53 protein-coding genes and 4 tRNA genes are annotated in these 54804 nt (G+C 71.1%); 30 read left to right on the top strand and 27 right to left on the bottom strand.

The window, feature by feature from the left end; genetic code table 11:
* Positions 1 to 114: 114 nt before the first annotated feature.
* Positions 115 to 762, bottom strand: coding sequence for a methyltransferase (locus N2041_RS10015; RefSeq protein WP_297678333.1), 648 nt, complete (start codon positions 760 to 762; stop codon positions 115 to 117).
* Positions 763 to 1105: 343 nt separating this feature from the next.
* Between N2041_RS10015 and N2041_RS10010 the strand changes: the two genes are divergently transcribed.
* The 8 genes from N2041_RS10010 (at position 1106) to N2041_RS09975 (ending at position 9406) form a co-directional block, all read left to right on the top strand.
* The gene (locus N2041_RS10010; RefSeq protein WP_098503739.1) at positions 1106 to 1291 is read left to right on the top strand and encodes a Flp family type IVb pilin; all 186 of its coding nucleotides are present in this window, start codon (positions 1106 to 1108) and stop codon (positions 1289 to 1291) included.
* A 97-nt stretch (positions 1292 to 1388) separates the two neighbouring features.
* Positions 1389 to 1895 (top strand): TadE/TadG family type IV pilus assembly protein, encoded by a 507-nt coding sequence (locus N2041_RS10005; RefSeq protein ID WP_297678329.1) that lies wholly within the window; start codon positions 1389 to 1391, stop codon positions 1893 to 1895.
* 31 nt (positions 1896 to 1926) lie between these two features.
* Positions 1927 to 3465, top strand: coding sequence for a VWA domain-containing protein (locus N2041_RS10000; RefSeq protein ID WP_297678327.1), 1539 nt, complete (start codon positions 1927 to 1929; stop codon positions 3463 to 3465).
* Between the two features lie 135 nt (positions 3466 to 3600).
* A complete protein-coding gene (cpaB, locus tag N2041_RS09995) occupies positions 3601 to 4491 on the top strand; it encodes a Flp pilus assembly protein CpaB (RefSeq protein WP_297678325.1) in 891 nt (296 codons plus the stop codon).
* A gap of 113 nt (positions 4492 to 4604) precedes the next feature.
* Complete coding sequence (locus N2041_RS09990) at positions 4605 to 5825, top strand: P-loop NTPase (RefSeq protein WP_297678323.1); 1221 nt, start codon at positions 4605 to 4607, stop codon at positions 5823 to 5825.
* A 29-nt stretch (positions 5826 to 5854) separates the two neighbouring features.
* The gene (locus tag N2041_RS09985) at positions 5855 to 7543 is read left to right on the top strand and encodes a CpaF family protein (protein WP_297678321.1); all 1689 of its coding nucleotides are present in this window, start codon (positions 5855 to 5857) and stop codon (positions 7541 to 7543) included.
* A gap of 5 nt (positions 7544 to 7548) precedes the next feature.
* On the top strand, positions 7549 to 8499 hold the full coding sequence (locus N2041_RS09980; RefSeq protein ID WP_297678320.1) for a type II secretion system F family protein: 951 nt from the start codon (positions 7549 to 7551) through the stop codon (positions 8497 to 8499).
* A gap of 4 nt (positions 8500 to 8503) precedes the next feature.
* Positions 8504 to 9406 carry a type II secretion system F family protein gene (locus N2041_RS09975; RefSeq protein ID WP_297678318.1) on the top strand — a complete coding sequence of 301 codons (903 nt, stop codon included), beginning with the start codon at positions 8504 to 8506 and terminating at the stop codon, positions 9404 to 9406.
* Positions 9407 to 9408: 2 nt separating this feature from the next.
* On the opposite strand, the gene N2041_RS09970 is transcribed toward N2041_RS09975, so the two are convergent.
* From N2041_RS09970 to N2041_RS09960, 3 genes are read right to left on the bottom strand one after another with little or no spacing between them, the layout of a single operon-like run.
* Positions 9409 to 10092 carry a prepilin peptidase gene (locus N2041_RS09970; RefSeq protein ID WP_297678316.1) on the bottom strand — a complete coding sequence of 228 codons (684 nt, stop codon included), beginning with the start codon at positions 10090 to 10092 and terminating at the stop codon, positions 9409 to 9411.
* Between the two features lie 48 nt (positions 10093 to 10140).
* Positions 10141 to 10458, bottom strand: a complete 318-nt coding sequence (locus N2041_RS09965; protein WP_297678315.1) for a hypothetical protein — start codon at positions 10456 to 10458, stop codon at positions 10141 to 10143.
* Between the two features lie 2 nt (positions 10459 to 10460).
* Positions 10461 to 10940 (bottom strand): MarR family winged helix-turn-helix transcriptional regulator, encoded by a 480-nt coding sequence (locus N2041_RS09960; RefSeq protein WP_297678313.1) that lies wholly within the window; start codon positions 10938 to 10940, stop codon positions 10461 to 10463.
* Positions 10941 to 11101: 161 nt separating this feature from the next.
* On the opposite strand from N2041_RS09960, the gene N2041_RS09955 reads away from it, so the two are divergent.
* Positions 11102 to 12400 carry an LLM class flavin-dependent oxidoreductase gene (locus tag N2041_RS09955; protein ID WP_297678311.1) on the top strand — a complete coding sequence of 433 codons (1299 nt, stop codon included), beginning with the start codon at positions 11102 to 11104 and terminating at the stop codon, positions 12398 to 12400.
* A gap of 72 nt (positions 12401 to 12472) precedes the next feature.
* Here the strand turns inward: N2041_RS09955 and N2041_RS09950 are convergent, their stop codons facing one another.
* The 5 genes from N2041_RS09950 to N2041_RS09930 form a co-directional block, all read right to left on the bottom strand.
* Positions 12473 to 14116: a thiamine pyrophosphate-binding protein gene (locus tag N2041_RS09950; RefSeq protein WP_297678350.1), complete on the bottom strand. Its 1644-nt coding sequence runs from the start codon at positions 14114 to 14116 to the stop codon at positions 12473 to 12475.
* 86 nt (positions 14117 to 14202) lie between these two features.
* On the bottom strand, positions 14203 to 15210 hold the full coding sequence (locus tag N2041_RS09945) for an aldo/keto reductase (RefSeq protein ID WP_297678309.1): 1008 nt from the start codon (positions 15208 to 15210) through the stop codon (positions 14203 to 14205).
* A gap of 72 nt (positions 15211 to 15282) precedes the next feature.
* Positions 15283 to 16308: an LLM class flavin-dependent oxidoreductase gene (locus N2041_RS09940; RefSeq protein WP_297678307.1), complete on the bottom strand. Its 1026-nt coding sequence runs from the start codon at positions 16306 to 16308 to the stop codon at positions 15283 to 15285.
* On the bottom strand, positions 16301 to 17776 hold the full coding sequence (malQ, locus tag N2041_RS09935) for a 4-alpha-glucanotransferase (RefSeq protein ID WP_297678305.1): 1476 nt from the start codon (positions 17774 to 17776) through the stop codon (positions 16301 to 16303). Before malQ ends, N2041_RS09940 begins: the two co-directional genes overlap by 8 nt.
* Positions 17773 to 19302 carry a hypothetical protein gene (locus N2041_RS09930; RefSeq protein ID WP_297678303.1) on the bottom strand — a complete coding sequence of 510 codons (1530 nt, stop codon included), beginning with the start codon at positions 19300 to 19302 and terminating at the stop codon, positions 17773 to 17775. The genes malQ and N2041_RS09930 overlap by 4 nt, the downstream gene beginning before the upstream one ends.
* A gap of 423 nt (positions 19303 to 19725) precedes the next feature.
* On the opposite strand from N2041_RS09930, the gene N2041_RS09925 reads away from it, so the two are divergent.
* Positions 19726 to 19917 (top strand): hypothetical protein, encoded by a 192-nt coding sequence (locus tag N2041_RS09925; protein ID WP_297678301.1) that lies wholly within the window; start codon positions 19726 to 19728, stop codon positions 19915 to 19917.
* A 137-nt stretch (positions 19918 to 20054) separates the two neighbouring features.
* Positions 20055 to 20282: a hypothetical protein gene (locus tag N2041_RS09920; RefSeq protein WP_297678299.1), complete on the top strand. Its 228-nt coding sequence runs from the start codon at positions 20055 to 20057 to the stop codon at positions 20280 to 20282.
* A 91-nt stretch (positions 20283 to 20373) separates the two neighbouring features.
* On the opposite strand, the gene N2041_RS09915 is transcribed toward N2041_RS09920, so the two are convergent.
* Both N2041_RS09915 and N2041_RS09910 read right to left on the bottom strand, forming a co-directional pair.
* Positions 20374 to 21210: a sulfurtransferase gene (locus N2041_RS09915; RefSeq protein WP_297678298.1), complete on the bottom strand. Its 837-nt coding sequence runs from the start codon at positions 21208 to 21210 to the stop codon at positions 20374 to 20376.
* A gap of 61 nt (positions 21211 to 21271) precedes the next feature.
* Positions 21272 to 24298 (bottom strand): transglycosylase domain-containing protein, encoded by a 3027-nt coding sequence (locus N2041_RS09910; protein WP_297678296.1) that lies wholly within the window; start codon positions 24296 to 24298, stop codon positions 21272 to 21274.
* A gap of 117 nt (positions 24299 to 24415) precedes the next feature.
* On the opposite strand from N2041_RS09910, the gene gatC reads away from it, so the two are divergent.
* Genes gatC through N2041_RS09895 form a run of 3 tightly spaced genes read left to right on the top strand, consistent with a single transcriptional unit; the run spans position 24416 to position 26766 of the window.
* Entirely contained in the window at positions 24416 to 24703 is a 288-nt protein-coding gene (gene gatC / locus N2041_RS09905) for an Asp-tRNA(Asn)/Glu-tRNA(Gln) amidotransferase subunit GatC (RefSeq protein WP_297678294.1), read from the top strand.
* Positions 24700 to 26169, top strand: a complete 1470-nt coding sequence (gene gatA, locus N2041_RS09900) for an Asp-tRNA(Asn)/Glu-tRNA(Gln) amidotransferase subunit GatA (protein WP_297678292.1) — start codon at positions 24700 to 24702, stop codon at positions 26167 to 26169. Before gatC ends, gatA begins: the two co-directional genes overlap by 4 nt.
* A gap of 57 nt (positions 26170 to 26226) precedes the next feature.
* Positions 26227 to 26766 (top strand): restriction endonuclease, encoded by a 540-nt coding sequence (locus N2041_RS09895; RefSeq protein ID WP_297678348.1) that lies wholly within the window; start codon positions 26227 to 26229, stop codon positions 26764 to 26766.
* Between the two features lie 6 nt (positions 26767 to 26772).
* On the opposite strand, the gene N2041_RS09890 is transcribed toward N2041_RS09895, so the two are convergent.
* Positions 26773 to 28176, bottom strand: coding sequence for an amidase (locus N2041_RS09890; protein WP_297678290.1), 1404 nt, complete (start codon positions 28174 to 28176; stop codon positions 26773 to 26775).
* Between the two features lie 32 nt (positions 28177 to 28208).
* The gene (locus tag N2041_RS09885) at positions 28209 to 29747 is read right to left on the bottom strand and encodes a class I SAM-dependent methyltransferase (RefSeq protein ID WP_297678288.1); all 1539 of its coding nucleotides are present in this window, start codon (positions 29745 to 29747) and stop codon (positions 28209 to 28211) included.
* Positions 29748 to 30039: 292 nt separating this feature from the next.
* Between N2041_RS09885 and N2041_RS09880 the strand changes: the two genes are divergently transcribed.
* Together N2041_RS09880 and N2041_RS09875 are read left to right on the top strand one after the other, a co-directional pair.
* The gene (locus N2041_RS09880) at positions 30040 to 31236 is read left to right on the top strand and encodes an aminotransferase class I/II-fold pyridoxal phosphate-dependent enzyme (protein ID WP_297678286.1); all 1197 of its coding nucleotides are present in this window, start codon (positions 30040 to 30042) and stop codon (positions 31234 to 31236) included.
* Between the two features lie 114 nt (positions 31237 to 31350).
* Positions 31351 to 31749, top strand: coding sequence for a hypothetical protein (locus tag N2041_RS09875; RefSeq protein WP_297678284.1), 399 nt, complete (start codon positions 31351 to 31353; stop codon positions 31747 to 31749).
* 19 nt (positions 31750 to 31768) lie between these two features.
* On the opposite strand, the gene N2041_RS09870 is transcribed toward N2041_RS09875, so the two are convergent.
* Positions 31769 to 33307: a GMC family oxidoreductase gene (locus N2041_RS09870; protein ID WP_297678283.1), complete on the bottom strand. Its 1539-nt coding sequence runs from the start codon at positions 33305 to 33307 to the stop codon at positions 31769 to 31771.
* Between the two features lie 101 nt (positions 33308 to 33408).
* On the opposite strand from N2041_RS09870, the gene N2041_RS09865 reads away from it, so the two are divergent.
* Together N2041_RS09865 and N2041_RS09860 are read left to right on the top strand one after the other, a co-directional pair.
* Entirely contained in the window at positions 33409 to 34107 is a 699-nt protein-coding gene (locus N2041_RS09865; RefSeq protein ID WP_297678281.1) for an acetate--CoA ligase family protein, read from the top strand.
* A 36-nt stretch (positions 34108 to 34143) separates the two neighbouring features.
* Positions 34144 to 35571: a CoA-binding protein gene (locus N2041_RS09860; protein WP_297678279.1), complete on the top strand. Its 1428-nt coding sequence runs from the start codon at positions 34144 to 34146 to the stop codon at positions 35569 to 35571.
* On the opposite strand, the gene N2041_RS09855 is transcribed toward N2041_RS09860, so the two are convergent.
* From N2041_RS09855 to N2041_RS09845, 3 genes are all read right to left on the bottom strand, one after another.
* Complete coding sequence (locus N2041_RS09855) at positions 35568 to 36326, bottom strand: response regulator transcription factor (protein WP_297678277.1); 759 nt, start codon at positions 36324 to 36326, stop codon at positions 35568 to 35570. The genes N2041_RS09860 and N2041_RS09855 overlap by 4 nt on opposite strands.
* 82 nt (positions 36327 to 36408) lie before the next feature.
* Positions 36409 to 37032 (bottom strand): nucleoside triphosphate pyrophosphatase, encoded by a 624-nt coding sequence (locus N2041_RS09850; protein WP_297678275.1) that lies wholly within the window; start codon positions 37030 to 37032, stop codon positions 36409 to 36411.
* Positions 37029 to 38237: a class I SAM-dependent RNA methyltransferase gene (locus N2041_RS09845; RefSeq protein ID WP_297678273.1), complete on the bottom strand. Its 1209-nt coding sequence runs from the start codon at positions 38235 to 38237 to the stop codon at positions 37029 to 37031. The genes N2041_RS09850 and N2041_RS09845 overlap by 4 nt, the downstream gene beginning before the upstream one ends.
* A 92-nt stretch (positions 38238 to 38329) precedes the next feature.
* Here N2041_RS09845 and N2041_RS09840 point away from each other — a divergent pair.
* The 3 genes from N2041_RS09840 (at position 38330) to N2041_RS09830 (ending at position 39776) form a co-directional block, all read left to right on the top strand.
* A tRNA-Val gene (locus N2041_RS09840) sits at positions 38330 to 38406 on the top strand.
* A 117-nt stretch (positions 38407 to 38523) separates the two neighbouring features.
* Positions 38524 to 39318, top strand: a complete 795-nt coding sequence (locus N2041_RS09835; protein WP_297678271.1) for a hypothetical protein — start codon at positions 38524 to 38526, stop codon at positions 39316 to 39318.
* A 59-nt stretch (positions 39319 to 39377) separates the two neighbouring features.
* Positions 39378 to 39776 (top strand): VOC family protein, encoded by a 399-nt coding sequence (locus N2041_RS09830; RefSeq protein WP_297678269.1) that lies wholly within the window; start codon positions 39378 to 39380, stop codon positions 39774 to 39776.
* Here N2041_RS09830 and N2041_RS09825 read toward each other — a convergent pair.
* The 4 genes from N2041_RS09825 to N2041_RS09810 all read right to left on the bottom strand — a co-directional run bounded on the left by N2041_RS09825 (position 39773) and on the right by N2041_RS09810 (position 43772).
* Complete coding sequence (locus tag N2041_RS09825; RefSeq protein WP_297678267.1) at positions 39773 to 40159, bottom strand: hypothetical protein; 387 nt, start codon at positions 40157 to 40159, stop codon at positions 39773 to 39775. The two genes, N2041_RS09830 and N2041_RS09825, sit on opposite strands and share 4 nt — an antisense overlap.
* Before the next feature lie 176 nt (positions 40160 to 40335).
* A complete protein-coding gene (gene sucD / locus N2041_RS09820) occupies positions 40336 to 41223 on the bottom strand; it encodes a succinate--CoA ligase subunit alpha (RefSeq protein ID WP_297678265.1) in 888 nt (295 codons plus the stop codon).
* Between the two features lie 105 nt (positions 41224 to 41328).
* Complete coding sequence (locus N2041_RS09815; RefSeq protein WP_297678263.1) at positions 41329 to 42945, bottom strand: CHAD domain-containing protein; 1617 nt, start codon at positions 42943 to 42945, stop codon at positions 41329 to 41331.
* 47 nt (positions 42946 to 42992) lie between these two features.
* Entirely contained in the window at positions 42993 to 43772 is a 780-nt protein-coding gene (locus tag N2041_RS09810) for an SDR family NAD(P)-dependent oxidoreductase (RefSeq protein ID WP_297678261.1), read from the bottom strand.
* A gap of 140 nt (positions 43773 to 43912) precedes the next feature.
* Here N2041_RS09810 and N2041_RS09805 point away from each other — a divergent pair, with 140 nt between their 5' ends.
* On the top strand, positions 43913 to 45100 hold the full coding sequence (locus N2041_RS09805) for a CaiB/BaiF CoA-transferase family protein (RefSeq protein WP_297678259.1): 1188 nt from the start codon (positions 43913 to 43915) through the stop codon (positions 45098 to 45100).
* Between the two features lie 84 nt (positions 45101 to 45184).
* Here N2041_RS09805 and arsM read toward each other — a convergent pair whose 3' ends face one another.
* Positions 45185 to 46033, bottom strand: coding sequence for an arsenite methyltransferase (gene arsM, locus N2041_RS09800; RefSeq protein WP_297678257.1), 849 nt, complete (start codon positions 46031 to 46033; stop codon positions 45185 to 45187).
* A gap of 46 nt (positions 46034 to 46079) precedes the next feature.
* A complete protein-coding gene (locus N2041_RS09795) occupies positions 46080 to 46715 on the bottom strand; it encodes a uracil-DNA glycosylase family protein (protein ID WP_297678255.1) in 636 nt (211 codons plus the stop codon).
* Between the two features lie 19 nt (positions 46716 to 46734).
* Here N2041_RS09795 and N2041_RS09790 point away from each other — a divergent pair, with 19 nt between their 5' ends.
* From N2041_RS09790 to lipB, 5 genes are all read left to right on the top strand, one after another.
* Positions 46735 to 47655, top strand: coding sequence for an SMP-30/gluconolactonase/LRE family protein (locus tag N2041_RS09790; RefSeq protein ID WP_297678254.1), 921 nt, complete (start codon positions 46735 to 46737; stop codon positions 47653 to 47655).
* A gap of 95 nt (positions 47656 to 47750) precedes the next feature.
* A complete protein-coding gene (thyX, locus tag N2041_RS09785) occupies positions 47751 to 48611 on the top strand; it encodes an FAD-dependent thymidylate synthase (RefSeq protein WP_297678252.1) in 861 nt (286 codons plus the stop codon).
* Positions 48612 to 48656: 45 nt separating this feature from the next.
* Positions 48657 to 48818, top strand: coding sequence for a hypothetical protein (locus N2041_RS09780; protein ID WP_297678250.1), 162 nt, complete (start codon positions 48657 to 48659; stop codon positions 48816 to 48818).
* A 124-nt stretch (positions 48819 to 48942) separates the two neighbouring features.
* Positions 48943 to 50088, top strand: coding sequence for a biotin/lipoyl-containing protein (locus N2041_RS09775; protein WP_297678248.1), 1146 nt, complete (start codon positions 48943 to 48945; stop codon positions 50086 to 50088).
* Between the two features lie 7 nt (positions 50089 to 50095).
* The gene (lipB, locus tag N2041_RS09770; protein ID WP_297678246.1) at positions 50096 to 50806 is read left to right on the top strand and encodes a lipoyl(octanoyl) transferase LipB; all 711 of its coding nucleotides are present in this window, start codon (positions 50096 to 50098) and stop codon (positions 50804 to 50806) included.
* 210 nt (positions 50807 to 51016) lie between these two features.
* Here lipB and N2041_RS09765 read toward each other — a convergent pair whose 3' ends face one another.
* From N2041_RS09765 to N2041_RS09750, 4 genes are all read right to left on the bottom strand, one after another.
* Positions 51017 to 51766: a YebC/PmpR family DNA-binding transcriptional regulator gene (locus tag N2041_RS09765; RefSeq protein ID WP_297678244.1), complete on the bottom strand. Its 750-nt coding sequence runs from the start codon at positions 51764 to 51766 to the stop codon at positions 51017 to 51019.
* A gap of 92 nt (positions 51767 to 51858) precedes the next feature.
* Positions 51859 to 52401 (bottom strand): hypothetical protein, encoded by a 543-nt coding sequence (locus N2041_RS09760; RefSeq protein WP_297678242.1) that lies wholly within the window; start codon positions 52399 to 52401, stop codon positions 51859 to 51861.
* Positions 52398 to 53579, bottom strand: coding sequence for a hypothetical protein (locus N2041_RS09755; RefSeq protein WP_297678240.1), 1182 nt, complete (start codon positions 53577 to 53579; stop codon positions 52398 to 52400). Before N2041_RS09755 ends, N2041_RS09760 begins: the two co-directional genes overlap by 4 nt.
* Before the next feature lie 36 nt (positions 53580 to 53615).
* Positions 53616 to 54173 (bottom strand): helix-turn-helix domain-containing protein, encoded by a 558-nt coding sequence (locus N2041_RS09750; protein ID WP_297678238.1) that lies wholly within the window; start codon positions 54171 to 54173, stop codon positions 53616 to 53618.
* A 182-nt stretch (positions 54174 to 54355) separates the two neighbouring features.
* Between N2041_RS09750 and N2041_RS09745 the strand changes: the two genes are divergently transcribed.
* The 3 genes from N2041_RS09745 to N2041_RS09735 all read left to right on the top strand — a co-directional run bounded on the left by N2041_RS09745 (position 54356) and on the right by N2041_RS09735 (position 54668).
* Positions 54356 to 54430, top strand: a tRNA-Thr gene (locus N2041_RS09745).
* 38 nt (positions 54431 to 54468) lie between these two features.
* Positions 54469 to 54555 (top strand) — tRNA-Tyr (locus tag N2041_RS09740).
* Positions 54556 to 54592: 37 nt separating this feature from the next.
* Positions 54593 to 54668 (top strand) — tRNA-Thr (locus N2041_RS09735).
* Positions 54669 to 54804: the final 136 nt, after the last annotated feature.

Raw genomic sequence — 54804 nt, 5'->3', positions numbered from 1 at the left:
GGCTATCCTCACGACGCCGGGCAATGGCAGCGCCCCACCCTTCCAAGGTTGAGGTGCGGGTTCGATTCCCGCCGCCCGCTCCAGTTCAACCGCTCATCCGCCCCCCCGCAGCGGTCAGTACAGGCCCGGCACCAGCCGCCAGCGCACCCGGCTCGCGTAGCTCTCGTAGTCCGCAGTGGCCCGCAGCACGCGCTCCTCGGCCTGGACCCGGAGGACCTGGAAGACGACCACCGTCGCGAAGACGAAGCCGTTCCACCACCACAGGTTCGCGAGCAGGAAGCCCGCCAGCGTGATGTTGTGCCCGAGGTAGATCGGGTGCCGCACGAGCCGGTAGGGGCCGTACGTCTTCAGCCCCCGGTTGGCGGCGACCACGCCGAAGCTCCGCCCGAGGGTGGCGAAGCTCACGATGACCCACGTGAGGCCGACCACCTGCAGCCCGATGCCATACGCCTCGAGCAGGCCGCCGCTCGGCATCGGCCGGGAGGCGAGCGCGAACCAGCCGCCGATCGTCGCGATCGCCCAGTCGTAGACGCGGGTCGAGGTGTAGATGGGCCGCCGCCGGGTGAGGAAGATGCCGATGAGCAGCGCCTGTTCGATGGCGAAGAAGGCGCTGGCCGCAGAGTGGCCTTCGAGGGCGGAGCGCCCGTGCGCATAGAAGAAGAGGGCGCTGACGACGACGAGCGCGGCATCCTGCGCCATGGAGACACGCCGCTTCCACGGCGACGGTGACAGGCTGGCGGCGGTCGTCTGGGCAGTCGGCATCGGCGGTTCCCCCTGCTGGCTGCAATCCGGGCAGCCGTCATTCCTAACGTCGGCAGGGGAGGCCCCGGCGAGCAGTGCAGGGGTCCGGCCGGGGGACGGGGGAACGAAGCAGTTGCACGTGGGTGACTGCCCTTTTGGGGCCATGGGGTGCCGCCGAAGTTGCGAGTAGCTCCACCGATGGTGGCGCCCCGCCGGAAGGCGACCGACGCGACGGCCAAACCCGATGAGGGGTTCGCGGAGGTTCGACGGACGGCTCCGGGCCAGGCGGCCCGCAGGTCGGACGCTCACATCGAGGGCGAACACACCCGGGGCAGGGACCCCAAAGAGAGGTAGGAGAACCGACATGTCGAAGCTTCGCAACTGGGCCGTCAGCAAGGTCGCCGCGTGGCAGGCGCGCGACGAGGAAGGCCAGGGTCTCGCCGAATACGGCCTGATCCTCGCCCTCATCGCCATCGTCTGCATCGGCGCCCTCACGCTCCTCGGCGGCAACATCGCCAACGCGCTCAACAACGTCGCCGGCAGCATCTAGTGCGCATCGCCGGTGACCCCGGCGAGGCGACCAGCAGCGAAGGGGTGGGGCACAGCAGTACCCCACCCCTTCTGCCATCAGACAGGAGACCGCAGCCATGATCGAAGCGGCAGAGGAACCCCGCGAAGGCGGGATGGAGGAGCCGGGCACGCCCCGGCGTTCGGCGTTGCGGCGGCTGCTGCGGCGCTTCCGGGAGACGGAGACCGGCCAGGCGCTCGTCGAGTTCACGATGATCCTGCCGCTCTTCGTGCTCCTGTTCATGAGCATGGTGGAGTTCGGCCGCGCCTTCCACACGTGGCTGCTCATCACGAATGCCGCCCGCGAGGGCGCCCGCATCGCCGCGGTCCAGTCGGACCTCGCGACGGTGCAGACCCGCATCTACGACAGCTTCTGCGCGAACTACCCGAGCCAGTGCAACATCGACCCGTCCCGCGTGACCATCACGACGGCGAACGTGCAGGGCTCGCGCGGCTCGATGGTGCAGGTGGACGTCGCCTACAACTTCCAGTGGGTGACGCCGATCGGGAACATCGTCAACCTCGTCTCGGGCGGGAACCTGGCGAACCTGACGATCCGTTCCCACGCGTCGATGCGGCTCGAATGACCGGAAGGTGACGAGGGAAAGGAGGCGGACGATGGTGCGTTCGCTGATGCGACGGCTTTTCCGGGGTGAGCGGGGGCAGGCGCTGCCTCTGTTCGCCCTGTTCCTGCTCATCTTCGTCGGCTTCGTGGCGATGAGCATCGACGTCGGCCGGTACGTCTGGGCGCGGACCCAGATGCAGGCGGCCGTCGACGCCGCAGCGCTCGCCGCCGCGCAGAGCATGCCGAGCGAAACCGATGCCGCGACGAAGGCGACCGAGTACTGGATGGACAATTCCGGCTTCATCCGGAGCCAGGGCGAGAACGTGCAGTTCGCGGTGACCTATCCGCAGGGGAACAAGGCCGTCCGCGTGCAGGCATCGGCCCGCATCCCGACCTGGTTCGCGCGGATCTTCGGGGTCACGCACTGGAACGTCTCGGCTTCGGGCGATGCCGAGTCGCAGGTGCTCGATATCGTCGTCGTGTTCGATATCTCCGGGTCGATGTGCTTCGACAGCTTCCGGCAGGTCGAGAACTCGACGTCGTACATGATGAGCCCGGGCCGGCTGACGCCGGCGGGCGGGTTTGCGTTCCCGCGGCTGGCCGAGAACATCAACGCCACGCAGACCACGATTCGCCTGAACGACGTCCGCATCTTCACGAGCACGAACGCGGCCACGAACCGCTCGAACTTCGGGACGACGTTCAACTCGACGACGCCCTACTGGCAGCTGTCCGTGGGCTCGAACCCGACCGCGGTGCCGACTTCGGCCAGCCTCCGGCCGGGGATCATCATGATCGACAACGAGCTGATGCGGATCACCGGCGTGAACACCTCGACGAACACGCTCACGGTCATCCGCGGCTACCGGAACGAGCAGACGGAGCAGAACACCGTGGCGACATCCCACGCGATGAACGCGGAGGTGTGGGCGAACCGCACCGGCTACTCGAGCACGAGTGACTACTGCCAGTTGGCGAGCTATTACACGCCAACGACGACACAAAACGGGCCGCATCAGCCGTTCGATGATGCGATCGACGCGGCGAAGTACTTCACGACGCTGTTCGACAGCCAGTACGACAAAATCGGCGCCGTGCGGTATTCGACGACCGCCGCGATCAGCCAGAACCTGACGGCGAACTTCGCGAACGTCCGGGGCAGCCTCGACGCGATCCTCTGGCCTTCGGGCGCGACGAACATCCCACACGGCATCGCCGTCGGCCGGCAGGTGCTCGATGGGCCGGGCAAGCGCGCCAATGCCGTGCGCGTTCTCGTCCTGGTGACGGACGGCATCGCGAACACCTACTGCGGCAGCGCCACCTACAACCCGAACGCCTACAACGGCACGAGCTGCACCACGGGCAGCGGCGTCTCCCAGGCGGAGACGCACGCGCGGCGGGAGGCGGAGCGCGCCCGCAACGGCGACATCCTCATCTTCACCATCGGGCTCGGGAACGACCTGAACACGACGTTCCTGCAGGACATCGCGGCCATCGGCGGCGGCCAGTTCTACCACGCGCCGACGACGGCCCAGCTCGATGAGGCCTTCCAGGCCGTCGCCGAGCAGACGCACATCGCGCTCGTGAAGTAGCCGGCCTCCCGGTTCCAGCGCGACACCGCATCCCCGCCCCTCCCCGGGCGGGGATGCCGCTTCCGGGGCGGATTCACCGGGCGGTCTGTAGGGGAACCGTATGACCGCCGATATAGCAAGGGGAGGAGTTCTCACGTGAACAGATCGATTGCGGCAGCTACCAGCGGTTCGAACCGGAACAAGGGCGTGCTCCTGCTCGCCTGCGCGTTCGGTCTCCTGAGCGCCCTGCTCGTCTTCGCCTTCCTGAACAGCCGCGGAGGCGGGGAGGACGTCAACAGCAAAATCTTCGCCGGCGAAGGCGCGGAGACGGTCGTCGTCCTGACGCGCGACGTGAACGTCGGCGAAAAGATCACGTCCGACATGCTCACCACGCGGACCATCCCGGCGACGGCGCTCCTGCCCGGCCGGGTGAAGGACAGCGACCTCTCGACGCTCGTCGGCAAGGTCGCGACGGCCCCGATGTTCGCCGGCGAGCAGGTCATCGATGCCAAGGTGACGACCTACGTGGGGCAGGACACCCTCGCCTACAAGGTGCCCCAGGGCATGCGGGCGATCTCGCTCCAGGTGCCGCACGAGGCGTGGATCGCGGCGGGCCTGCCCCAGCCGGGCGACCGCGTCGACATCCTCGGCATCACCACGCTGAGCAAGGTCGACCCGCTGACGGGCGAAGAGAAACCGAACGTCGTGGCCGGCTACATCGCGCAGGACGTCGAAGTCCTCGCCGTCGCCCAGGCGGTCGTGAAGACGGTCCCGAAGGTCGACGGCGCGAATGGCGGCGCCGGCGGCACGGGCACCGGCACGTCCGCGACGACGGCGGGCGCCGTGAAGCAGGAAGCGGCGACCTATGAGAAGGCGGTGTCGATCACGCTGGCGCTGCCGCCGGACCTTGCGGCGAAGGTGGCGCTCATCGATGCGATGCGCGACGACGTAGGCCAGTACCGCATCCTGCCGCGGCAGAAGGGCGACACCGACCCGATTACGGGCAAGCAGGTGTGGACGTACGACGACCTCTTCCCGGTGCGGTGACGCCGCGGACGTGACGACGACGCGGGCGCTGCCCCGGCGGCGCCCGCACCAGCGCAGGACGATGCAGGCCCCTGGTGGTCGCCGGGGTGCAGACGGTGGAGGAAACGACGACGATGGCACGAGTACCTCAGCTTCTCGTGGTTGACCCGGACCGGGAGAGCTCGGCAGAGCTGGCGAAAACGCTCCAGATGCTGGGCTTCGGGATTCTCGGGACTGCCGGGTACGGGGTGGAGGCGTTCACCCTCTGCTTCCAGATGCGGCCGGACCTGGTCCTGATGCGGATCGAGGAGCCCCTCGTCCGCCCGGTGCAGACGCTCTCCCGCATCAACGACGGCCTGCCGGACCTGCCGATCATCGTCTTCTCGACGGAGGCGAACATCCGGCTGATGCGCCAGTCGATGGTGGGCGGCGCTTCGGACTACCTCGTCGAACCGCTCGACCCCGAGGAGCTCGAGGCCTCGATCATGAAGGTGCTCGAGAAGAAGGAGCGGGAGGCGATGCGGCGGCGCGGCGAACTCGCCGACCCCGTCGCGCAGGGCACCATCATCACCGTCTTCGGCGCCAAGGGCGGCATCGGCAAGACGACCATCGCCTCCAACCTCGCCGTCGCGCTCGCCACCGAGGCGCACCAGACCGTCGCCCTCGTCGACATGGACACCCGCTTCGGCGACGTCGCCATCACGATGGACATCCCCGTCGAGCGGTCGATCGCCGACCTCGCGCGGAACCTCGACAACGTGGACCGGAACACCCTCCGCGAGTACCTCGTCGAGCACGAATCCGGCGTGCGCATCCTCCCGGCGCCGACGCGGCCGAGCGACTGGCGGAACCTCAGCTCCGCGCACATCCGCGACGTCGTCGACGTGCTATCGCAGACGCACGACTTCGTCATCCTCGATACGCCGGGCACGTTCAACGAAATCGTCGCGGCGGCGATCGAAGTCGGCACGATGATCCTGCTCATCACGACGCTCGATATGGCGAGCATCAAGGACACGGTGCTCGCCCTGGAGATGCTGCACGAGCGGTTCGGGAACGACGACGAGCGGATCAAGGTGGTGCTGAACCGGGCGGGCGTCGATACGGGCGTCCGCGAGAAGGACGTCGAGCGGACGCTCGACACAGACCTGTGGTGGAAGATTCCGCAGGACAACGAAGTGGTGAAGGCGGCGCAGCTGGGCCGGCCGATCGTGCTGAGCCGGCCGAGCAGCCGGGTCGCCACGGAGATCCGGGAGATTGCGCGGGCGCTGGCGGGCATCCGGGCGCGGTCGAAGGCGAAGAAGAGCGGCGGCCTCGGCGGGCTGTTCGGCGGCCTGTTCAAGAAGAGCGCCTAGCGAATTCGAAGGAACCAGGGGAATGAGCCATGCCGGATGACTTTCGCGATCGACGAGCAGCAGGCGGCGAGGAGCGCCCGGCATTCGGCTGGGGCGCGCGGCGGCGGATGCTCCCGGGCGACCAGGGCGCAGGGCCGCGGCCGGAAGGCCAGCAGCCGCCGGCGAACACGGGGCCGGCGCAGCCCATCGGCAACCCGGAGGCGCTGAAGCTCCGGCCCTCGGGCCAGCTCGGCCGGCCATCCACCGGCAAGCCGTGGGGGCACATCGAGCCCGCGGCGCCGCCCCCGCCGCCCGGCATCCCCGGGCAGCAGCGCGCGGGCGGGCTCGTTCGGCCGGCCGGGCCGCAGCCAGCGCCGGCACCGGCCCCCGACGCGCCGCAGGGCGGCCAGCTCCGGCCCGTGCGGCCGGTCCAGGTCGATGCGCCGGGCGGCCGGGCGCAGGGCGCCAACCCCGTCGCCGAGGCGACGAAGATCCGCCTCCACGAACTCCTCATCGAAGAGCTGGAGCACGGCGCGCTGGAAGGCCTCGCCCCGGAGCAGCAGCGCGAAGCCGTCATCAAAGCGGCCCGGGAGCTGCTCGTCCAGGAAGGCCTCCAGCTCGGCGGCATGTCGCGGGATGAGCTGCTCGAAGCCGTGGCCGACGAGGCGCTCGGGCTCGGCCCGCTGGAGCCGCTCCTGCGCGACCCCTCCATCTCCGAAGTGATGGTCAACGACATCGACAAGGTCTACTTCGAGCGCGAGGGCCGCATCTTCCGGAGCCCGGTGCGGTTCCGCGACAAGCAGCACGTGATGCGCATCATCGAGCGGATCGTGGCGCCGCTCGGCCGGCGCATCGATGAATCGAGCCCGATGGTCGATGCCCGCCTGCCGGACGGCTCCCGCGTGAACATCACCATCCCGCCGGCGTCGCCCAAGGCGCCGACGATCACCATCCGGAAGTTCCGCGCCGACAAGATGCGGATGGCCGACCTCATCGCCGTCGGCGCGCTGAGCGAGCAGACGGCCGAGTTCCTCGCCATGTGCGTCCGCGCACACCTGAACATCATCATCTCCGGCGGTACGGGCACCGGGAAGACGACGATCCTGAACGCGCTCTCGGCCTTCATCCCGAATACCGAGCGGATCATCACCATCGAGGACCCGGCCGAACTCCGGCTCCAGCAGGACCACGTCATCACGCTCGAGGCCCGGCCGGCGAGCATCGAAGGCAAGAACCAGATCAAGCAGCGCGACCTCGTGCGGAACTGCCTCCGCATGCGGCCGGACCGGATCATCGTCGGCGAGGTCCGCGGCGAAGAGGCCTTCGACATGCTGCAGGCGATGAACACGGGCCACGACGGCTCGATTTCGACCATCCACGCGAACAACCCGCGCGAGGCGCTCTCGCGCCTCGAGAACATGGTGCTGATGGCCGGCATGGACCTGCCCTCGCGCGCCATCCGCGAGCAGATCGCCTCCGCGATTCACATCTTCATCCAGCTCAGCCGCCTCCAGGACGGGTCCCGCAAGGTGACCCACGTCACGGAGGTGAGCGGCATGGAAGGCGACACCATCACGCTGCAGGACATCTTCCTGTTCAAGCTGGACCGCGTGGATGAAGACGGGAAGGTGCACGGCTCGATGCGGCCGACGGGCATCCGGCCCGGCTTCGCCCACAAGTTCGCCATCGCCGGCATCGAACTGCCGAACAACCTGTTCGGCACCGGGGAAGGGTGGTGACTCCGATGCTGATCCTGGCTGCGATTTCGACGGGCATCTTCGCGACGGCGCTGGTGCTCTGGTTCTTCGGGTTCGGCGGCAGCAGCGTCGAAGCCTCGGCCCGGCTGAAGAAGCTGCGCGAGGCCGAAGCCCAGCTGCCGCAGGAGACACGGGCGCGCCTCCGCCGCCGGGCGGCGGTCAACTTCGCCGGCATCACGCTCATCTCGGGGAACATCGCGGCGAACTGGTCGCGCGACCTCGAACGGGCGGGGCTGACGCTGAACGCGAAGGAGTACTTCACGCTCCGGCTCGTCGTCTCCGTGCTGTTCGCGCTGGTGGGCGTGATGCTCCTGCCCCTGCCGATTTTCGGGGTGATGCTGGCGCCGCTCGGCTGGTTCCTCGTCGGCTTCTGGCTGAAGCGGCGGATCGCCACGCGGCTGCACAAGATGGAGGGCCAGCTCATCGAGCTGCTGCAGATGCTTTCCAGCGGCCTCCGGGCGGGCTTCGGCCTCCTCCAGGCGATGGAGGCCTCGGCCGAGCAGATCCCCGCGCCGCTCTCGGTCGAAATCCGGCGCACCCTGCGCGATACGGCGATGGGCGCGAGCGTCGAACAGGCGCTGGCGGCGCTCAACGACCGGGTCGGCAGCCCCGACTTCGACATCGTGATCACGGCGATCCTGATCCAGCGGAGCGTCGGCGGGAACCTCGCCGAGATCCTCGACAACGTCGCCCACACGATGCGCGAGCGGGAGCGCATCAAGGGCGAAATCCGGACGCTGACGTCGCAGCAGCGGATGACCGGCTACGTCATCGGCGGCATCCCGATCGGCCTGCTGATCATCTTCTACATGATCAGCCCGGACTTCACGGGCCTGCTGTTCACGGATCCCCTCGGGCGGCTGATGCTGATGGGCGCGTTCGTGAGCGAGGTCATCGGCTACCTGATCATCCAGCGCATCGTGAATATCGAGGTGTAGCGCGATGGAGATGCTCATCGCCTTCAGCACGTTCCTGTTCATCACGCTCATGACCTACGGCCTGCTCTACCGCGGGGCGGGCAACTCGGCGATGGATGTCCGGCTCGGCGGCCTGCGGTACACGCGGCCGGCGCGGGAGGCGCTGCCGGACCCGGACGCTGCGTTCACGCAGCGCGTCCTGAAACCGCTCATCCAGAACGTGAACCGGCAGATCAACGCCATCCTGCCGTCCTCCATCGAGGAGCGGGTGGAGATGGCGCTCGTCCAGGCGGGCCTGCGGCTGAAGCCGGGGCAGTTCATCGCGCTCGTCGCGGTGTTCGCCGGGCTGTTCCCGCTGCTCGGCCTCGTCTATGCGATGGGCGCGGGGCTCGATGCGCAGCGGACGCTGCTGGTGTTCGCGGTGCTCACCGGCATCGGGCTGTACGCGCCGCGCATCTACCTGCTCGGCCGCATCCGGCGGCGCCAGAAGGAGATCTGGAAGTCGCTGCCGGACGCTTTCGACCTCATCACCGCGTCGGTGGAGGCGGGGCTCGGCATCGATGCGGCGTTCACGCGAGTCATCGAAAAGGTGAAAGGGCCGTTCGCCGAGGAGCTGACGCGGACGATGCGGGAGATCCAGATGGGCCGCTCGCGCCGGGATGCGTTCCTCGATATGGCTGACCGCACGGGCGTCGACGAGCTGCGGCAGCTCATCAACGCCATCGTGCAGGCGGAGGCGATGGGCATCTCCATCGGCGGCGTCATCCGTGTGCAGACGGGCGTCATCCGGACGAAGCGGCGGCAGCGGGCCGAGGAAGCGGCCTTCAAGGCGCCGATCAAGATGGTGTTCCCGCTCGTCTTCTTCATCTTCCCGGCGATCATGATCGTGATCGGCGGGCCCGCCATCATCCAGCTGAAGAACCTGTAGCCTCAGCCGCCGAGCGTATCGAACCGTTCGAACCAGAGGAGCACGACGACGGCCCCTGCCGCGAGGTAGGGGCCGTAGCTGTAGGTGGCGCCCCGGCCGCGGAGCACGATGAGGATAGCGGCGACGATGCCGGCCGCGATGATGCCGAGGAGGAGGGCGCTGAGCACCGCCGGCCAGCCGGTGAGCAGGCCGATGAGGAGGATGAGCTTGGCATCGCCAAGGCCGAAGGCCGTCTCACGGGAGCGCGCCGCCGCGCCGGCGAGCGCGCCGAGCAGCAGCAGGAGGACGGCCGCCGCGAGCGCCGCCGCGCCGCCCGCCGCGATGCTGCCGATGGAACGGTCGGACCAGTACGGCGCAGCAGCAACCGCCGCGAGGATGCCGGGATAGACGAGCACGTTCGGGATGCGGCGGCGGTCGAAGTCGGTGGAGCTGACCGCCACGAGCAGGAGGCAGAAGGCCGCCGTGAGCGCGGAGGCGAGCCCGCCCGGCTGCCCCGGTCGGAAAGCGAGGGCAGCGGCGAGCGCGCCGGCCGGCATCGCGAAGGCCCGCAGGGCGAACAGCCGCGCGCCGCGGGCCGGGGCCTCGCGGAATGCCGCCTCGCGGTAGCAGCGGTGCTGCTGCGATGGGAACCAGTACCCGAAGAGCGCGCCCAGCAGGCCGGCAGCAGCCTCAGTCGCCCAGTCCACGCGGGGACTATCGGCGGGGGACGGATTACCGGCAATACGAATCGGGTTTCAACCCGGGGGCGGTTCGAGTTCGGCGCGCATCGCTGCGAGGTCGGCGGGGCCGATGGGTTCGAAGGGGCCGCCGAGGCGCTCGCTCCACCGGCGGGCGAAGCCCCGCACGGCATCGTCCGGCGAGGGCGCTGCGCGCCGGGGGACCAGCGGCGAGACGCCGCGGCTGAGCGCGGCGAGGTCCGTTTCGCCGAGGAGGACGGCGAGCGCCAGCCGCAGGTGCTCGGCGGTGATGACGGGCTCGAGGCGGTAGTCGGCGAGCGAGGAGGCCATGGCCAGCACGTCGGCGAGGCGGACGGACGGCTCGTCGCCGGGCACGGTCAGATGTCGGGGTCTTCGACCTGGAGGTCCCGCTTGCGGCGGAGAGACCCGGATTCGACGAACCGTTCGACGGCGCGGGCGAAATCGTTCAGCTCAGCCGGGGACATGTTCTCCATGAGCCCGGCGGCGTAGTCGCGGAGCTCCTCGCGGAGAGATTCCACGACGGCGCGGCCGCGCGGTTCGAGCCAGATGCAGATGCTGCGGCGGTCGTTCGGGGCGACTTCGCGGCGGATGAACCCGCCGCGCTCGAGCCGCTCGAGGAGGGCGGAGACCGAGGGCCGGGTGACGTAGAGCCGTTCGGCGAGCTCGGCGTTGCTGAGGCCCTCCTGCTCGGCGAGGTGGCCGAGGAGGCGCAGCTGCGTCACCGTCAGGTTCTCGCGGTCCCAGAGGGTGAGGCGGATGGGGTCGAGGAGCGCGCTCGCGCGGAAGAGGGCAGTGATGGCCCGTTCGACCTCGGGGGTGCGTGGCTGGCGCTTCACGTGGCTTCTCCGGTACGTACGAATTCCGCCCGTGTCCCCGCGGTGGATTCTGCGGGTGCGGCTGGCGACGCGCAAATGCCGGGATGCGATGGTGCTTCCCGGGGGAAGTTCGCATTGCGCTAAGTGTTCTGTTAGACTCCGCGCGCAACAGGAGGTTTCGAATGAAGTTCGGGATTTTCTACGAGCACCAGCTCCCCCGGCCGTGGGACGACGGCGCCGAGCTGAAGCTCTTCCAGGACGCGCTGGACCAGGTCGAGCTGGCCGACCGGCTCGGCATCGACTTCGCCTGGGAGGTGGAGCACCACTTCCTCGAGGAGTACTCGCACTCGTCGTGCCCCGAGGTGTTCCTCGCCGCCGCGAGCCAGCGTACGAAGCGGATCCGGCTCGGGCACGGCATCAAGCTGATGCCGCCGAACTACAACCCGCCGGCCCGCATCGCCGAGGAGATCGCGACGCTCGACCTCGTCTCGAACGGCCGCGTCGAGTTCGGCACGGGCGAATCGGCGTCCCGCGCGGAGCTCGAGGGCTTCAACATCAACCCCGCGGAGCGGCGGGCGATGTGGCTGGAGACGACCGAGCAGGTCTGCAACATGATGGCGATGGACCCCTACCCGGGCTACCAGGGGAAGTACTTCTCGATGCCGGTGCGGAACGTGGTCCCGAAGCCGGTGCAGAAGCCGCATCCGCCGCTCTGGGTGGCGTGTTCGAACCGGGACACCATCCACCTCGCGGCGCAGCTCGGCATCGGCGCGCTCACGTTCGCCTTCGTCGACCCGGCCGAGGCGAAGAAGTGGGTGGACGACTACTACGAGACGTTCAAGCGGGAGTGCGTGCCGATCGGCCACACGGTGAACCCGAACATCGCGATGGTGACGAGCTTCTCGATTCACCACGACCGGGAGGAGGCCTTCCGGCGCGGCTTCGACGGCTTCAAGTTCTTCCAGTTCGGGCTCGGGCATCATTATGTCTTCGGCCACCACAAGCCGGGCCGGACGAACATCTGGGAGAACTACGAGCGCGTGAAGGCCGCGATGGGGGCGGAGCAGCTCGACTTCCTCGGGGGCGGCACGGACGGCATCGGGACGCCGGAGGACCTGCGGCAGCACCTCCGAAAGTTCGCTGAGGCGGGCGTCGACCAGACCGTCTTCATCCAGCAGGGCGGGAAGAACCGGCACGAGCACATCTGCGAGGCGCTGGAGCTGTTCGCCGCCGAGGTGATGCCGGAGTTCAAGGAAGAAGAGGAGCGCCGGCATCGGCAGAAGATGGACGAGCTCGCGCCGTACATCGAAAAAGCGCTGCAGCGAAAGCAGCGGATGCGCGAGCTGACCGACGACGAGATCCCGGTCTACGCCGCGTACGGCGCGATGATCGCGGAGGTCGACACCTCGAACCTCGAAGGCGCCGCCCGCATCCGGGCCGAGCGCTGGCGGAAGATGCGCGAGGTGCTGACGCAGGTCTGAGCCGTCCAGCCTGCTGGACACGGTCGTGGCCCTCCCCGCCCCGGGAGGGCCACGCGGCGTTTCGGCCCGGCGTCAGCCGGCGGCAGGCTTTGGCCGGGGCGGCGGCGTGCCGAGGCCGCCCATCGGCACGAGGCGGGACATGTCGATATCGAGCAGCGCCGGGCCGCCCCGCTGGAGCGCCCGCTGGAACGCCGCCCGGAAGCCGGCCGCCGAGTCGACGGCCTCGGCGGGGATGCCCATCCCCTCGGCGACGCGGACGAAATCGGGCGTCGCGAGGTCGACGCCGAACTGGCGGCCTTCGAAGGTGCGGCCTTCGATGCTCCGCAGGACGCCGTACCCCCGGTCGTTGAAGACGCAGACGATGACGGGCGCGGCGTACTGGGCGGCAGTGGCGAGCTCGCCGATGTTGAGCATGAAGCCGCCGTCGCCCTGGATGACGACGGCCGGCCGGCCGGCACCGATGGCCGCCCCGATGGCGAGCGGGAGCGCCGGCCCGATCGCTGCCGAGGTGGGGTAGAGCGACGTCCGCGGCGCGAGGATGGGGAGGAGCCGGTTGCCCCAGAGGTAGGCCGGCACCGTCGCATCCCGGACGATGAGCGCGTCGCGCGGCGCGAGGTCGCGGATGGCGTCCATGATGGCCTCGTAGTCGGGGCCGATTTCGCGCCGGACCTGCTCGCGGGCGGCGTCGCGGAGCTCGGCCGCGCGGGCCGCGTAGTCGGGGTCGGCGCGGTGCCCATCGAGGTCGCGGAGGAGCGCGGCGAGGGCGAGCCGGGCATCGCCGACGACCGGGACGTCCGGCTGGTAGCTGCGCCCGATGACCGCGGGGTCGGCGTCGACGTGGATCAGCCGGCCGCCGAACCGGAGCGTCCAGTTGCGGGTCGGGCCGGCCTGGAAGCGGGTGCCGACGGCGAGGACGGCTTCGGCGGTCTCGAAGACTTCCTGCAGGCCGGGGTGCGCGGAGAGCGGGCCGAGCGCGAGCGGGTGGTCCTCGGGGATGGCGCCGCGGCCGTTGGCGGAGGTGACGACGGGCGCGCCGAGCGCTTCGGCGAGCTGCTGGAGTTCGGCCTCGGCGCCGGCAGCGAGGACGCCGCCGCCCGCCCAGATGAGGATGCGGCGGGCGCTCTTCAGCACGTCGGCCGCGCGGCTGAGCGCGTCGCGCTGCGGCCGGATGCGGGGCCAGCCTTCGACGTGGGGCACGTCGACCTCGGCGCGCGCGTACTGGAGGTCGATCGGGATTTCGACGGCGCCCGGAGCGGGCCGGCCGGTGGAGATGTCGCGGGCGACGCTCACGATGGTCTCGGCGATGTCTTCCGTGCGGCGGACGGATTCGGCGCGGCGGGTGACGGTGCGGAGCATGGGGAGCTGCGCTTCCGCCTCGTGGAGGAAGCCCTTCCCTTTGCCGTAGAAGAGCGACTCGACCTGCCCGGTGATGAGGAGGACGCGGCTGGAGGCGAACTGCGCTTCGTAGAGGCCGGTCATGGCGTTCGTCGTGCCGGGGCCGGTGCTGGCGATGGCGACGCCGAGGCGGCCCGTGGCGCGCGCGTAGCCGTCGGCCGCGTGGAGGGCGCCCTGTTCGTGCCGGACGGCGACCGGCGTGATGCCGCCGAGCCGGTGGATGGCGTCGTAGATCGGGATGTTGTGGACGCTGACGATGCCGAACACGTGCTCGACCCCGAGCGCGCGGAGGGCATGGTAGACGGCTTCGCCGCCGGTCATCTCCTGCACGGGTGCCTCCGGGAAGGGTGTGGCCGGGACGCTACCGGCGCCCCGGGAGGGGTGTCAAACGCGGATGAGCGCCCGGCCTACCAGCGGTACTGGCCGGCCTGCCATTCGGCCTCGTAGTAGGGCGAGACGTGGGTGCCGGGCCGGATGATGCGGTCGATGGCGCGGCGGTCGTCGTCGGTGATGGTCACCTCGAACGCGCCGAGGTTGTCTTCGAGCTGCTCCATGGTGCGCGGGCCGATGATCGGGCTGGTGACGCCGGGCTGGTGCATGCACCACGCGAGCGCGAAGCGGGAGAGCGTGGTGCCCTTCTCCCGGGCGAGCTGCTCGAGCGGTTCGATTACGTCCCAGATGGCGTCGTTCATCCGGCGGCGGTACATCGGGTTCGCATCGAGGTTGGCGTAGCGGCTGTCCTCCGGAGGCGGGGCATTGCGGGAGTACTTGCCGGTGAGCAGCCCGCCGGCGAGCGGGCTCCACGGGATGATGCCGAAGCCGTAGGCCCGCGCCGCGGGCAGCAGTTCGCGCTCGATGCGGCGGTCGAGGAGGTTGTAGGGCGGCTGCTCGCAGACGAACCGCTCGAGGCCGTACTCCTTCGAGACCCAGAGGCTTTCGACGAGCTGCCACGCGGCGAAGGTGCTCGTCCCGATGTAGCGGACCTTCCCCGAGCGGACGAGGTCGTCCAGCGCGCGGAGGGTTTCGTCGATGGGGACGTCGGGCTGGGGCCGGTGGATCTGATAGAGGTCGATCCAGTCGGTTTTCAGCCGGCGGAGGCTGGCCTCGCACTGCTCGATGATGTGGCGGCGGGTGTTGCCCATCGCGTTCGGGCCGTCGCCCATCCGGCCGTGGACCTTAGTGGCGAGGATGACGTCGGCGCGGCGGCCGTTCCGCTTGAGGGCTTCGCCGACAGCTTCTTCGCTGCGGCCCTGGTTGTACACGTTGGCGGTATCGATGAAGTTGATGCCGGCATCGAGGGCGCGGTCGATGATGGCGGCCGAATCGGCGGGGCTCGTCTTGCCGCCGAACATCATCGCGCCGAGGCAGAGCGGGCTGACGCGGATGCCGGTGCGCCCGAGCGGGCGGTAGTCCATGGGTGCGACCTCCAGCGGGTGGGGACTGCGGTGTGGGGAGCGTACGCCACCGGCGGCCGGTCTGCAGCCGGGTCAGCCGTGCCGCGGCGCGAGGCCGAACTCCTGCGCGAGCAGCTCGTAGCTCCGCTTCCGCGCCGCGAAGTCGTAGGTGATGGTCACGACGACGAGCTCTTCGGCGCCGGTTTCGTCGGCGAGCTGCCGGAGCCGTTCGCCGACCGTGCCGGGGCTGCCGTAGATGGACGACCGGCGCAGGTAGGCCAGGTAGTCGAGCTCGGCCTCCGTGTAGTCGAACGCCATCGCCTCCCGCGGCGCGGGAATGCCGGGCGGCTCGCCCGGCCGCGCGCGGGAGATGATGCGGGCGCCCCAGCGGCTCCACGAAAGGTACTCGGCCTCCTCGTCGGTCTCGGCGCAGGTGACGGCGACGGCGAGCGCCGGCCGCGGCCGTTCGAGCCAGCGCGACGGGCGAAATCCGGCGGAATACCGGCGGAGCGTCTCGGCCGCGCCTTCTTCGGTGATGAAGTGGGCGAAGCAGAACGCCCAGCCGCGCTCGGCCGCCAGCGCGGCGCTCACTCCAGAAGAGCCGAGGAGCCAGAGTTCCGGCATCGTCGGCCCGGCGGGCTGGGCGATGACGCCCCGGTACGGGTGGCCGGCCGGGAGCTCGCCGGCGAGGAAGCCTTCGAGATCGGCAAGCTGCTGCGGGTACGCCTCGAGGCCGGTGATGGCGCCGCCGCCGAGCGCGCGGGCGGTGCGGGTGTCGCTCCCCGGGGCGCGCCCGATGCCGAGGTCGACCCGCCCGGGGAACAGGGCCTCGAGCATGCGGAACTGCTCTGCGACCTTGAGCGGCGCGTAGTGCGGCAGCATGACGCCGCCGGAGCCGACGCGAATACCGCTGGTGAGCGACGCGACGCGGGCGATGAGCACTTCCGGCGCGGCCGAGGCGAGCGAGCCGGCGCCGTGGTGCTCGGCGAGCCAGTAGCGGCGGTAGCCGAGCCAGTCGCAGAGCCGGGCGAGTTCGAGCGTCTCGCGGATGGCCTCCGCCGGGCTGCCGCCGCGGCGCACCGGCGACTGGTCGAGCACGGAGAGCGCGAGGTCAGCCACCGGCGAGGCTCCGCCCCGATTCGCGGGCGAGGGCGGCAAGCCACGCCAGCCGCCCCGGGTCGACCTGTTCCCATGCGAACCGCCACGTCCAGTTGCCCTCGGCCCGGCCCGGGTGATTCATCCGGTGTTCGCTGCCGAGCGCCAGAACGTCCTGCATCGGGATCACGGCGGTCTCTGCGACGGAGTGCATCGCCGCACGGATCATGTCGTCGACGATAGCGGAGCCGTCGGTGCCGAGTTCGCGGCGCACGTTGTCGCGTTCCCATTCGGGCAGGTGCTGCCACCAGCCGAGGGTGGTGTCGTTGTCGTGGGTGCCGGTGTAGACCACCTGGTTGGCGCGGTGGTTGCGGGGGAGGTAGGGGTTGTGGGGATCGCCCCCGAAGGCGAACTGGAGGACGGCCATGCCGGGGTAGCCGAGTTCGTCGCGGAGGGCGCGGACGTCGTCGGTGATGATGCCGAGGTCCTCGACGATGATCGGCAGGCGGCCGAGCCGGGCTTCGAGCGCATCGAAGAGGGCGCGGCCAGGGCCGGGCACCCAGGCGCCGTTGACGGCAGTCGGCTCATCGGCCGGGATGTGCCAGGCGGCGACGAAGCCGCGGAAGTGGTCGACCCGCACCGCATCGAAGAGTTCGAGCGCGCGCTCGAAGCGGGCGACCCACCACGCGTAGCCGTCGGCCCGCATCGCCTCCCAGTCGTAGAGCGGATTGCCCCAGCGCTGGCCGGTGTCGCTGAAGGCGTCGGGCGGGACGCCGGCGACGAACGCCGGTTCGCCGCGCTCGTCGAGCAGGAAGAGGCGGCGGCGGGACCAGTGGTCGGCGCTGTCGCGGTCGACGAAGATCGGCATGTCGCCGATGAGGAGGATGCCCCGGGCACCCGCGGCGGCGCGCAGCTCCTGCCACTGGGCATCGAAGACGTACTGGAGGAAGCGGTGGAAGTCGGCCTCGTCGGCGAGGGCGGTGCCGGGGAGCGGCTGGCGGGGCGGGTACTCCCGGAACTCGGCGGGCCATTCCCACCACGGCTGGCCGGTCAGCTCGCGCAGCGCTTCGAAGAGGGCGTAGTCCTCGAGCCACGGCCGGCCGGCGCCGAAGGCGTCCAGCTTTTCGCGGCCGCCGGCGGCCATGAACCGCTCGAAGGCGCGGCGGAGGGCGGGGCCCCGCGCCGCGCGCGCGGCGGCGAAGTCGGCGCGGTTCGGGGCGCCGGCTTGCGGAATGGCCGCCTCGGCGGGGGTGAGCCAGCCGCGCCGGGCGAGCCAGTCGAGGTCGATGAGCCGGTCGTCGCCGGCGAAGGCGGAGCGGCCGGCGTAGGGCGAATCGTAGGGGCCGGGCGGGCAGACCGGGAGCATCTGCCACGCGCCCACGCCGGCATCGCCGAGCAGGTCGAGGAAGCGCAGCGCCGGCTCGCCGAGGGTGCCTGGGTGCGGCAGCGAGGTGGGATGGAGGAGGATGCCTCCGAGGCGGCGGCCCATCATCGCGCGGCGGCCAGCGCGTCGAGCTCGGCGAGCGAGAGCCGCGCCACGCGGCGGCCGTGCTCGAGGAGGGCGGCGATATCGCCCCGGGCCTGCGCGGCCTCGAGCTGCCCGAAGGTGAACGATTCGCCGGGAACGGGCACGTCGACGTCCGGCGGCTCTTCGACGACGAGGAAGACGCCGGTATCCGGGCCGCCCTTGTGCAGCTGGCCGGTGGAGTGGAGGTAGCGCGGCCCGAAACCGACGGTGGTGGCGACGCGCAGGCGGTCGCGGAAGGCATGGCGGGCACGTTCGAGGCGGTCGGCTGTCGCCCGGTCGCGGGGGAGGTAGGCGAGGATGGCGAGGTAGTCGCCGGGCCGAACCGACCTGAGGACTTCTGCGGGGGACGCGGTGTCCGGCTCGGGCGCGCCGCCTTCGAGCACGCGGCGGGCGTTCCGCTTCGATTCCTCGACGTTCGGCTGGTCGAACGGGTTGATGCCGAGGATGTGCCCGGCGACGGCGGTGGCGAACTCCCAGCGGAAAAATTCGGCGCCGAGGTCGAGCGGGCCGATGGCGGGCAGGCGGATGACCGGGTGGCCGGCCGCTTCCAGTTCGTCGAGGCCGTCGAGCGGACCGTAGGCGACGAAGAGGCGGTCCTCGCCGTAGACGGCGGGCGGGCCGATCCGCTCGGCTTCGACCGGCAGGATGCCCCGGCCGCGCTTGCCGGTCGACTCGGCGACGAGCTGTTCGATCCAGTGGCCGAGCGTTTCGACGGCGTGGGGGAGGAAGAGGGTCAGCTTGTCGCGGCCGGCAAGGGCGGCCTCGGCGATGGCGGCGCCGAGCCAGGCGCCGGGGTTCGCTTCGAGGTCGCGGCGCTCCTGGCAGGCCTGCACCATGGGCCCGAGACGGCCGAACATCCCCGGCACGTCGGCGCCGCAGAGGATGGCCGGCACGAGGCCGAACAGCGAGAGCGCGGAGAAGCGGCCGCCGATATCCGGCGGGTTGAGGAAGAGGTGGGAGATGCCAAGGCGGTGAGCCTCGGCCTCGAGCGGGGTGCCCGGGTCGGTGATGACGATGAAGCGGGCCGGGTCGGGGATGCGGTCGCGGAAGAGGGCGAACTGGCTGCGGGTCTCGATCGTCGTGCCGGACTTGCTGGAGACAGCCACCGCCGTCCGGGCGAGGTCGAGGCGAGCGAGGAGCGCGGCGACCTGGCGCGGGTCGGTGGAATCGAGCAGCTCGAAGCGGAGCGCCCCCTCGGCCGGGCCGAAGGAGGAGGTCATGACCTCCGGCGCGAGGCTGGAGCCGCCCATGCCGAGGAGGAGGAGGGTATCGCAGCCCTCGGCCCGGAGCCGGTCGCGCAGCGCCGCGATCGCCGGGAGGCGGGCGAACATCTGCTGATGGACCGTGAGCCAGCCGAGGCGGTCGGCGCACTCGGCGGGTTCGGGCTGCCAGACGGTGTGGTCGCGGGCCCAGGTGCGCCCGACGATATCGGCGGCAGCCATCGCCTCGAGCCGGGCGCGGACCGCGGTCTGGAGCGGAGCCGGGAGCATGGGACCTCCGGCGCGGGTTTGCTGCTAACGATACCGGAGGCGCGGTGAACGGACAGGAGCGGGTGCCGGGCGGACCGGCTGTTCGCCGGCGACGACGACGCGCTCGCGGGGCACGACGCCGGTGCGCGGCGCGAGGCGGTGCGGCAGCGGCCGTGGCCGGCGAAACGGCAGCGGTTCGGGCGAGGCGTACATTCCCACCGACATTTTCGGCGGTCTGCATCCGGGAAACCCCGCGGGCGGCGTTGCGGGTTCGGTGGCGCCGGGTGACAGGCTGGTGGCGGCGGCCCGCGGGCGCGAAATGGCCGCGGTTCCGCCCCCGCGGATTCGGGTTTTCATGGAGTGAACGGACGGGGGCACGCTGCCGAATATCGATGTATCACCGGCGGCGCGATGGACCGCCGCCCACCCGGGGAGGCCGCACCGATGCAGGGGCACATGCGCATCTGCCAGCATTGCGGAGCGCCGTACGACTGGCGCCGTTCGCCGAGCGCCTACCTGAAGATGACCTACTGCGGAAGTCTCTGCGAGAAGGCGGACCTCGGCTTCACCATCGAGACGCTGCTGCGCGAGGTCGAAATCGTCCGGGGCGAGTGGCGGGCCCTGCTCGCCGCTTGAGCCGGCGGCAGGCGCCGGTCAGCGGTTCGTAAGCGGCGCGGAAGTGCGTCGCTTTACGAAACGGACTGGCGGCCTCTACGCTGGAAGTGCACGGACGCCGACCGCGAGGCGGCTAAGCCGGCAAAGGAGGCACCACCATGGAAACGCCCATCGGCCCCGGCCCCACCGGGATGAACCTGAACAACATCCGGGTGTGCGCGCGGTGCGGCCTCCGCTACGACTGGCGGAAGTCGCCGAGCGGGATGAAGATGACGTACTGCTCGTCGCTCTGCGAGAAGGCGGACCTCGGCTTCACGGTCGAGGCGCTCATCCGCTGGGAGCGCGAGCCCATCGAGAAGGAACCGGTCGCCCCGGCCTCCGAGTAGCCAGCAGCTTCCATACGGAAGAACCCTGCGGGCCCGGCTCAGGCGAGCCGGGCCCGTTCGTTTTCCGCCGGGAAGCGCGAACCGGGGCGCTCTATTCCAGGGTTAGCGGGGTATCGTCGCGGTTCGCCCAGTCGCGCATCGAGCCATCGTAGACGCGGATATGGTCGTAGCCGACGAGGGTCATCGCGAAGGCGGCGTGGGCGGCGCGGATGCCGCCCTGGCAGTAGGTGATGGTGGCGCGGTCGCGGGTGAAGCCGGCCTCGGCCAGCAGCCGCTCGATCTCCTCGGCCGGGAGGAAGCGGCGGGTGTCGGCCGTCTCGACGAAGCGGACCCATTCGAGGTGCTTCGCGCCGGGGACGCGGCCGACGCGGCGGTTGCCGCGGTCGTTGGTGCCGTCCCATTCGCCGTCGGTGCGCGCATCGAGGATTTGGCAGCCGGGGTCGCCGATGCGGGCCTTCAGGTACTCGGCGTCGGCGATGAGGTCCGGGTTGGGGCGGGCGGTGAAGGAGGCGGGCTTCGGCCGCGTGGCGTGGAAGGTGATGGGCCGCCCCTCGGTGAGCCAGCGGTGCCAGCCGCCGTTCAGCACCTTCACGTTCGTGTGGCCGTAGTAGGTGAGCACCCACCAGAGCCGGGCGGCGACGAGGGCGTTGTTGTCGTCGTAGGTGACGACGAGGGTGTCGTTCGAAACGCCGAGCCGGCCCATGAGCGCTTCGAACTCGGCGGGCGGCATGACGAAGGTGCCGTGGTCGGCGCCGGGCGGGCCGGCTTCTTTGATGTAGTAGTGGACGGGGAGGTGGACGGCGCCGGGGATGTGGGCGCGGCGGTACGCCTCGAGGACGGCGCAGTCGATGATGCGGACGCCGGGGTCGTCGAGGTGCTGCTCGAGCCAGTCGGGTTCGGCGAGGAGTTCGGGGCGCGCGTAGCCCATGGGCGGCCTCCCGGGAGGGTTCGGCGGGGAGTGTACGCCCCCGGGCAGCCCGGGGTCAGGGTCAGGGCGGGGGCGTCGGGCTCGGCGTGGGCGTGAGGACGTTGTTGGGGATGCCGCCGAAGGGTGTCGGCGTGGCGCCGGGGAAGGGCGGCCCGCCGCGGCGGATGTTGATGTACACCTGCAGCGAGAGGCCTTTGCCGTCGTTCGTGGAAAGCCGGAGGGTGTAGACGCCGTCCTCGAGGCCGTTCAGCCGGATGGTGCCGAGGAGGCCGTTCTCGACTTTCGCGGTCCCTTCGCCGATGGTCTTCCACTCCGTCGGGGTCGAGCCCTTGCCGAGCTCGAGCTTCCAGTTCTTCAAGTTCGGCGGGTTGACGGTGCCGATGACCTCGGTGTCGCCGGAGATGGTGCGGCCGGTGGTGATGTTGTTGATGGCGATGGCGGCGAGGCCGGTGCTCTTCTCCTTCGGCGCGATCGGGATGTTCCGCTTCTGGGCGAGCTCCTCTGCGAGCTCGGGCTTGAACGCCGGGAGCTTGACGAACTTCTGCATCTTGCGGAACTCGGCCGGCGTCTGGTCGGTCGCGAGCAGGCCGTTCCGGCTGTCGATCTCCTTCTCCTCGCACTCCGATTCGTAGGTGACGTCGGTGCGGACCCAGGCAGTGACGACCTGGTCGCAGTACTTGAAATCGGGGCCGAGGTTCCGGTCGGTCGCGGGGGTCTGGAAGTCGCGCTGGGCGACGTTGCGCGGCTGGAGGTCGGAGAAGCCTTTGCCGATATCGGGGACACCGCGGGCGGCGAGCGCCTCGTGGTAGTAGCCCATCCAGTTCTTCCAGAGCCGGACGGTGGTGTTCGCGGCCGCGAACTGGCGGTCGTTGACGAGTTCGTTGGTGGCGTTGCCGACCCAGACGGCGGTGGCGGCGTGGCGGCTGTAGCCGGTCATCCACGTCTCGAGGGTGTCGGCGGCGGAGGCCGGCCCCTGCTGGGTGCCGGTCTTCACGCCGGAGGGGATGCGCTGGCCGTTGGCGTAGAAGTCGAGCCCGAGGTCGTTGTTGCTGCCCCCGCAGCCCCAGATGATGAAGCGGGCGGTGCAATCGGACATGATGGTGTGGAGGAGCCAGACGGAGCCGGCATCGACGACCTGGCGGGTTTCGGGTTCGCCCTGGCGGAAGATGACGTTGCCGTCCTTGTCGCGGACTTCGAGGATGACGACGGGGTCGAGTTCGCGGGTGCCTTCGATCCGGATGTAGCCCTTTTCGAAGAGCAGCTTCTGCTCGAGCGCGAGCTCGTAGTTGGCGCCGGTATCGAGCGCCGTGCTCTTCAGGTCGGAGACTTTGACGTAGCGGGCGAGGGTGGGGACGCCGACCATCTTGCCCATGTTGGCGATGGTGGCGTCCATGTAGGCCATGTCGATGGCGCGGATGTTCGCGCCGCCGGTCGCGATCGAGGCGCCGTAGGTCACGTCGGGGTGGGAGCGGAAGGTGGGGTCGAAGCGCTGCTCGAGGGTCGTGATGCCGAGCGCCTTCGCCATTTTGATGACGTTGTCGACGCCGGCTTCCTGCGCGGCGCGGAAGGCCGGGACGTTCTGGGAGCCGCCGAGGCCGGCGCGGGCGGAGATGAGGCCTTCCGTCTTCTCGGCGTCGCGGCGCGGGTTTTCGATGGCGGTCCCTTCGACGGTGAGCGGGCTGGTGTCCCAGAAGATGCTCATGGGCGCCTTGTTGAGGACATCGAACCAGGTGAGGTAGACGGCCGGCTTGAACGACGAGCCCGGCTGGTTGATTTCGTTCAGCTGGTCGATTTCACCGGCCACGCGGCGGTCAGAGCGGTACGAGGGGTCGCGATTGGGCGCGTAGACGATGACCTGGCCGGTGGAGGGCTCGATGGTGACGATGGCGGCGTTGTAGCACTCGCAGCCCGCCTCGAGGCCGGCGGCGATGAAGCCGCGCGCCATCTCCATCGCCTTCGCCGTCAGCTCCCAGTCGAGCGTGGAGACGACTTTGTAGCCGGCCATGTGGACGCTGGACTTGCAATCGGGGGCGGAGGGGATTTTCGGCAGGATGCCGGCTTCGCACATGCGGACGAGCCGGGGCTCGACCTGGTTGTCGACGAAGGCCTCGGCGCGCTGGGGGTTGGAGCCGAGGTAAACGCGGACCTCTTCGGCTTTGGCGGCGGCGGCCTGCTCGGGGGTGATGCGGCCGTGGCGCACCATCAGGTCGAGGACGTCTTCCTGGCGGGCCTTCGCCTCGCCGCCGACGATGCCGCGCCCGAGCTCATCGAGGATGCAGTCGCCGCGATCGTCCTTCACGCAGTTGAGGCGGGGGTGGTACGTCGTCGGGGCCTGGGGGATGCCGGCGAGGAGGGCGGCTTCGGCGAGCGTCAGCTCTTTGGCGGGCTTGCGGAAGTAGCCCTGGGCCGCGGCTTCGACGCCGATGTACCGGTCGGCGTAGCTGATCTGGTTGAGATACCAGGTGAGGATCTGCTCCTTCGAGTAGTCGCGCTCGAGCTCGATGGCGTAGGCGATCTCGCGGAGCTTCCGGTCGAGCGTCCGCTCGGCGGTGACGCAGGCGTTCCGGTTGTCCCCGTCTTCGGAGATCGATGGGCAGATGTAGACGTTCTTGATGAGCTGCTGGGTGATGGATGAGCCGCCGGTGCCGGCGCCGAAGTCGTTGAGGACGTAGTTCTCGTAGGCGGCGCGGACGAGGCCGCGGAGGTTGATGCCGGGGTGGGTCCAGAAGGAGTTGTCTTCGGTGGAAACCGTCGCCTCGATCATCCACGGGGAGATCTGGTCGAGCGTCACGGGGTTGAGGAGCTGGGCGTTCGGGTTCGACAGCGTGGCGAGGAGGACGCCGTTCTCCGGGCCGCCGCGGTCGTAGATCTCCGTCGGCACGGACGAGACTTCGAGCAGCTTCTGCTCGATCGGGACGTAGTCCTTCGCGTAGGATTTGTAGATCGTAAAGAGCGCGCCGAGGGCGGCAGCCGCGGAGACGGCGCCGAGGCCGACGAGCGCGAGCAGCGCGATGAGCAGCGGACGCGCGCGGCTCCCGCCGTCGCGGCGGCGTTCGCGGAGCCGGCGGCGGACGACCATGCTGGTCATGGACGGGCACCCCCTGTGCGCCCGGGGCGGATGCGCGGCATCGCACCCGAGGGTAACAGACCCGCGCGGCTGGCAACACGGCGGCAGGTAAGCCGGGCTTCCCCTATCCTTGACCGCATGGCGCTGACCCGTGATGACGTGTTGCACATCGCCCGGCTGGCCCGCATCGCGCTCGACGAGGCGGAGGTGGAGCGGTTCCGGGCGCAGCTTTCGGGCATCCTCGACCATTTCCAGGCGCTGGCCGCCGTCGATACCGAAGGCATCGAGCCGACGGCCCACCCGCTGCCGCTCGCGAACGTGATGCGGGAGGACGCGGTCCAGCCGTCGCTCCCGCGCGATGAGGTGCTGGCGAATGCGCCGCTCGCCGAGGACGGCTACTTCCGGGTCCGGGCGGTGCTGGAATGAGCGAGCTGTGGCGGCTGACGGTCCACGAGGCGCACGAAGGGCTCCGGCGGCGCGAATTCACCAGCGTCGAACTGACGGAATCGGTGCTCGAGCGGGTGGCGCAGGTGGAGCCAACGGTCAACGCGTACATCACGCTCACTGCCGAGCTGGCGCTCGAACAGGCGAAGGAAGCGGATGCGAAGCTCGCCGCCGGCGCCGCCACGCCGCTGACCGGCATCCCCGTCGGCGTGAAGGACCTCATCGTCACGAAAGGCGTGCGGACCACGGCAGGCTCGAAGATGCTCGAGAACTTCATCCCGCCGTATGACAGCCACGTCTACGAGAACTTACGCCGGGCCGGCGCGGTGATGATCGGCAAGTGCAACATGGACGAGTTCGCCATGGGCTCGTCGACGGAACACTCGGCCTACGGCCCGACCCGGAACCCGTGGAACCCGGCGCTCGTGCCCGGCGGCTCCTCGGGCGGGTCGGCGGCCGCGGTGGCGGCGGGCGAATGCCTCGTTTCGCTGGGCAGCGATACGGGCGGCTCGATCCGGCAGCCGGCGGCGCTCTGCGGGCAGGTCGGCCTCGACCCGACCTACGGCCGGGTGAGCCGGTACGGCATCATCGCCTTCGGCAGCTCGCTCGACCAGGTAGGCCCGATCGGCCGGGACGTGGAAGACGTCGCGACGATGCTGGACTGCATCGGCGGGCACGACCCGCGCGACAGCACGACGAACCCGGAGCCGATGCCGGACTTGCGGCATTACCTCGGCCGCGACATCCGCGGCATGCGGATCGGCGTGCCGAAGGAGTACTTCATCAGCGGGATGGAGCCCGGCGTCGCGGCGCGGATCGAGGAAGCGCTCGGCGTGCTGGCGTCGCTCGGCGCCGTCATCGACCGCGATGTTTCGCTGCCGAGCACGGAGCACGCGCTGGCGGTCTACTACATCATCGCGCCGAGCGAGGCCTCGGCGAACCTCGCGCGCTACGACGGCGTGAAGTACGGCTTCAGCGACCGCTCGGCGCCCTCGATGTGGGAGAACATGGAGCAGACGCGGGCGAAGGGCTTCGGCAACGAGGTGAAGCGGCGGATCATGCTCGGCACCTACGCGCTCAGCGCGGGCTACTACGACGCCTACTACCTGAAGGCGCAGAAGGTGCGGACGCTCATCAGCCGGGAGTTCGCGGAGGCGTTCGCGAGGTACGACGTGCTGGTGACGCCGACGTCGCCGACGGTCGCGTTCCCCATCGGGGCGAAAGTCGACGACCCGTTCGCGATGTACCTGAACGACATCTATACGCTGCCGGCCTCGGTGGCGGGGCTGCCGGCGATCAGCGTGCCGTGCGGGTTCAGCGACGGGCTGCCCGTGGGCATGCAGATCATCGGGAACTTCTTCGATGAAGGGCGCATCCTGCAGGTGGCGCACGCGTACGAGCAGGCCAGCGGGTTCAAGAACCAGCTGGCGCCGCTGGCCGGGGGCTGAGGCCGGGCGCGGGCCGGCCTTCACGGGGGCGCGCCTGCCGGGGAGTTTCGGCCGGTGATGAAATTCGGGGCCGGGCTCGCTGCAGCCGGGGCTGCGTCCGCGTGGTTCGGGCCGGCCGGGCTCGCGTGGGCCGGCTGGACCGCTGCGGCGGCGGGGATGCTGCTCCTCGCCTACCGGGCGGCCGCGGCGCTGCGGCGGCGGGCGGCGCTGCGCACGCTCGAGGGGCTCCGGAGCCTCCCGCCGGCAGCGTTCGAAGAACGGGTGGCAGCGTGGCTGGCGCGCGACGGCTGGCGGGTCGAGCGCACGGGACGCCCGGGCGACGGCGGCATCGACCTCGTCGCGAAGAAGGGCCGCGAGGTGGCGGCCGTCCAGTGCAAGCGGTTCGCCGGCGAGGCAGCGGTCGGCGCCGCTGCGGTGCGCGATCTCTACGGGGCGGCGACGGCGGCGGGCGCGACGCTCGCCGTGCTGGTCACCACGGGCCGGGTGACCGCGCCTGCCGCGGCATGGGCCGCGGGGATCCAGCAGGGGCCGAAGCTGGTGCTGGTCGATGCCGGGGGCGTGGCCGCTGCTGCGCGCGGCGGCAGGCTCATCCGGTAGGCCGGGTCAGAGCGGCGGCGTGCGCCGGCGCCATTCGGTCGCGCATTCGTAAGCGAAGGCGGCGCGGAGGACCGTGCCCTCATCGAACGGCCGCCCGGCGAGCTGGAGGCCGATCGGCAGCCCTTCGGCCGAGAAGCCGCAGGGGATGCTCACCGCCGGGACGCCGGCGAGGTTGAACGGCATCGTCAGCGACGCGAACGCCGCGCCGGTGCTCAGCTGCACGCCTTCGACCTCGACCGGGTCTTCGCCGATGGCCGAGGCGGGCCGCATGGTGGTCGGCGCGGCGAGCAGGTCGACGGTTTCGAGGACGCGGCGCACGCCCTCCTTTATCTCGTAACTGGCGAGGTAGGCGGCGGAGAGGTCGAGCGGCTCGGGCAGCGGCTGGAGGAGGACGTTCCGCAGCTCCTCGCTGTAGGCCTCGGGCTGCTGTTCGAGCCACGGGGCGTGGTAGAGCCGGCCTTCGACGTTGACCAGCCGCCACGCGCTGATGACCTGCTCGCGGGTGAAGCCGGCATCGATGTCCTCGACGGCGGCGCCGAGGCCGCGCAGCGTTTCGAGCGCTTCTTCGACCGCGACGAGGACTTCAGGGTCGAGCAGGCCGAAGAACTGATCGCGCGGGACGCCGATGCGGAGGCCGCGGATATCCGGGACGAGGGCGGCGCGGTAGTCGGGCACGGGCACCGGCACGGTCGCGAAGTCGGCCGGGTCGTAGCCGGCGATGGCAGCGAGGAGGATGGCGGCGTCTTCGACCGTGCGGGTGATGGGCCCGGCGTGGTCGAACTGCCACGACATCGGGATGATGCCGGCCCGGCTGACGCGGCCGAAGGTCGGCTTGAGGCCGACGACGCCGCAGAGCGCGGCCGGGATGCGGATGCTGCCGCCGGTATCGGTGCCGAGGGCAGCGGGGCAGAGGCGGGCCGCGACGGCGGCGCCGGAGCCGCCGCTCGAGCCGCCGGGGATGCGGTCCGGCGCCCACGGATTGCGGGTCGGGCCGGTGTGCGGGTTGTTGGTCGTGGTGCCCCACGCGAATTCGTGGGTGTTGGTCTTGCCGAGGATGACGGCGCCGGCTTCGCGGAGGCGGGCGACGGCGGCGGCATCGCGGTCGGGCACGCGGCCGCGGAGGACGGCAGAACCGGCGGCGGTTTCGATGCCGGCCGTGTCGTACAGGTCTTTCAGGCCGATGGGGATGCCGTGGAGCGGGCCGCGGTACTGGCCGGCGAGGAGTTCGGCCTCGGCGCGGGCGGCCTCCTCGAGGGCGCGCTCGGGGACGACGGTGACGAAGGCGTTCAGCGCGGGGTTGCGCGCCTCGATGCGGGCGAGGCAGGCGCGGGTGAGATCGACCGGCGAGAGGTCGCGGCGGGCGATGGCGCGGGCGGCGTCGGCGACGGTCAGGTCAGCGGGGTCGGGCATCGGCGCACCTGGGAGTCGAGCGTGTCCCGGGGTCAGGCTTCGAGGTAGCCGCGGCGGGCGAGCCACTGGAGCGCCCCCGCGAGCGCGACCCGGGCGGTGGCGAAGGATACGCCCGCGGCGCGGACGGCGTCATCCTCGGCGCTCGGCGCGAGCTGCTCGACGATGAGCCGCGCGAGCTCGTCGTGGGTCCGGGTGCCGTCGAGCCACGGGAGGAGCGCGAGCGGGAGCGGCGGGACGTCGTAGACGGCGTGGGTGAGGGCGACCGGCATGGTGCCGTCGCGTCGCGCCTGGTCGCGGGCCATGGCGAAGGCGCGGGGCAGCGGCCCCGGGGCCGGCACGGGGCGGGCGGGCTCGGCTTCGAGCTGGAGCCCGCCGTGGAAGAAGAGGCGGAGCAGCTTCGGTGCCGTCCGCTGCCAGAAGCGGCGCGGGTCGACGGCAGCCGCCAGCTCCTCGGCCGGCACGGCAGCCGGCCGCCGGGCATCGAGGAGGCGCACCGCCTCGAGGAGGTCCGGGTCGCGCAGGGCGAGGATGCCGCCGGGATGGACGAGCTTGGGCAGCGCCGGGTCGTACCGCTCTTCGCCGGGGCCGATGAATTCGCCGAGCAGGCGGAGCGCGAGCCCCCGGAGGCGCTCGGGCGCCGGCGGGCGCTGGATGGGCGTGCCGGCGCGGCAGAGGAGGGACTCGCGGAACGTGCGGCCGTGGACGAAATCGAGCAGCTGCTCGCGTTCGACCTGCCCGGGGGCGAGCGACTCGAACTCGGCGGCGATGTCGCCCGCGAGGTCGGGCATCGCCATGCGGAGCGGCCACGCATCGCCGACGTACTGCAGCCCGCGGCTGGCGGCGTGCGCGACGAATTCGGCGAAGTAGACGGGCGCGTTCGTCGGCTCGAGGTGTTCGTGCGCGATGTAGTCATCGGGACGGTCGGCGATGAATTCGAGCTCGCGGGCGAGGACGCGGGCGTAGAGCGGGCCGCCGGGGAGACGGGCTTCGAGGTCGAGCGCGGTGCGGACGACGATCTCCGCCATGGCGCGGGCGTGGCCGACGAGCTGGCCGGGGGGCGCCTGCAGGTTGCGCGTGGCGAAGACCATCAGCTCGCGCAGCGGCTGGCGGAGATGCCAGCCGGGGTAGCAGTTGTAGCTGACGAAGGCGATGCCGCCGGGCGCGAGGAGCTCGCCGCAGAGCCCGAGCAGGCGGTCGCGGACCGGGGCTTCGACCCAGGAGTAGACGCCGTGGGCGATGACGTAGTCGAACTGGCCGAGCGCGGGGCCGGCCTCGGCGATGTCGATGGGCTCGAAGCGGACGTTGCGGAGGCCGAGGCGGGCAGCGGTCTCGCGGGCGAGTTCGACCTGCCGCGGGGCGTTGTCGATGCCGAGACAGTCCGCTCCCGGGAGCGAGGCGGCGATGGCGTTCAGGTTTTCGCCGATGGCGGAACCGATTTCGAGGATGCGGGCCGAGGCGACTGGCGGGGTCTCGATGCCGAAGAGGCGGCCGAGGGCGGCGAGGCGCCGGGGATGGGAGGCTTCGACGGCGGTGCCTTCGTAGGGGATGGCGTCGTAGCTGATGACGGGCACGTCGGGTTCCAGTGTAGGCGCGGCGGGGGGGCGGCAGAAGCCGGGGAGGCGCCGGGAACGATCGGGGAAAGCCCGGTATTGACGTTATGAGCGGCAGCCGTGAGAGTTAGCAGGCATGGTTCACGCCACCACCCTCGCCGCGCTCCTCGCCGCTGCTGCTGCTGCGGCCGCGCGTGCGCGCCGGTAAGGGTGGCGGTCGGAACCGTACGTCGAGGATATCTGCAGGAAGGCCGCCCCCGGGGCGGCCTTTCCCGGTAGGAATGGCTGGCGGGGGCAACGAGGAGCAGCACCGATGACCGCTGACACGTCGACCCGCACCGAACCGGTCCGCTACGTCTCACGGCGGATGCAGGCCGTTCCCCCGAGCGGGATCCGCCGGTTTTTCGATCTCCTGAGCACGATCGAGGACGTGATTTCGCTCGGCGTCGGCGAGCCGGATTATGTCACTCCGGAGCCGTTCCGGCGGGCCGCCATCGCCAGCATCGAGCGCGGGGACACGCATTACACCTCGAACTACGGCCTGCTCGAGCTGCGGGAACGGCTCGCAGCGCACCTCGAGCGGCTGTACGGCGTGCGGTACGACCCGCGGACCGAGATCGTCATCACGTCGGGTTCGAGCGAGGCGCTCGACATCGCCATGCGGGCGCTCGTCGACCCGGGCGACGGCGTCCTCTGCGCCGACCCGAGCTACGTCGCCTACATGCCGGTGACGGTGATGGCGGGCGGGGAGTTCCTGCCCGTGCCGACGCGGGCGGCGGACGACTTTCGGCTCCTGCCGGCGGACCTCGAGGCGGCGATGACGCCCTCGGCGCGGGTGCTGTTGCTCGGCTACCCGGCGAACCCGACGGGCGCGACGATGGACCGCGCGGACCTCGAAGCCGTCGCGAAGGTGGCCGAGCGGCACGACCTCGCGGTGATCAGCGACGAGCTGTACGACCGGATGACGTACGCCGGCGAACACACCTGCTTCGCCTCGCTGCCCGGGATGCGGGAGCGGACGGTGCTGCTGGGCGGGTTCAGCAAGGCGTACGCGATGACGGGGTGGCGGCTGGGATGGGTGGCGGCCCCGGCGCCCATCGCCGAGGCGATCATGAAGGTCCACCAGTACGTGATGATGTCGGCGCCGACGGCCTCGCAGTACGCCGCGATCGCTGCGCTGGACGAGGGCGAAGCGTTCGTCGCCGAGATGGTGGCGGAGTACGACCGGCGGCGGCGCCTGATCGTCGACGGCTTCCGGGCGGTCGGCCTGCCGACCTTCGAGCCGCGCGGCGCGTTCTACGCCTTCCCGGAGATCCGCGGCACGGGGATGAGCAGCCTCGAATTCAGCGAACGGCTGCTGGCCGAGGAGCGGGTCGCCGTCGTGCCGGGGAGCGCCTTCGGGGCATGCGGCGAAGGGCACGTGCGCGCCTGCTACGCGAGCAGCTTCGAGCAGATCGAGCGGGCGCTGGAGCGGATCGGGCGGTTCGTCCAGCGGCACCGGCTGGCCTGAGGTTTCGCGCGGCCCAGCCGCGATAGCGAGCGCCTCCTGAACTACTTTCCGCGGGATAGCCGCGGCTGATGGTAGGATTCGGCGCCATCGATAGCAGCGCTCAGGAGGTGGCACATGACCGGTGACCGGGGGGTTTGGCGGGCGGCGGCGCTCGCCGCGCTGGCCGCGGCGGGAATCACGCTGGCGGCCTGCGGCGGCGGCGACGGCGGGAACAAGAACGTAACGCTCGAGAACGTGAACCCGAACGTGAACGCGACGGAGGCGCCGCAGGAGCGGCCGGTGCAGGAGATCAAGGTCACCGACCAGGGGTGCGAGCCGGCGAACGTGACCATCAAGGCCCGGACGCGGGTCGTCTGGAAGTGGGAGAACACCTCCACGCCCATCGCCATCCTGCTCGCGGGGCAGAAGTCGCCGGAGCAGACGACCGGCGAGTACACGCGCGATTTCGACCAGGCCGGGCTGAGCTTCCCCTACCAGTGCGGGCCGGCAACGGGCCGCATCGTGGTCGAGTAGCGGACCGGGCCGGGCTGGCTCAGAGGCCGTAGAGCGCCGGGCGGGTGCGGAGCCACTCGCCCACCATCTCACCGATCATGATGCTGGTGAGGTTCGTGTTGGCGCGCGGGACGGTCGGCATGATGCTCGCATCGGCGACGGCGAGCCCCTCGACGCCGTAGACGCGGCCGTACTGGTCGACGACGGCGTGCGGGTCGGCCGGCGGCCCCATGGGCGCGGTGGCGCAGGGATGGTAGCCGCTGGCGGCGAGCTTCAGCAGGAGCGCGCCGATCGCCTCGTCGGTCAGCTCCCGCCCCGGGTCCGGGAAGATGACGCGGTCGACGAGTGCCGCGAGCGGGCCGGTGGTCACGAACCGGAGGGCGTCCCGGAAGCAGGCGGCGAGCCGGCGCCGGTCCTCCGGGTCTTCGCAGAAGCGGTTTTCGATGACGGGCGCGGCATGGGGGTCGGCCGAGGGCAGGCGGAGCGTGCCGGTGCCGTTCACCTGCTCGAGGACGGCGGCGACGGCGAACGCCTGCAGGGGGCCGGCGCCCCGGGGTGAGAAGGAGAACGCCTCGACCTGCAGGTCGTTCCGGTGGGGGCTGCCCGGCGCCGTGTACCGGAGGATGGTCTGCACGATGGGCTGGTCGGGGTCGAGGATGGCCGGGTCGCGGACCGTGGCGACGACGGCGAGCGCCGGGTGGTCGGAGAGCCGCGAGCCGACGGGGGCGGGCCGGACGGGCTCGATGCCGAGGCGGGCGAGCTCCTCCGCCGGGCCGATGCCGGAGCGGATGAGGACGGCCGGCGAATGGATGGCGCCGGCGGAGAGGACGACGAGCCGGCCCCGGATGGTCTCCACGGCTCCGTCCCGCTCCACTTCGACGCCGGCGGCGCGGCCGCCTTCGAACAGGACGCGGCGGACGAGCGTGTTCGGGAGGATGCGGAGGTTGGGGCGGGCGCGCGCCGGCGCGAGGTAGCCGACGGCGGTCGAGACGCGCAGCCGGCCGATTTTGTTCATCGGGTGCGGGCCGGCGCCCCACCCGGCGGGGTCGTTGGCGTCCTCGCAGCGGGGGAAGCCGAGTTGGTCGGCGGTTTCGAGCCATGCGCGGTGGACGGGCGTGAGTTCGTCCCACGTGTAGCGGCGGATGGTGATGGGGCCGGCATCGCCGTGGTAGGGCCGGTCGCCGAAGTCGAGGTCGCGTTCGAGGCGGCAGAAGGCCGGCAGCACCCGCTCCCACGCCCATTCGGGATTCCCGGCGGCGGCCCAGCCGTCGTAGTCCTCCGGCATGCCGCGCAGCGCGATGGTGGTGTTCACGGCGCTGGAGCCGCCGGTGACGCGGCCGCGGGGGAAGGGCGCGGAGCGGCCTGCCGCCGTCGGCTGGTAGCTGAGGCCCCAGTCGTGCGCGGTGTAGGAGTTGTTGTGGCTGTTGACGAGGTCGAACGGCAGCCGGGCGAGGTCGGGGTAATCGGGCCCGGCTTCGAGGAGCAGGACGGAGCGGCGCGGGTCCTCGCTGGCGCGGGCGGCGATGACGGCCCCGGCGGAGCCGGCGCCGACGACGATGACATCGCAGGGTTCGTTCATGGCGGAGCCTCCCGGGGCGGGAATGTACCTGCCCCGGCGGTGGGACGCACGGGCGGGTTCCCGTACAATCCCGCCACACCACCCGTTTCCGCGAGGCATCCATGTCGTTCGAAGCAGTGCTCGCGCAGGCGCGCGCCGAGGGCCGCACCCTGCTGACCGAAGTCGAAGCGAAATCGCTCCTGCAGGAGGCCGGCGTCCCCGTGGCGGCGACGCTGCTCGCGCGCACCCGGGAGGAGGCGCAGGCCGCCGCCGACGAGGTCGGCTACCCGGTCGTGCTGAAGATCGTCTCGCCCGATATCGCGCACAAGTCGGACGTCGGCGGCGTGAAGCTGAACCTGCGGGACCGGGAGGCCGTCGGCGCGGCGTTCGATGAGGTGGTCGCGAATGCGCAGCGCGCCGTCCCGGGTGCGCGAATCACCGGCGTGGCCGTGCAGCACATGGCGCCGCAGGGCACCGAAGTGATCGTCGGGATGACGACCGACCCGCAGTTCGGCCCGGTGCTGATGTTCGGCCTCGGCGGCATCATGGTCGAAGTGCTCAAGGACGTCTCCTTCCGGCTGGTGCCGCTGGAGGAGAAGGACGCCCAGCAGATGATCGACGAGATCAAGGGGCGGCCGGTGCTCTCGGGGGTGCGCGGCCAGCCGCCGGCGGACATCGAGGCGCTCAAGCGGACGATCCTGAAGGTCTCCGAGTTCGTGCAGGCGCACCCCGAGGTGAAGGAGCTCGACCTGAACCCCGTGTTCGCCTACCCGGACGGCGCGCTGGCCGTGGACGCGCGCATCGTCGTCGGCGAGGCGTAAGGCAGCGCGGCGGGCGTCCGCCGGGAGGGTAGCGAAATGGCAGTGCCCGGGCACCGGCTCGACCGGATGTTCAATCCGAAGGTCGTCGCGGTCATCGGCGACAAAGGCCCCGGCTACATGTGGCTGCACAACAACCTGCCGATCACGGAGCGGGGCGGCCGGCTCTATTCGGTGCAGCTCGACGAGAAAGAGATTCCCGGCATCGAGGCGCTCGGGGTGCAGAACTTCAAGTCGGTGCTCGACGTGCCGGAGCCGATCGATTACGCGCTGGTGGCGGTGCCTCGGCAGGTCTCGCCCTACGTGCTGAAGGACCTCATCGCGGCGGGGGCGGGCGGCGCCGGCTTCTTCACCTCCGGCTTCGCGGAGACGGGCGAGGAGCTGGGCATCCGGCTGCAGGCGCAGCTGACGGAGATGGCCCGGGAGGCGAACTTCAACCTCGTCGGGCCGAACTGCATGGGGCTCTACCTGCCGAAGGCCGGCGTGCGGTTCAACGCCGATGCCCCGGTCACCGACGACGGCGAAATCGGCTTCCTGAGCCAGTCCGGCACGCACGGCATCATGTTCAGCCTCGTTGCGGCCGCGAACGGCATGTACATCAGCAAGTGCGCCTCGATCGGCAACGCCATCGTGCTCGACGTCTCGGACTACCTCGAGTACCTGATGCTCGACGACGAGACGAAGGTCATCGGCATGTACGTGGAGGGGGTCAAGGACGGGCGCCGGTTCTTCGCGACGCTGAAGGAGGCCTGCCGGCGGAAGCCGGTCGTCGTCTGGAAGGGCGGTCAGACGGAAGCCGGCGCGCGGGCGACGATGTCGCACACGGGCTCACTGGCCGCGCCGCAGGCGGTGTGGGACGGGATGATGCGGCAGTGCGGCGCCATCACGACGAACAACCTCGATGAGACGATCGACGCGATGAAGATGCTGCTCCGGGCGAAGACGCCGCGGGGCGACGGGATGGCGCTGCTCGCGCAGACCGGCGGGCAGTCGGTTTCGATCACGGATGCGTTCGCGAAGGCGGGGCTGCGGGTGCCGCGCTTCACGGATGGGACGTACGCGGCGCTCGGGGAGTTCTTCAACATCGTCGGCGGCAGCTACCAGAACCCGCTCGATATGGCGGGAACGATCCAGGGCAACATGGAAACGCTCGACCGCATCCTGCGGATCGTCGACGCGGACCCGAACGTGGACGGGATGGCGATGGAGCTCTCGGCGATGTTCGCCGCGCGGCAGTGGAAGGCGAAGCCCGAGACGCTGGACGCGACGATTGCGACGCTGGCGAACCACATCGCGCGGTCGGAGAAGCCGCTCGTGGTGATCCTCCACCCGGCGCACGAGGCGGAGTACGTGGCGAGCCTCCAGCCGAAGTTCAACGCGGCCGGCGTGCCGGTCTTCGCGAGCTTCGAGCGGGCTGCGGCGGCCTACCGCCGGGCGCTGGAGTTCGCGCGGGGGCAGGCGGGCTAGCCTTCGGCCGCGCCGCCCAGGTTGGAGAGGCTCCGCTCGGCTTCGTCGACGCTTTCGAGCTTGACGATGCCGCGCTTCAGCGCGTAGCGGATGAGGTCGGTCCGGGAGCGGGCCTTGAGCTTCTCCATGATGTGGGCCTTGTGGGCCTCGACCGTCTTCACGCTGACGACGAGCTCATCGGCGATCTGCTGGTTCGTGCGGCCCTCGGCGATGAGCTGGAGGACTTCGCGCTCGCGGGGCGTGAGGTTGTCGAGCGAGGTCTTCTGCTCGGGCCGGCGCGCCTGGAGCTGGAGCTCGGCGATATCGAACCCTTCGGACAGCGCCGCGGAGTAGTACTGGTTGCCGCGGTGGACCGTCTGGATGGCGAGGATGAGTTCGGAGACGTCGGAGTTCTTGACGAGGTAGCCGGAGGCGCCGGCGCGGATGGCGCCGGTGATCTGCTCCTCATCGACGAAGCCGGAGAGGATGACGACCTTCGTGGTCGCGGAGGCGCGCTTGATCTGACGGGTCGCCTCGATGCCGTTCAGGCCGGGCATGACGACATCCATGAGGACGACGTCGGGGCGGAGGCGTTCGACGGCGAGGAGCGCCTCGCGGCCGTTTTCGCAGTCGGCGACGACTTCGATTTCGGGGCGGGATTCGAGCAGCATCCGGAGGCCCTGGCGGATCACGGCGTGGTCATCGGCGACGAGCACGCGGATCGGCCGCGAACCGCTGGCGGGGCTCCCCCTCCCGAGCGAGCGGTTATTGCTCATGCAAGTTTCTCCTGCGGGGCGGAACCTACACCCCGCTGTACGGCGCAGTCTACTCCTCCCGGGGCGGCTGCCAAGTGAATTTTTATGGTGAGCGGGGCCGCGCCGGACAGGCAGCGCAGCGGTCGAACCGGCGGTCCGGCGGGTGCGGCGTGCAGCCGAACAGCTCCAGCAGCCGGTAGAGGGTCCAGAGCGGGAGGCCCATGACGCCGCAGTAGCAGCCCTCCAGCCGCTCCACCGGCCGGACGTCCTCGTGCTGGATGGCGTAGCCGCCGGCTTTGTCGAGCGTCCGGCCGGAGGCGGCATACGCTTCGAGGACCGGGTCGGGCAGGTCGGCCATCAGGACAGTCGAGATTTCGTGGTCGATGGCTGCGCCCTCCGGCGCGATGACGGCGACGGCGGTGACGACCTGGTGGGGCCGGCCGCGGAGTTCGCGCAGCATGGCGGCGGCCTCAGCCGCATCGGCCGGCTTGGCGTAGAGGCGGAGACCGCGGAACACGACGGTATCGCAGCCGATGACGAGCGCTCCCGGCGAGCGGCGCGCCACCGCTTCGGCCTTGGCGTAGGCGAGCTGGCGGGCGCAGTCGACGGCGTCGCCTTCGAGGTCTTCGGCGATGTCGGCGGCGTCGATGGCGAAATCGTCGAGGAGCGCGGCCAGCAGCTCGCGGCGGCGGGGCGAGGCGGACGCGAGGACGACGGGCCGGCTCACGGCTGGGGCCACTCCAGCCGGCTGACGCATTCGATGTGGCCCGTGTGCGGGAACATGTCGAGCGGCGTCACGTCCGTGAGCCGGTAGCCGCCGTCGATGAGGACGCGGAGGTCGCGCGCGAGCGTGGCGGGGTTGCAGGAGACGTACACCACGACGCGGGGCCGGAATTCGGTGATGGCGGCGAGCACGGGCGGCGCGCAGCCCGGCCGCGGCGGGTCGAGGACGATGGCGTCGGGGTAGTCCTCGAACGTCGGGAGCACCTCTTCGACCTTGCCGATGCGGATGCGGGCGTTCGGGACCGGCTTCAGGTTCACCTTCGCGTCGCGCGCGGCGCTGTTCGATTCTTCGATGGCGACGACGGATTCGAAGCGGTCGGCGAAGATGCGCGCGAACGTGCCGACCCCGGCGAAGGCATCGACCAGGAGGCGGCCGCGCGCCGGCAGGGCTTCGCCGACGAGCCGGACCATCTCCTCGGCCTGGGCGGTGTTCACCTGGAAGAACGCCGAGGCGCTGACGACGAAATCGTGGCCCGCGAGCCGTTCGAGGTAGCTCGTTTGCCCGGTCGGGATCTCGGCCCCGGGAACGGCCGGGTTGATGAGGAACGAACCGGTGGCCGCGGAGTGGCGCACCTGCACCTGGTGGAGGCCGGCGCCGTGGCCCTGGAGCTTCGGCAGGACCTCGTTCACCCAGGGGTCGGCGATGGGGCAGTGCTCGACTTTCAGGAGGCCGTGGCCGCGGCGGGAGATGAAGCCGACATCGCCGAACTTGCGGCCCGTGGAGAAGCGGATGTGGTTCCGGTAGCCCCACGGGTCGCGGGCGCCGACCATCGGCCGGACGAAGCGGTCATCGAGGCCGCCGATGCGGCGGAGCTGCTCGCGCACGACCGCCTCCTTCGCACGGAGCTGCGCGGGGTAGGCCATGTGCTGGAGCTGGCAGCCGCCGCATTCGCCGAAGAGCGTGCAGCGCGGTTCGACGCGGTCCGGCGAGGGCTCGAGCACGCGCGTGACGACGGCCTCGAGGTAGTCCGGGTATTCCCGTTCGACGGCGGCTTCGACGAGCTCGCCGGGGGCCGCGAAGCTGACGAAGACGACCCGGCCGTCGGGCGCGTGCGCAAGCGCGGCCCCGCCGAAGACGAGGCTTTCCGCCCGGAGCACGAGGGTGACGGGTTCGGCGGGGGTCTTCCAGGTGCGGCCGCGGCGGGGCATGTTCCCAGCGTAGGGGCGGGCACGGTCACGCGCGAGGGAGCGCCCGGCCGGGTGGCGGCTTGCGGCCTGCGGGCGTATGCTATGCGCAGCGTGGGCGGTTAGCTCAGATGGTTAGAGCGCTGCGTTGACATCGCAGAGGTCACTGGTTCGAATCCAGTATCGCCCACCAGCCCACGCACACCGCCACGCCGGCTCCCTTCGGGCCGGCGTTTTTCGTTGCGATGTTGGCGGTGATGCGGGCGGAGCGGACAGGGCCTGAAACGGCGGGCCGGGGTAGACTCTGGCCATGCGCCGCGTGTTCCTTCTCCTGGTATTCGTGCTGCTGCCGGCCGCTGCGGCCGCTCCCTGGGCGGGCCCCGGGACCCGCGCCTCGGCCGAGGGCGGTCCCGTGACCATGGTCATCGAGCCGCAGCTCGACGGCAGCCAGTTCGTCTACGTCGTCTTCCATGCGCTCGACCGGGACGGCTTCTGCCAGCCGCCGGCTGGGGCCGTGAGCCTCCACCCCGTCATCGATATGCCGGTCGACTTCATCATCGAAGCGGGCGAGGGGATCATCATCGAGACGAGCTCCGGCGGCCTGGCGCCAGGCCGGCAGGCGCTCGGCGTGCGGACGTTCTCGACGGCAGTCAACGCGACGGCCGGCAGTCCGGTGCGGAGCTTCCCGCCGCTGCGCGACGGCGTGACGGACGAGTGCCAGGCGTGGGTGCGGATTTCGCAGAGCATCCCCGGGCCGCTGCGGGTGCTCGTGCTGGCACCGGGCGACGGCGGAGGGCAGGTCGGCTGGGTGGCCGAAGCGGGCCGGGACACGTCGGTCACCGTCCCGCTGCAGTTCCGCTGGACGCTGGTGACGTGGAGCGGGCCCTCGACGCCCGCCGCGCAGGCGCTGCAGGGCGTGCAGGGCGCGCAGGTGACCGCCATCTACGGCTGGGATGCGGCCGCGCAGACGTGGCTCGCCTACTTCCCCGGCGGGGCCGGGGTCCCGGGCGCGAACACGCTGGCGACGCTGGAGCCCGGCCGGGCGTACTGGGTGGCGATCGCGGGGCCGGCGGGCGGCTCCTGGCGGATGCCGGCCGCGCCCTGAGGCTGGCGCATTCCGTGTGGTAGGCTGAGCTGCCGCACGTTCGCGGCGCGGAGGCTGCCATGCCGGGATGGGGTGTCATTCCCTCGCTGAGGTTCGCCGACCTCGAAGGGGCCGTTCGGTTCTATGTCGATGTCCTCGGGTTCGCGGTGCGCCGCGGCGAACCGGCCGAGGGGAACGTCTCGGTGACCTTCGGCGATGCGAACCTCATGCTGGAATCGGCCGCGGAGTTCTACAGCGACGGCTACAACCGGGCGATCCGGGAGCGGCTGGGGACGGCCGGGCCCGCGGCCTACTACATCGAGGCGGAGAACCTCGCGGCGCTGTGGGAGCGCGTGCAGGCCGCGGGGGTGCGGGTGGTCGACCCCATCGCGCCGCGGCCGTGGGGACAGAGCGAGTTCACGGTCGAAGACCCGGCGGGGAACTGGCTGACCTTCTGGCAGTCGCAGCCGGCGGGCTAGTCGAGCGCCTCGGGCAGCGAGAGCTGGGCGAAGGCGAATTCCGCTTCCTGCCGCGCGGCGCGGGCCACGGAGCGGGCGAAGGCGGCGATGCGCTCGCGGTCGGAGAGCGCGGGGTCGCCGGCGCGGAGCAGCGCCCACGCCTCGAGGAGGACGCCGCGCAGGGCAGCATCGACGGCGCGGCCGGCAGGCAGCAGAGAGGGGTCGAGGCCGCCCGGGCCGGGCTGGAGCTCGCGGGCGAGGGTATCGAGCCGGAATTCGATGGCGAGCGCGCAGTCGCGGAGGGCGGCGCGGACGGCGCGGGAGTCGCGGACCGTTTCGAGCTGGCGGACCGCCCCGAGGAGCGAATCGACGATGCGCGGGGCGGAGCTTTCGATTGCTGCCATGGCGGCACCTCCGGACGGGGTGCCCTGATGCTAGCGAATCGCCGGGCGCGCAGGGGCACCCTGCGGCGTTCCCGGGGCAAAACGTAACAGGATTGGAACAGAAGCCCGGGCGAGAGCGCGAACGGACCCGGCGGTTGCCGGGCCCGTCGGTCGAGGCTGCGGAGAGCGGCGCGGCGCTACTCGAGCAGGCCGCGCTCGGTGAGGAGGCGCTTCATCGTGGCGCCGATGTCGGCCGGGGAGTCGGACACGACGGCACCGGCGGCGCGGAGGGCGGCCTTCTTGTTCTCGGCCTTGCCGTCTTCGCCGGAGATGATGGCGCCGGCGTGGCCCATGCGGCGGCCGGGCGGCGCGGTGGCGCCGGCGATGAAGGCGACGACGGGCTTCTTCACGTGCTCCTTGATGTAGGCGGCTGCCTCCTGCTCGGCCGAACCGCCGATTTCGCCGACGAGGACGATGGCGTCGGTATCCGGGTCTTCGTTGAGCATGCGGACGGCTTCGACCTGCCGGGTGCCGATGATCGGGTCGCCGCCGACGCCGATGCAGGTGCTCTGGCCGATGCCTTCGGCGGTGAGCTGGGCGACGACTTCGTAGACGAGCGTGCCGGAGCGGCTGACGACGCCGACGCGGCCGGGCATGAAGACGTCGCCGGGCATGATGCCGACGCGGGTTTTCGTGCCGGGGGTGATGACGCCGGGGCAGTTCGGCCCGATCAGGATGCTGCCGGTGGACTGGAGGGCCGCCTTGACGCGGACCATGTCGAGGACCGGGATGCCCTCGGTGATGCAGACGATGAGCGGGATTTTCGCCGCGGCTGCCTCGAGGATGGCATCGGCGGCGCCGGGCGCGGGCACGAAGATGATGCTGACGTTGGCGCCGGTTTCGCGGACCGCCTGGTCGACGGTGGTGAAGATCGGCACGCCGTCCTGCTGCTCGCCGCCGCGCTTGGGGTGGATGGCGGCGACGACGTTCGTGCCGTAGGCGATGGAGCGGCGCATGTGGTTCGCGCCTTCGGTGCCGATGCCCTGCACCAGGAGGCGGGTGTTCTGATCGACGAGCACAGCCATGTGGCGAATTCCCGGGTGACGCGATTTCCGATTTCCGCCCGGGCGGGGCCGCCCCGGCCGGGGTGGGTTCGGATGCCCGGGTGGGAAGGATACCGGCTCGGCCGGCTAGGAGCGATCGCCCGCGGCGCGCGCGCGGGCAGGGGCGGGCTCGAGCGGGCGCTGGGCCTCCATGAGGCGGAGGAGCTTCTTCCATTCGGGGCCGGCCAGCTGGCGGTAGACCTGCGGGAACTTCGCCCGGAGCTCCTCGGCGTGGGCGCGGTAGCGCTCGGCGAGCATCCCCATGGCCATCAGCGTCGCCGGCTCGAGACGGCGGCCGGAGCTGGCGGCCAGCTCTTCGAGCATGTCGATGGCGACGTAGGCGTCCTGGTGGAGCCCCAGCAGGTCCTGGAGCGCCGTCACGCGGGCGCTGAATTCGAGCGCCGGCTTGCCGTAGATGCCGTTGCCGACGAACTCGAGCGCGTAGCGGAGCTTCTTCGCTTCGATGCGGAGGAGGTGGTAGGCCTCGGGCGGCGACGACTTTTTGATGCGGTCGCCGAGCTTGCGCACCTTCCGGTAGCGGCGCTCGACGAGGTCGGGCGCGACGGCGAGGACGGGCGTGCGGCCGGGGGCGAAGGAGCGGGGCGGGCCGGAGCGGAGGGCTGTCGCGAAGCGGGCGCAGAGCCGCTCGTAGCGGCGGGAATCGAGGACCTGCAGCATGCGGCGGCGGGCGGCCTCGCGGCGCTTGCGGAGCAAGCGTTCGATGCCGTCGAGGAGGTGGGCGCGCTCGGGCGGGAATTCGGCCCGCCACTCGTCCATCCGTTCGAGCTGGACATCGAGGTCGCGGACTTCGCCGAGCGCGCGGGCAACGAGCCCGAACTCGTCGCGAAAGGCGAGCATGCGCGGGGTGAGGAAGGGGCGGAAGGTCGCCATCGCAGCGCGCAGCCGGCGGGTCGCGACGCGCATGTCGTGGAGGGCTTCGATGTCCTCGCCGAGGCGGGTGCCGGGCTCGTTCAGGAGGAAGACGCGGAACTGCTTCCGGAGCACGGCGTAGGCGACCTGCCCGGCGGTCATCGCAGGGTCGACGGCCTCCGGGCCGAAGGAGGGCGGCTCCGGCGGGCGGCGGCCGGTGGCGATGAGCGCGGCTTCGAACTTGGAGGTGCCGGCCGGGCCGAGGCTGCAGGCATCGGCGAGGGCATCGACGAACGGCCGGGCGCGGTCGAGCGCAGCGGCATCGACTTCGACTTCGACGCGGGCGAGGCGGACGGGTTCGTCGCCGGCGACGGGGATGGCGGTATCGTCGAGGGCGATTTCGCCGAGCGGGCCCTCGCCGTCGGCGAGGCGGAAGCGCTGGCGGGTGGTGAGGAGGCGGAAGAGGGGTTCGAGCGGCTCGCGGCCGCAGAGGGCGCGGAGGGCGGCGCCCGCTTCGCCGGGGGCGGCGCGGGGGTCAGCCTCCGGGCCGGGCAGCGGGGCCGTGATCTCGCGGCGGCTGCGGATGCCTTCCTGCGGCTCGGCCATGGATTTCAGCGTCAGCTCCGCGCCGTCGGCCTTCGCCCGGACGCGGCAGGTGTAGCCGGCGCGGTGGATGCGCCAGTCCGGCGTATCGAGGTAGGTGTCATCGAGGGACTGGGTTGCGAGCGGCTCGACCGCGTAGCCGGGCGGCGCGCTGGACTGCAGCCAGCGGCCGACGGGCCGCGTGTCGAGCGCGGCGAACTGCCATTCGACTTCGAGGGCCGGGGACGTCACCGGCTCATCATACCCGCGCGGAGGCTGAGGCGCGTGACATCAGCCGTTCAGGCGCGGCGGATGGTGAGGCCGCCGTCGACCGGGAGGGCAACGCCGGTGACGAAGGAGGCGGCCGGCATCGCCAGCGACAGCGTGAGGTGGGCGACTTCCTCCGGCAGGCCGTAGCGGCGCAGCGCCGTCCGCTGGCGGGCGTATTTCTGTTTCGCCTCCTCGGGGATCGCTTCCGTCATGCCGGTGCGGATAGGGCCGGGGCAGATGCAGTTGACGGTGATGCCCTCCCGGCCGAATTCGAGCGCGAGGGAGCGGGTGAGGCCGACGACGCCGTGCTTCGCCGCGGTGTAGGCGCTGTGCCCCGGCGTGGCGCCGAGGCCTTCCGTCGAGGCGATGTTGATGATGCGCGGGCTCTCGGACTTGCGGAGGTGGGGGAGGGCGGCGCGGATGGTGTAGGTGAGCGCGGTGAGGTCGACGGCGAGGGTGCGAGCCCACGTCTCGTCGTAGGTCTCGGCTTCGAGGGGGAGCGCTGCCGAGATACCGGCGTTGTTCACGAGGATGTCGAGGCCGCCGAACTCCGCCGCGACCTCCTCGATGAGGCGGTTGACCGCGGCGCGGTCGGCGACGTCGCAGGCCCATGCGCGGGCGGTGCCGCCGGCGGCGCGGATCTCGGCCGCCACGGCTTCGACGGGGCCGGCGTTGACGTCGACGGCGGCGACCTTGGCGCCTTCGTCGGCGAAGAGGATGGCGGTGGCGCGGCCCATGCCGCTGCCCGCGCCGGTGACGAGCGCGACCTTGCCTGCGACGGAGCGGCTGAGCTGGCTGAGACGGGGCATCGGGGACTCCTCATGGGGGCGGCTGGTGTGCCGAGAGGTCTACCGCGCCGGGCCGGGCGATGCAAGCCGCGGTTGCGCGGCCGGGCGGGCGCCAGCATGCTACCGGCACAGAACTCGCCCCTGCAGGAGACGTTTCCCCCATGGTGATGGCACTCGACGGCATCAAGGTGCTCGACCTCTCCCGGCTGGCGCCGGGCCCCCACTGCTCGATGCTGCTGGCCGATTTCGGCGCGGACGTGACGCTCGTCGAAGCCGTGCCCGGCGCATCGGCGAAGCTCGGCTCGACCGGGCTCCGGCGGAGCGAAGCCGCAGAGCGCGCGGCCGCCTACAACGCGCTCGGCCGCGGCAAGAAGTCGATCGCGCTGAACCTGAAGGAGGAGGAGGCGCGGAAGATCTTCTACCGGATGGTGGAAGGCGCCGACGTCGTCATCGAAGGCTTCCGGCCGGGCGTCGTGAAGCGGCTCGGCGTGGATTACGACACGCTCGCGCAGATCAATCCGCGGATCATCTGCTGCTCGATTTCGGGCTTCGGCCAGACCGGGCCATACGCGAACCTCGTCGGCCACGACATCAACTACATCGCCATCGGCGGGGCGCTGGGTGTGACAGGGCGGCCCGGGCAGCCGCCGGCCATCCCGGTGAACCTGCTGGCGGACTTCGCCGGCGGCGGGCTGACTGCCGCCTTCGCCATCTGCCTCGCCATCATCGCCCGGGAGAAGACGGGCCGCGGCCAGAACATCGACGTCGGCATGAGCGACGGCGTGCTCTCGCTGATGACGAGCGCGTTCAGCCAGTACTTCTCGACGGGCCAGCCGATCCGGCCGGGCGAGTACCTGCTCAACGGCGCGGCGCCGTTCTACAACACCTACAAATGCAGCGACGGCCGGTGGTTCTCCATCGGGAGCATCGAACCGCACTTCTGGGCGAACCTCTGCCGGGTGCTCGGCACCGAAGACCTCCTCCCGCACCAGTTCGACCAGGCCCGGTGGCCGGAGATGATCGAACGGTTCGCCGGGATCTTCGCAACGAAGACGGCGGACGAGTGGATGGCCATCATGTCGCAGGACGACATCTGCGCCGCGCCGGTGCTCGAGATGGAGAACGTGGTGACGAACGAGCACAACCTCGCACGCGGGATGGTCGTGGAGCTCGATTCGCCGGTCGGGAAGGTGAAGCAGATCGGCGTGGCGCCGAAGCTGAGCGACACGCCGGGCCAGCCGCGGACGACGGCGCCGCTCATCGGCCAGCACACGGACGAAATCCTCGGCGGGCTGGGCTACACGGCGGACCAGATCGCCGACCTGCGCAGCCGCGGCGTCGTGGGCTGACGCGGTTCCGCGCCCGGGACACCTGCAGCAAGGGGGTGCGCCGCGCGGCGCACCCCCTGTTTGATTCGAGGACCAGCCGGAACGCTAGCAGCAGCGGGCCTCAACGCCCGCCGGCTTCCGCGCGGTGACGGCCGCGGAGGCGAGGCCGCGCCCGCCGGGATACTCCGAGGCGTCGGACCGGACGTCGACGAAGCCGGCGGCGCGGATATGGTCCAGGTACTCCGACTCGAGGAGGGCGCCGGCGATGCAGCCGGCCCACTTCTCCATGTCGCCGCGGACGTCGTCCGGGACGGGGCGCGTCCAGACGATGTCGGAGACCTGCAGGCGGCCGCCGGGCTTCAGGACGCGGAAGGCTTCGCGGAAGACCTGCGCCTTGTCGGGCGAGAGGTTGATGACGCAGTTCGAGATGATGACGTCGACCGAGGCGTCGGCGACGGGCAGGTGCTCGATTTCGCCGAGTCGGAATTCGACGTTCGGTGCGCCGACCTTCTCGGCGTTCTTGCGGGCGAGGCGGATCATCTCCGGGGTCATGTCGACGCCGATGACGCGGCCGGAGGGGCCGACCATCTTCGCGGCGAGGAAGCAGTCGATGCCGCCGCCGGAACCGAGGTCGAGCACGACCTGCCCGGGCTCGAGGGCGGCGATGGCGGTCGGGTTGCCGCAGCCGAAGGCGACGTCCGTCACCGTCGTCGGCAGGTCGGCGATATCGGCATCGCGGTAGAGCTCGGCGATGCGGGTGATGACGACCTCGTCGGCTGCGGGTTCGCTGCCGCAGCAGGAATCGGCGGCGGGAGCGGCGGGTTCGCAGCAGCTCGCGCTGGCGGCGAGGGGCAGGAGTTCGACGGTCTCGGCGCGTTCGAGGACGGGCCGGACCCGGCTGGCGTAGGCACGGGCAACTTCGTCGCGGATGGCGTCGGGGTTCGGTTCGGGCATCGGAGGGCCTCCTCGGGGGTGTGTGACATCGTAATTTTTCGATGCCTCACGCGTCAACGGGAATTTTCGATGCCGGCAGCCGCGCTGCGAAGGCGCCGAGCCGGCGCCAGTCCTCGACCTGCTGCGGGAGCGGGCGGCGGATGGCAGCGCGCGGAGAGGGATGGTAGAGCGGCATGAGCCAGCGGCCGCCCCACGGCACGGGCCGGCCGGCATCGCGGGCGAGGACGAGACCGTGGGGCTCGATAGCCGCCAGCGCGGCGAGCGCCACCGCCCCGAGCGGGACGACGAGGCGCGGCCGGGCGAGCTCGACGACGGCCCTCAGGTAGCCGGCGCAGGCGCGGACCTCGGCCGGCCGCGGGCGTCGGTTCCGGCCGCGTTCATCGAGCGGGAGGCAGAGGACGGCGTTGGTGACGGCGGCGTCAGCCCGCGAGAGCCCGGCTTCGGCGAGGAGCCGTTCGAAGCGGGCCCCGGCCGCATCGCCGCAGAACGGGACGCCGGTGCGGGCCGCGCCGAGCCGGCCCGGCGCTTCGCCGACGAACAGGAGCGAACGCGGCCCGGGCGGAAGGTCGAGCACGGCAGAGCCGGGCACCATCCCCGGGCAGGCGCGGCAGGCCGCGGCGGAGCGCTGGAGGCCGGCGGCGGTGTGGCACCGTTCGCCGGCGCCGGCGTAGGATGCGCGCATCTCGACGGAGGGTACAGGAGTGGAGCCACGCATCGTTGCGACCGGGCTGGAGTTCCCGGAAGGGCCGGTCGCACTGGCCAACGGCGACGTCATCGTGACGGAGATTGCGGCAGGGCGGCTGAGCCGCGTCAAGCCCGACGGGACGGTCGAGGTGCTGGCCGTGACGGGCGGCGGGCCGAACGGCGCTGCGCTCGGGCCGGATGGAGCGCTCTACGTGACGCAGAACGGCGGGTTCCAGTGGCACCGCCGGCCGCTGCCGGACGGCACGATGGGGCTCTTCCCCGGCGAGCAGCCGGAGGACTACACCGGCGGCGCCATCCAGCGTGTCACGCTCGCCGGCGAGGTGAGCACGCTCTACACCGAATGCAACGGGATCCCGCTGAAGGGACCGAACGACCTCGTCTTCGACCGCGAGGGGAACTTCTACTTCACCGACCTCGGCAAGAACCGGCCGCGGGAGAAGGACCGCACCGGCGTCTACTACGCCTGGCCGGACGGGAAGTTCATCCGTGAGATCATCTTCCCGATGGAAGGGCCGAACGGCATCGGCCTGAGCCCGGACGAGAAGACGCTCTACGTGGCCGAGACGCCGACCGGCCGGGTGTGGGCGTACGACATCCAGGCGCCGGGGCAGGTCGCGAACGGCCGGGTCATCGGCACGGTGCCGGGCGCGCCGCCCTTCGGGTATTCGTTCTGCGATTCGATGTGCGTCGATGCCGAGGGGAACGTGATCGTCGCGACGATCCTGAACGGCGGGCTGACGATGTTCGCGCCGGACGGGTCGAAGATGCAGCACTTCCCCTGCCCGGACCTGCTGACGACGAACGCCTGCTTCGCGCCGAACCTGACGTCGCTGTACGTGACGCTGAGCGGGACCGGCCGGCTGGGGGTGTTCGACCAGTGGCCGACGAAGGGGCTGAAGCTGAACTTCGCGGCCTGACGGGAGCCGGCCCGCGAATTTTTCGCGCAGGCGACGTAAGAGCCTCGCCGGGGGATGGCCGGTGGGGGAGAATGGAGTCCCCGCCGGAGGTAGCCATGCCCCAGGTCACCCTGCTCTCTCACACTCCCGACCCTATCCGCTCCCTTTACATGGCGTACCGGGTCTGCTACTCCAGCCTGACTCCCCAGCAGGTCGCCGAGCGCATCGAAGCCGAGCGCATCAGCCGGGAGACGATGGAGGCCTTCGTCGCCGAGCGGCTGAAGACGGGCCACACGTCGCCGCTTGAGCAGGTCGTGTTCGAATTCGCCATCTCCGGCGTCAGCCGCGCATTCAGCCACCAGTTCGTCAGGCACCGGGTCGGAATCAGTTTCGAGCAGCAGTCCCAGCGGTACGTCACCTACCGGGACGGCAGCTATCCCTACGTCACGCCGGAGAGCATCCGCAAGGCGGGGCTCGAAGCCGACTACGAGCGGCACCTTGCCGAGGCCGGGGCGCTCTACGCCCGGATGGTCGAAGCAGGGGTTCCCGCCGAAGACGCCCGCTTCCTCCTGCCGAACGCTGCCGCCACCAACTTCAAGGTGACCGTCAATCTCCAGTCGCTGCTCCACATCTGCGACCTTCGCCTGTGCACCCGTGCCCAGTGGGAGTTTCGCAAAGTCGCCGCCCTCATGCGGGCCGAAGTCCTGAAGGTCGAGCCGATGCTGGGCCGGATGCTCCAGCCCAAATGCGGCGAGCTGCGGATGGGCTACTGCGACGAAGAGCGCAAGGCGTGGGAAGCGTGCCCCATCGGCAGAGTCAGGCCACACAAAGACGTCCTGTTTGCCATCTACGACCAGTACCGGAAGGGCGAGCTGCAGCCGCTCCGCCCCGAAGACTACGCCACCATCGAGGAGGCCGGGGAGGAGCTGGAAGCGGCCGGGGAGCCCGCGCCCGGGGCCGGCGTCCCGGCCAGCTGACGGCGGATGGTCCGGGGGCGGCTGTTCGGCCGGTGGGGGCCGGCGGTGCTCGGGGCGCTCGGGCTGCTGTCGGCCGGGGCGGGGCTCGCCCTCGGCCGGGAGGGGCTGGTGGTCATCGGCGCAGCGGCGGCTGCCGGGGCCGCGCTCGCCGCGCTCCCGCTGCGGCACGGCGGCGGCGGCGATGACGAACCTCCGGGCGCGGGCTGACGGCGCCACCGCTCGGCCACGCCGTTGTCACGACACCGGCCGGCGATTCGGAAGCCGCAGTGCTCCACGCCGGGGCCGGGCGCGCCGAACCTGAATACGGGAGGACGCTCCCCGGGGGTTCCGCGTGGCAGCACTCGTGGCAGTGCCCGACCTCGGGCGGGGGATGGTCGGCGGACTGGTGGCCGAGTGGTATCGGCCGGACGGCGCGGAGGTCGAGCCGGGCGAAGCGATCTGCCGGCTCGAATGCGACTTCATCGCGGTGGACATCGAAGCCGAACGGGGCGGCATCCTGCGGCACCGGAAGCCGGCGGGCAGCATCGAGCGGAAAGGCGCGGTGCTCGGCGTCATCGTCGCGCGGGGCGAACCGCTGCCCGCCGAGGAGGAGCTGCGCGCTTTCGAGCCCACTGCGGCCGCGGCCGACGGCGCCGCGGAGCGCCGCGTGCAGGCTGGCGGCGACGCTGCCCCCGGAGGGGATGGCAGCGCGCCTCCGGCAGCCGAACCGGTCCCGACCGTGCGGCATGAACCGGACGCGCCGGCGTCCGACGGCACCGTGGTGCCGTTCCCGCGGCGGCCGGAGGCCGCCGAGCGCGCGGAGCCCTTGCCCGAGCCGGGCGGCGCCATCCCCGGGCTGCCGCTCTGGGAGGAGGAGGACCAGCGCGCCGCCGCTGATGCCGATGCGGAGGCCCCCGGTCCCTCCGACGTCCGGCCTGGCGCCGAGCAGCCGGCGCGGTTCGCGCGCATCGCGCGGGAGGCCGCCGCGCAGGCCGAGGTGCTGAGCGCCCACGTCTGCGTCTCGTGGACCCGCGCGGCGGAAGCCGTCGAGGCGCTGGCCGACGAATGGCACCCGTTCGGACCGCGGCCGCGCATCGAAGACCTCGCCCTGCGGGCCATCGCGCGGGCGCTGGCCGAGGCGGGCGTCGAGCCCGGCCCCGCGGGCATGGTCATCGTCGAGCCGGAATCGGACCGGTCGTTCGCGGTGGAGACGCCGCTCGACGAGGAGTTCCGGCGGATGGTCCAGGCGCGCGCGGACGGGCAGGCGCCGTTCGAGCGCGCGGACTGGGTGGTGGTGTCGCTGCTGCCGCTGGGGGTCGAGCGGCTCGAACCGCGGCTTGCCGGCGGGCGGCTGGCGTTCGGGCTCGGCGCCGGGCGCGACGGCAGCGGGACGATCACGATGCGCTACGACAGCACGATGTTCGGGGAAGGAGACGCCGGCCGTGTCCTTGCTCGGGTACGCTCACTGGTGGAAAACCCGTACCGGCTGTGGGGGTGACCGCGCGATGACGACTGGACCGGCCGAAACCGGGCGCTCGGTGGCCGTCTACCACCTGGGGACGACGAGCTACGGCGAGGTCCACCGCCTCCAGCAGCGGCTGCAGGCGGCGCGCCGGGCCGGTTCGGGCGTCGATACGCTGCTGCTGACCGAGCACCGGCCGGTCTTCACGCTCGGGCGGAGCCACCCGGCGCCGAACCTGCGCGTCCCCGAGGAGACGGTCCGGCAGTACGGCATCGACATCGTGCCGACCGAGCGGGGCGGCGATATCACCTACCACGGCCCGGGGCAGCTCGTCGCCTACGGCATCATCGCGCTCCGGGGCTGGAACCTGGGCGTCACGGAGTACGTTGCGGGGCTGGAGGAGACGGTCATCGGCGTGCTGGCCGACTGGGGCCTCCGCGGCGAGCGCTCCGACCGGGGCCGCGGCGTTTGGGTCGAGGGCAGGAAGATCGCGTCGCTGGGGCTGAACGTGCGCGGCTGGGTGACGATGCACGGCATCGCGCTGAACGTGGACCCGGACCTCGGCCACTTCGAGCTGATCAACCCGTGCGGGATGAGCGACGTGGAGATGACGACCATGGCTGCGGAGGTCGGGCGGCAGGTGGCGATGGACGAGGTCCTCGAGGCGTTCGTGTTCCACTTCGGCCGGGTGTTCGAGTGCCGGGCGAAGCTGCAGCCGATCCCGGGCCGGGAGAAGGCGCGGCCTGCGCGCTAGCAGGCCGCTGTAAGCGGGAAGGCCTCCGTTGTGTCTGCTCCTTGCGCGGGGGTTTTCCCCGATTCTCCACCGACGGCGGGGAACCCGGGCGGCGCCCCGCGCGTTTCACTGTGCAGGAGGCCGGACATGGAACGGACGCTGAACGCGCTGGCGCTCTTCGCGACCCTCTACGCGGCGGTCGTGCTCATGCGGCTGGCCGGCTGAGCGGCATCAGCCGGCGTAGGACGCCACCGCTTCGTCGCTGAACTCGGCATTCGAATAGACGCGCTGGACGTCCTCGAGGTCTTCGAGCGCTTCGATGAGGCGGAGCACCTGGTGCGCGGTCTTCTCATCGAGTTCGATGGTGGCCTTCGGAATCATCGCGAAGTCGGCGTTCTCGACCTGGAGGCCGGCGGTCTCGAGGTTCTTGCGGACCGCTTCGAGGCTGGCCGGGTCGGTGCGCACTTCGATGACGTCGCCCTGCACGTCGACATCTTCCGCGCCGGCGTCGATGGCCTGGAGGGCGACCTCGTCCGGGTCGCGGCCTTCGAGGGGGATGGTGATGATGCCGCGGGGCTCGAACTGCCAGGCGACGGAGCCGGTCTCGCCGAGATTGCCGCCGGCACGGCTGAACTGGTGGCGGACTTCGGAGACGGTGCGGTTGCGGTTGTCGGTGAGGGCGGAGACGAGGATGGCGATGCCGCCGGGCCCGTAGCCCTCGTAGGTGATTTCGTCGAGCTGGTCTTCCTGGGCGCCGCCGGTCGCCTTGGCGATGGCGCGCTCGATGTTGTCGTTGGGCATGTTGGCGGCACGGGCGCGCTGGATGGCGAGGCGCAGCTTGAAGTTGCCGGCAGGGTCCGGGCCGCCCTGCTTCGCGGCCTGCATGATTTCACGGGTGAGCTTGGTGAAGAGGGCGCCCCGCTTCTGGTCATTGGCGCCCTTCTGGCGCTTGATCTGCGCCCACTTCGAATGGCCTGCCATCGGTCGTGCTCCGGTGGTGGGGTGACGTGGTGTGCCTCCGAGTGTACCGAGGGCGGCCCGTTGGGGTGAAATGCCGGCGGCGACCTGCCGGGTCAGATGGAGCGGATGCCGTCGACCGCGAAGGCCGCTGCCGCGACGACCGCGAGCGCGGCGGAGAACCGCCCGAGCGCGTCGAGCAGCTCGCGCGGGCGGCGCGGGGAGGCGCAAAGGGCGAGCCCGGCGGCGACCGCTGCCAGCGCGGTGATGACCGCCAGGGCCGCCGATTCGCGGACGCTCACGGCGATGACCGCAGCGAGGCCCGCCGGTGCGACGAGGAGCGGCAGCGCGAGCGGGACCAGCCCCTCGAGCGGCGAGCGCCAGGCCGGCCGGTACGCCGGCGCGCCAAAGACGAGGATGGCGGCCCCCGAGGCCGCGAGGATGACGCCCGCGGCCACGAGGAAGGATTCGGGCTCGAGCGAAAGCGCATCGAGGATGCCGCCGGCGAACGACCCGGCGAGGACGTACACGGCGCCGGTCGCCGCGGCGGCGATGAGCACCGCCGGGAGGGGCGGCCGGGGCGCGCCGGCGAGGCTGGCGGCAGCAGCGAAGGGGTTGACGGCGGCGGCGATGGCGAGCGCGGCGAGCCAGGCGTTCATGGCTGGTCCTTTCCGGAGAGGATGAGCGAGGCGAGGAGGAGCGCGGAGAGCGCGTGCTGCTGGTCGTCCATGCGGGTCAGCCCGCCGGAGAACCAGGCGCCGGCGGCGCGCCCCGGGTTTGGCGCAGCGGCAACCCCGGCAGGCGAAACCTGCCGCTCGGCGAGCATGCCGGCGACGCAGGCGAGCCGCTCCTCGATGGCGGGGCGGAGGTGGGCGAGGCGAGGGTCGGCGAGCGCGGCCCGGTGGAGGCCGGCGAGGCCTTCGCCCCAGGTCGCGAGGCCGGCGGCCCGCGCCTGCGGACCCCGGAGGAGGCGGGAGAGGTCCGAACCGGTGCGGGCTGATTCGGCCCGGGTGAGCAGGCCGAAGCGGGCAGCCAGCGCTTCGAGGTAGCGAACCTCGCTGTCCGTGAGCGGGCCCCAGGCGGCCATTTCGCCGAAGCCGTAAGCGGCCCACTGGTCGGCCCACGGCGGGAAGGCGAGCCCTTCGACGCGGTCGCGGTCCTCGGCGAGGTAGCGGGCGGTGCGCCGGGCGGCAGCGTCCCAGCCTTCACCGGGGAAGAAGCGGTGCAGGAGCGTAAGCGCCCAGAAGGCTTCGCCGGTGGCGTACTTCGAACGCTCCGAGGGGTCGGGCCGGAGCGCGGAGGTGTCCCAGCGGTTGAGGAAGGCGCCGTCGGACAGCTGGAGCGCGAGCATGCCGCGGCCGAGCTCGCGCATGAGGTCGTCGTAGGCCGGGTCGCCGGTGGCGATGCGGCGGTGGAGGAGCCCGGCCAGCATGAGCGCCGTGGCGCCGAGGCGGACGCTGCCGTCGGCCGGGTCCCGGAGCGCGGCCCAGTCGTCATGGCGGTAGAGGTTCCGCTCCATCCAGCGGAGGCCGCTGTCGGCCGCGGGGAGGTAGGCGGTCTCGCCGGCGGCGGCGAACTGGTAGAGCGACATCGTGACGCCCGCATGGCGGACGACGTTGTAGCCGGGCAGGTCGCGGTCTGCCTCGATGTCGTATTCGTACACATAGGAGCCGTCGGGATACTGGTTGGCGTCGATCCAGGCGGCCGCGAGGCGGGCGGATTCGAGCGCGTCGGCAGGTGTAACAGCGGGGCAGTGCTGGGGTGCGGCGAGCGTGGCGCGGAGGATGACGAAGCCGACGAGCCAGGCCGAAAAGGTGACGAGGAGGGGCCGCTTCATCGCGGCGGAGCATACCGGTTCGGGCCGGCCGTCACACTACCGGCTGGCGGCGGCTTCGGCAGCGCGGCAGAGGCGGTCCATGACGGGAAAGAGTTCGGCGCCGCGGGCGGAGAGGGTGTAGATCGACACGGGCGGGTAGCTGTGTTCGACGGTGCGGTCGAGGAGACCGGCCGCCTGGAGGTCTTTGAGGGCGAGCGCGAGAGCGCGCGGGGTGATGCCCGGGAGTTCGTCCTGGATGCGGGAGTAGCGGCTGGCGCCGCGGCCGACCGCGGTGAGGACGAGCATCGGCCATTTCTTGAGAGCGAGGGGCACGATGTCCATCGCGCGGACGGCGTCCACGGCGTCGAGGCAGGCGGAGCCGACGGCCGCGCCGGCCGGTGTGAGGGCGCAGACCGCGCCGCGCGGCGCCGGCGTGCGGACGATGACGCCGGCGCGTTCTAGCCGCCGGAGGGTATCGGCGAGGGTGTCGCGGGCGGCGTCGAAGGCGCGCTGGAGGTCGGCCGCGCGCTGGGGCCCGTCGCGATAGAGGCGGGCGACGGTCGGGACCGACCAGCGGTAGTGGAACATCTGGATGGCGGGGAGGAGGGAAGCCAACGATCACCCTGCGCGGAGGCTGTCGTATCCCGATTTCTACACCTGCTATACTCTTGCTGCAAGGCTGCTGGCGGCGCGGTGCAGTGCTTGCCAATGCGGCGGTGCGGACGCATACTTAGACCTTGATCCGCTGCGGCGGATCGTTTTTGTGTTGGAATCCGCTGGGGTTCCCGGGAGGCAGTGCCCGGGTGGCGCAACGGCAGCGCATCCGATTTGTAATCGGACGGTTAGGGGTTCGAATCCCCTCTCGGGCTCCAACACGACAACCCGGCCGCGCAAGCGGGCGGGACGGCACGGAGAGATGGCCGAGTGGTTAATGGCAGCAGACTGTAAATCTGCCGCGCTTCGCGCTTCGTAGGTTCGAATCCTACTCTCTCCACCACCCAGACCCAAACCCGGCGGCCCGGCCGCCGGAGCCGGCCCTCATAGCTCAGCAGGCAGAGCGCGTTCTTGGTAAGAACGAGGTCTCCGGTTCGAACCCGGATGAGGGCTCCAGTGTGGATTCCCGGCGGCGGGGCCGCCGTTCCAAACCAGGCCCGGAGGGCAGAAGGAACCCATGGCGAAGGCGAAGTTTGAGAGGACGAAACCGCACGTCAACGTTGGGACGATTGGGCACGTGGACCACGGGAAG

This window comes from Tepidiforma sp. (assembly GCF_026419595.1).
In the GTDB taxonomy this organism is placed as follows: Bacteria; Chloroflexota; Dehalococcoidia; order Tepidiformales; family Tepidiformaceae; genus Tepidiforma.
Note: the sequence above shows the minus strand (reverse complement) of the source record. Positions and strands in the feature narration are given on the sequence as shown.

What these genes read in the sequence shown, in the direction of transcription:
- N2041_RS10015 (WP_297678333.1), bottom strand. Translation starts at nt 762, where the DNA reads ATGCCGACTGCCCAGACGACCGCCGCCAGCCTGTCACCGTCGCCGTGG.
- N2041_RS10010 (WP_098503739.1), top strand. Translation starts at nt 1,106, where the DNA reads ATGTCGAAGCTTCGCAACTGGGCCGTCAGCAAGGTCGCCGCGTGGCAG.
- N2041_RS10005 (WP_297678329.1), top strand. Translation starts at nt 1,389, where the DNA reads ATGATCGAAGCGGCAGAGGAACCCCGCGAAGGCGGGATGGAGGAGCCG.
- N2041_RS10000 (WP_297678327.1), top strand. Translation starts at nt 1,927, where the DNA reads ATGGTGCGTTCGCTGATGCGACGGCTTTTCCGGGGTGAGCGGGGGCAG.
- N2041_RS09990 (WP_297678323.1), top strand. Translation starts at nt 4,605, where the DNA reads ATGGCACGAGTACCTCAGCTTCTCGTGGTTGACCCGGACCGGGAGAGC.
- N2041_RS09985 (WP_297678321.1), top strand. Translation starts at nt 5,855, where the DNA reads ATGCCGGATGACTTTCGCGATCGACGAGCAGCAGGCGGCGAGGAGCGC.
- N2041_RS09980 (WP_297678320.1), top strand. Translation starts at nt 7,549, where the DNA reads ATGCTGATCCTGGCTGCGATTTCGACGGGCATCTTCGCGACGGCGCTG.
- N2041_RS09975 (WP_297678318.1), top strand. Translation starts at nt 8,504, where the DNA reads ATGGAGATGCTCATCGCCTTCAGCACGTTCCTGTTCATCACGCTCATG.
- N2041_RS09955 (WP_297678311.1), top strand. Translation starts at nt 11,102, where the DNA reads ATGAAGTTCGGGATTTTCTACGAGCACCAGCTCCCCCGGCCGTGGGAC.
- N2041_RS09950 (WP_297678350.1), bottom strand. Translation starts at nt 14,116, where the DNA reads ATGACCGGCGGCGAAGCCGTCTACCATGCCCTCCGCGCGCTCGGGGTC.
- N2041_RS09945 (WP_297678309.1), bottom strand. Translation starts at nt 15,210, where the DNA reads ATGGACTACCGCCCGCTCGGGCGCACCGGCATCCGCGTCAGCCCGCTC.
- malQ (WP_297678305.1), bottom strand. Translation starts at nt 17,776, where the DNA reads ATGATGGGCCGCCGCCTCGGAGGCATCCTCCTCCATCCCACCTCGCTG.
- N2041_RS09930 (WP_297678303.1), bottom strand. Translation starts at nt 19,302, where the DNA reads ATGCTCCCGGCTCCGCTCCAGACCGCGGTCCGCGCCCGGCTCGAGGCG.
- N2041_RS09925 (WP_297678301.1), top strand. Translation starts at nt 19,726, where the DNA reads ATGCAGGGGCACATGCGCATCTGCCAGCATTGCGGAGCGCCGTACGAC.
- N2041_RS09920 (WP_297678299.1), top strand. Translation starts at nt 20,055, where the DNA reads ATGGAAACGCCCATCGGCCCCGGCCCCACCGGGATGAACCTGAACAAC.
- N2041_RS09915 (WP_297678298.1), bottom strand. Translation starts at nt 21,210, where the DNA reads ATGGGCTACGCGCGCCCCGAACTCCTCGCCGAACCCGACTGGCTCGAG.
- N2041_RS09910 (WP_297678296.1), bottom strand. Translation starts at nt 24,298, where the DNA reads ATGACCAGCATGGTCGTCCGCCGCCGGCTCCGCGAACGCCGCCGCGAC.
- gatC (WP_297678294.1), top strand. Translation starts at nt 24,416, where the DNA reads ATGGCGCTGACCCGTGATGACGTGTTGCACATCGCCCGGCTGGCCCGC.
- gatA (WP_297678292.1), top strand. Translation starts at nt 24,700, where the DNA reads ATGAGCGAGCTGTGGCGGCTGACGGTCCACGAGGCGCACGAAGGGCTC.
- N2041_RS09895 (WP_297678348.1), top strand. Translation starts at nt 26,227, where the DNA reads ATGAAATTCGGGGCCGGGCTCGCTGCAGCCGGGGCTGCGTCCGCGTGG.
- N2041_RS09890 (WP_297678290.1), bottom strand. Translation starts at nt 28,176, where the DNA reads ATGCCCGACCCCGCTGACCTGACCGTCGCCGACGCCGCCCGCGCCATC.
- N2041_RS09880 (WP_297678286.1), top strand. Translation starts at nt 30,040, where the DNA reads ATGACCGCTGACACGTCGACCCGCACCGAACCGGTCCGCTACGTCTCA.
- N2041_RS09875 (WP_297678284.1), top strand. Translation starts at nt 31,351, where the DNA reads ATGACCGGTGACCGGGGGGTTTGGCGGGCGGCGGCGCTCGCCGCGCTG.
- N2041_RS09870 (WP_297678283.1), bottom strand. Translation starts at nt 33,307, where the DNA reads ATGAACGAACCCTGCGATGTCATCGTCGTCGGCGCCGGCTCCGCCGGG.
- N2041_RS09865 (WP_297678281.1), top strand. Translation starts at nt 33,409, where the DNA reads ATGTCGTTCGAAGCAGTGCTCGCGCAGGCGCGCGCCGAGGGCCGCACC.
- N2041_RS09860 (WP_297678279.1), top strand. Translation starts at nt 34,144, where the DNA reads ATGGCAGTGCCCGGGCACCGGCTCGACCGGATGTTCAATCCGAAGGTC.
- N2041_RS09855 (WP_297678277.1), bottom strand. Translation starts at nt 36,326, where the DNA reads ATGAGCAATAACCGCTCGCTCGGGAGGGGGAGCCCCGCCAGCGGTTCG.
- N2041_RS09845 (WP_297678273.1), bottom strand. Translation starts at nt 38,237, where the DNA reads ATGCCCCGCCGCGGCCGCACCTGGAAGACCCCCGCCGAACCCGTCACC.
- N2041_RS09835 (WP_297678271.1), top strand. Translation starts at nt 38,524, where the DNA reads ATGCGCCGCGTGTTCCTTCTCCTGGTATTCGTGCTGCTGCCGGCCGCT.
- N2041_RS09830 (WP_297678269.1), top strand. Translation starts at nt 39,378, where the DNA reads ATGCCGGGATGGGGTGTCATTCCCTCGCTGAGGTTCGCCGACCTCGAA.
- N2041_RS09825 (WP_297678267.1), bottom strand. Translation starts at nt 40,159, where the DNA reads ATGGCAGCAATCGAAAGCTCCGCCCCGCGCATCGTCGATTCGCTCCTC.
- sucD (WP_297678265.1), bottom strand. Translation starts at nt 41,223, where the DNA reads ATGGCTGTGCTCGTCGATCAGAACACCCGCCTCCTGGTGCAGGGCATC.
- N2041_RS09810 (WP_297678261.1), bottom strand. Translation starts at nt 43,772, where the DNA reads ATGCCCCGTCTCAGCCAGCTCAGCCGCTCCGTCGCAGGCAAGGTCGCG.
- N2041_RS09805 (WP_297678259.1), top strand. Translation starts at nt 43,913, where the DNA reads ATGGTGATGGCACTCGACGGCATCAAGGTGCTCGACCTCTCCCGGCTG.
- arsM (WP_297678257.1), bottom strand. Translation starts at nt 46,033, where the DNA reads ATGCCCGAACCGAACCCCGACGCCATCCGCGACGAAGTTGCCCGTGCC.
- N2041_RS09795 (WP_297678255.1), bottom strand. Translation starts at nt 46,715, where the DNA reads ATGCGCGCATCCTACGCCGGCGCCGGCGAACGGTGCCACACCGCCGCC.
- thyX (WP_297678252.1), top strand. Translation starts at nt 47,751, where the DNA reads ATGCCCCAGGTCACCCTGCTCTCTCACACTCCCGACCCTATCCGCTCC.
- lipB (WP_297678246.1), top strand. Translation starts at nt 50,096, where the DNA reads ATGACGACTGGACCGGCCGAAACCGGGCGCTCGGTGGCCGTCTACCAC.
- N2041_RS09765 (WP_297678244.1), bottom strand. Translation starts at nt 51,766, where the DNA reads ATGGCAGGCCATTCGAAGTGGGCGCAGATCAAGCGCCAGAAGGGCGCC.
- N2041_RS09760 (WP_297678242.1), bottom strand. Translation starts at nt 52,401, where the DNA reads ATGAACGCCTGGCTCGCCGCGCTCGCCATCGCCGCCGCCGTCAACCCC.
- N2041_RS09755 (WP_297678240.1), bottom strand. Translation starts at nt 53,579, where the DNA reads ATGAAGCGGCCCCTCCTCGTCACCTTTTCGGCCTGGCTCGTCGGCTTC.